The organism is Pseudomonas sp. LBUM1644, from assembly GCF_059716195.1.
In genome coordinates this window covers 5733323-5790993 of record NZ_CP166812.1, presented here as the reverse complement: position 1 = coordinate 5790993, position 57671 = coordinate 5733323, and the positions used below count along the sequence as shown (strand labels likewise).

General features: G+C 59.1%; 48 protein-coding genes, 1 tRNA gene and 1 pseudogene (2 of these 50 running past the window's edge). 20 read left to right on the top strand and 30 right to left on the bottom strand.

The genetic code is table 11. The annotated features are described in order from the left end of the window. The 3 genes from ACA052_RS26620 to ACA052_RS26610 all read right to left on the bottom strand — a co-directional run. A protein-coding gene (locus tag ACA052_RS26620; protein ID WP_497647466.1) for an RNA polymerase sigma factor crosses the window boundary here: on the bottom strand, positions 1–154 show its start. Its footprint begins 365 nt before the window's first position; the window shows 154 of its 519 coding nt (coding positions 1–154); it begins with the start codon at positions 152–154; its stop codon lies off the left edge, out of view. Between the two features lie 216 nt (positions 155–370). Then, positions 371–1078, bottom strand: coding sequence for a 3'-5' exonuclease (locus tag ACA052_RS26615; protein WP_497647465.1), 708 nt, complete (start codon positions 1076–1078; stop codon positions 371–373). Then, complete coding sequence (locus ACA052_RS26610) at positions 1075–3015, bottom strand: putative nucleotidyltransferase substrate binding domain-containing protein (RefSeq protein WP_497647464.1); 1941 nt, start codon at positions 3013–3015, stop codon at positions 1075–1077. The genes ACA052_RS26615 and ACA052_RS26610 overlap by 4 nt, the downstream gene beginning before the upstream one ends. 255 nt (positions 3016–3270) lie before the next feature. Here ACA052_RS26610 and ACA052_RS26605 point away from each other — a divergent pair, with 255 nt between their 5' ends. Next, complete coding sequence (locus tag ACA052_RS26605) at positions 3271–3717, top strand: response regulator (protein ID WP_497647463.1); 447 nt, start codon at positions 3271–3273, stop codon at positions 3715–3717. A gap of 158 nt (positions 3718–3875) precedes the next feature. On the opposite strand, the gene ACA052_RS26600 is transcribed toward ACA052_RS26605, so the two are convergent. Then, complete coding sequence (locus ACA052_RS26600) at positions 3876–6053, bottom strand: malate synthase G (RefSeq protein WP_497647462.1); 2178 nt, start codon at positions 6051–6053, stop codon at positions 3876–3878. 539 nt (positions 6054–6592) lie between these two features. Between ACA052_RS26600 and ACA052_RS26595 the strand changes: the two genes are divergently transcribed. After that, positions 6593–7111, top strand: a complete 519-nt coding sequence (locus tag ACA052_RS26595) for a glycine cleavage system transcriptional repressor (RefSeq protein WP_027926687.1) — start codon at positions 6593–6595, stop codon at positions 7109–7111. Positions 7112–7326: 215 nt separating this feature from the next. On the opposite strand, the gene rarD is transcribed toward ACA052_RS26595, so the two are convergent. The 5 genes from rarD to ACA052_RS26570 all read right to left on the bottom strand — a co-directional run bounded on the left by rarD (position 7327) and on the right by ACA052_RS26570 (position 13241). Beyond that, entirely contained in the window at positions 7327–8214 is an 888-nt protein-coding gene (gene rarD, locus ACA052_RS26590; protein WP_497647461.1) for an EamA family transporter RarD, read from the bottom strand. A gap of 149 nt (positions 8215–8363) precedes the next feature. Continuing rightward, complete coding sequence (locus ACA052_RS26585) at positions 8364–9338, bottom strand: serine/threonine protein kinase (RefSeq protein WP_462020845.1); 975 nt, start codon at positions 9336–9338, stop codon at positions 8364–8366. Positions 9339–9537: 199 nt separating this feature from the next. Further along, entirely contained in the window at positions 9538–11439 is a 1902-nt protein-coding gene (locus ACA052_RS26580; protein ID WP_497647460.1) for a PhoX family protein, read from the bottom strand. A 170-nt stretch (positions 11440–11609) separates the two neighbouring features. Next, on the bottom strand, positions 11610–12374 hold the full coding sequence (locus ACA052_RS26575; RefSeq protein ID WP_497647459.1) for a TOBE domain-containing protein: 765 nt from the start codon (positions 12372–12374) through the stop codon (positions 11610–11612). Between the two features lie 126 nt (positions 12375–12500). After that, complete coding sequence (locus ACA052_RS26570; protein WP_497647458.1) at positions 12501–13241, bottom strand: ComFC family protein; 741 nt, start codon at positions 13239–13241, stop codon at positions 12501–12503. Between the two features lie 93 nt (positions 13242–13334). Between ACA052_RS26570 and bioB the strand changes: the two genes are divergently transcribed. The 7 genes from bioB (at position 13335) to ACA052_RS26535 (ending at position 20416) form a co-directional block, all read left to right on the top strand. Continuing rightward, on the top strand, positions 13335–14390 hold the full coding sequence (bioB, locus tag ACA052_RS26565; RefSeq protein ID WP_497647457.1) for a biotin synthase BioB: 1056 nt from the start codon (positions 13335–13337) through the stop codon (positions 14388–14390). A 127-nt stretch (positions 14391–14517) separates the two neighbouring features. Next, positions 14518–15696 (top strand): 8-amino-7-oxononanoate synthase, encoded by a 1179-nt coding sequence (gene bioF, locus ACA052_RS26560; protein WP_497647456.1) that lies wholly within the window; start codon positions 14518–14520, stop codon positions 15694–15696. After that, positions 15689–16420: an alpha/beta fold hydrolase gene (locus tag ACA052_RS26555; RefSeq protein ID WP_497647455.1), complete on the top strand. Its 732-nt coding sequence runs from the start codon at positions 15689–15691 to the stop codon at positions 16418–16420. The genes bioF and ACA052_RS26555 overlap by 8 nt, the downstream gene beginning before the upstream one ends. After that, positions 16413–17237, top strand: a complete 825-nt coding sequence (bioC, locus tag ACA052_RS26550; RefSeq protein ID WP_497647454.1) for a malonyl-ACP O-methyltransferase BioC — start codon at positions 16413–16415, stop codon at positions 17235–17237. The genes ACA052_RS26555 and bioC overlap by 8 nt, the downstream gene beginning before the upstream one ends. After that, positions 17234–17914 (top strand): dethiobiotin synthase, encoded by a 681-nt coding sequence (gene bioD, locus ACA052_RS26545; RefSeq protein WP_497647453.1) that lies wholly within the window; start codon positions 17234–17236, stop codon positions 17912–17914. Before bioC ends, bioD begins: the two co-directional genes overlap by 4 nt. A gap of 122 nt (positions 17915–18036) precedes the next feature. Further along, a complete protein-coding gene (locus ACA052_RS26540; RefSeq protein ID WP_497647452.1) occupies positions 18037–18333 on the top strand; it encodes a pyrroloquinoline quinone biosynthesis protein PqqE in 297 nt (98 codons plus the stop codon). A gap of 277 nt (positions 18334–18610) precedes the next feature. Then, positions 18611–20416, top strand: coding sequence for a phenylacyl-CoA dehydrogenase (locus ACA052_RS26535; protein WP_497647451.1), 1806 nt, complete (start codon positions 18611–18613; stop codon positions 20414–20416). Positions 20417–20432: 16 nt separating this feature from the next. Here the strand turns inward: ACA052_RS26535 and ACA052_RS26530 are convergent, their stop codons facing one another. Further along, complete coding sequence (locus ACA052_RS26530) at positions 20433–20693, bottom strand: hypothetical protein (protein ID WP_497647450.1); 261 nt, start codon at positions 20691–20693, stop codon at positions 20433–20435. A gap of 31 nt (positions 20694–20724) precedes the next feature. Here ACA052_RS26530 and ACA052_RS26525 point away from each other — a divergent pair, with 31 nt between their 5' ends. The 4 genes from ACA052_RS26525 (at position 20725) to ACA052_RS26510 (ending at position 28105) form a co-directional block, all read left to right on the top strand. Then, on the top strand, positions 20725–22800 hold the full coding sequence (locus ACA052_RS26525; RefSeq protein ID WP_497650403.1) for a cytochrome-c peroxidase: 2076 nt from the start codon (positions 20725–20727) through the stop codon (positions 22798–22800). Positions 22801–22960: 160 nt separating this feature from the next. Further along, positions 22961–24250 carry a GGDEF domain-containing protein gene (locus tag ACA052_RS26520; RefSeq protein ID WP_497647449.1) on the top strand — a complete coding sequence of 430 codons (1290 nt, stop codon included), beginning with the start codon at positions 22961–22963 and terminating at the stop codon, positions 24248–24250. A 90-nt stretch (positions 24251–24340) separates the two neighbouring features. Further along, positions 24341–26137: an acyl-CoA dehydrogenase C-terminal domain-containing protein gene (locus ACA052_RS26515; RefSeq protein ID WP_497647448.1), complete on the top strand. Its 1797-nt coding sequence runs from the start codon at positions 24341–24343 to the stop codon at positions 26135–26137. Positions 26138–26326: 189 nt separating this feature from the next. Next, on the top strand, positions 26327–28105 hold the full coding sequence (locus tag ACA052_RS26510) for an acyl-CoA dehydrogenase C-terminal domain-containing protein (protein ID WP_497647447.1): 1779 nt from the start codon (positions 26327–26329) through the stop codon (positions 28103–28105). Positions 28106–28337: 232 nt separating this feature from the next. Here ACA052_RS26510 and ACA052_RS26505 read toward each other — a convergent pair whose 3' ends face one another. Beyond that, on the bottom strand, positions 28338–29252 hold the full coding sequence (locus tag ACA052_RS26505) for a LysR family transcriptional regulator (protein ID WP_497647446.1): 915 nt from the start codon (positions 29250–29252) through the stop codon (positions 28338–28340). A 169-nt stretch (positions 29253–29421) separates the two neighbouring features. Between ACA052_RS26505 and ACA052_RS26500 the strand changes: the two genes are divergently transcribed. From ACA052_RS26500 to ACA052_RS26485, 4 genes and pseudogenes are all read left to right on the top strand, one after another. Continuing rightward, on the top strand, positions 29422–30663 hold the full coding sequence (locus ACA052_RS26500; RefSeq protein ID WP_497647445.1) for an aspartate aminotransferase family protein: 1242 nt from the start codon (positions 29422–29424) through the stop codon (positions 30661–30663). A gap of 251 nt (positions 30664–30914) precedes the next feature. Continuing rightward, positions 30915–31259, top strand: a pseudogene (locus ACA052_RS26495) (type II toxin-antitoxin system RelE/ParE family toxin); the annotation flags it as partial. A 3-nt stretch (positions 31260–31262) separates the two neighbouring features. Further along, positions 31263–31583 (top strand): helix-turn-helix domain-containing protein, encoded by a 321-nt coding sequence (locus ACA052_RS26490; RefSeq protein ID WP_497650402.1) that lies wholly within the window; start codon positions 31263–31265, stop codon positions 31581–31583. An 85-nt stretch (positions 31584–31668) separates the two neighbouring features. Continuing rightward, positions 31669–31827 (top strand): YqaE/Pmp3 family membrane protein, encoded by a 159-nt coding sequence (locus tag ACA052_RS26485; protein ID WP_003228885.1) that lies wholly within the window; start codon positions 31669–31671, stop codon positions 31825–31827. Positions 31828–31958: 131 nt separating this feature from the next. Here ACA052_RS26485 and ACA052_RS26480 read toward each other — a convergent pair whose 3' ends face one another. The 15 genes from ACA052_RS26480 to rpsU all read right to left on the bottom strand — a co-directional run bounded on the left by ACA052_RS26480 (position 31959) and on the right by rpsU (position 51976). Continuing rightward, the gene (locus ACA052_RS26480) at positions 31959–33785 is read right to left on the bottom strand and encodes a S9 family peptidase (RefSeq protein ID WP_497647444.1); all 1827 of its coding nucleotides are present in this window, start codon (positions 33783–33785) and stop codon (positions 31959–31961) included. Continuing rightward, the gene (gene pqqE / locus ACA052_RS26475; protein ID WP_497650401.1) at positions 33751–34893 is read right to left on the bottom strand and encodes a pyrroloquinoline quinone biosynthesis protein PqqE; all 1143 of its coding nucleotides are present in this window, start codon (positions 34891–34893) and stop codon (positions 33751–33753) included. The genes ACA052_RS26480 and pqqE overlap by 35 nt, the downstream gene beginning before the upstream one ends. Before the next feature lie 4 nt (positions 34894–34897). Next, complete coding sequence (pqqD, locus tag ACA052_RS26470; protein ID WP_497647443.1) at positions 34898–35173, bottom strand: pyrroloquinoline quinone biosynthesis peptide chaperone PqqD; 276 nt, start codon at positions 35171–35173, stop codon at positions 34898–34900. After that, the gene (pqqC, locus tag ACA052_RS26465; protein WP_497647442.1) at positions 35170–35922 is read right to left on the bottom strand and encodes a pyrroloquinoline-quinone synthase PqqC; all 753 of its coding nucleotides are present in this window, start codon (positions 35920–35922) and stop codon (positions 35170–35172) included. Before pqqC ends, pqqD begins: the two co-directional genes overlap by 4 nt. Before the next feature lie 130 nt (positions 35923–36052). Then, entirely contained in the window at positions 36053–36964 is a 912-nt protein-coding gene (gene pqqB / locus ACA052_RS26460) for a pyrroloquinoline quinone biosynthesis protein PqqB (RefSeq protein WP_497647441.1), read from the bottom strand. Positions 36965–37040: 76 nt separating this feature from the next. Then, positions 37041–37115, bottom strand: a complete 75-nt coding sequence (gene pqqA / locus ACA052_RS26455; protein WP_009045898.1) for a pyrroloquinoline quinone precursor peptide PqqA — start codon at positions 37113–37115, stop codon at positions 37041–37043. A 155-nt stretch (positions 37116–37270) separates the two neighbouring features. Further along, entirely contained in the window at positions 37271–39688 is a 2418-nt protein-coding gene (gene pqqF / locus ACA052_RS26450; RefSeq protein ID WP_497647440.1) for a pyrroloquinoline quinone biosynthesis protein PqqF, read from the bottom strand. Between the two features lie 48 nt (positions 39689–39736). Next, complete coding sequence (locus ACA052_RS26445; protein WP_497647439.1) at positions 39737–40531, bottom strand: carbon-nitrogen hydrolase family protein; 795 nt, start codon at positions 40529–40531, stop codon at positions 39737–39739. A gap of 12 nt (positions 40532–40543) precedes the next feature. Continuing rightward, positions 40544–42226 (bottom strand): flavin monoamine oxidase family protein, encoded by a 1683-nt coding sequence (locus ACA052_RS26440; protein WP_497647438.1) that lies wholly within the window; start codon positions 42224–42226, stop codon positions 40544–40546. A 262-nt stretch (positions 42227–42488) separates the two neighbouring features. After that, the gene (locus ACA052_RS26435; RefSeq protein WP_046039454.1) at positions 42489–42950 is read right to left on the bottom strand and encodes an Lrp/AsnC family transcriptional regulator; all 462 of its coding nucleotides are present in this window, start codon (positions 42948–42950) and stop codon (positions 42489–42491) included. Between the two features lie 472 nt (positions 42951–43422). Beyond that, a tRNA-Ile gene (locus ACA052_RS26430) sits at positions 43423–43499 on the bottom strand. Positions 43500–43514: 15 nt separating this feature from the next. After that, positions 43515–47261, bottom strand: coding sequence for a bifunctional diguanylate cyclase/phosphodiesterase (locus ACA052_RS26425; protein WP_497647437.1), 3747 nt, complete (start codon positions 47259–47261; stop codon positions 43515–43517). Positions 47262–47382: 121 nt separating this feature from the next. After that, a complete protein-coding gene (gene rpoD / locus ACA052_RS26420) occupies positions 47383–49233 on the bottom strand; it encodes an RNA polymerase sigma factor RpoD (RefSeq protein WP_497647436.1) in 1851 nt (616 codons plus the stop codon). Positions 49234–49300: 67 nt separating this feature from the next. Beyond that, positions 49301–51280: a DNA primase gene (gene dnaG / locus ACA052_RS26415; protein WP_497647435.1), complete on the bottom strand. Its 1980-nt coding sequence runs from the start codon at positions 51278–51280 to the stop codon at positions 49301–49303. 480 nt (positions 51281–51760) lie between these two features. Beyond that, entirely contained in the window at positions 51761–51976 is a 216-nt protein-coding gene (gene rpsU, locus ACA052_RS26410; RefSeq protein ID WP_002551877.1) for a 30S ribosomal protein S21, read from the bottom strand. A gap of 199 nt (positions 51977–52175) precedes the next feature. On the opposite strand from rpsU, the gene tsaD reads away from it, so the two are divergent. Continuing rightward, entirely contained in the window at positions 52176–53201 is a 1026-nt protein-coding gene (tsaD, locus tag ACA052_RS26405; RefSeq protein ID WP_497647434.1) for a tRNA (adenosine(37)-N6)-threonylcarbamoyltransferase complex transferase subunit TsaD, read from the top strand. Between the two features lie 23 nt (positions 53202–53224). Here tsaD and plsY read toward each other — a convergent pair whose 3' ends face one another. After that, entirely contained in the window at positions 53225–53794 is a 570-nt protein-coding gene (gene plsY, locus ACA052_RS26400; RefSeq protein WP_497647433.1) for a glycerol-3-phosphate 1-O-acyltransferase PlsY, read from the bottom strand. Positions 53795–53868: 74 nt separating this feature from the next. Here plsY and folB point away from each other — a divergent pair, with 74 nt between their 5' ends. Both folB and folK read left to right on the top strand, forming a co-directional pair. Then, positions 53869–54225, top strand: a complete 357-nt coding sequence (gene folB / locus ACA052_RS26395; RefSeq protein WP_008051601.1) for a dihydroneopterin aldolase — start codon at positions 53869–53871, stop codon at positions 54223–54225. Beyond that, positions 54216–54734 carry a 2-amino-4-hydroxy-6-hydroxymethyldihydropteridine diphosphokinase gene (gene folK, locus ACA052_RS26390; RefSeq protein WP_497647432.1) on the top strand — a complete coding sequence of 173 codons (519 nt, stop codon included), beginning with the start codon at positions 54216–54218 and terminating at the stop codon, positions 54732–54734. The genes folB and folK overlap by 10 nt, the downstream gene beginning before the upstream one ends. Before the next feature lie 71 nt (positions 54735–54805). Here the strand turns inward: folK and ACA052_RS26385 are convergent, their stop codons facing one another. The 3 genes from ACA052_RS26385 to ACA052_RS26375 form a co-directional block, all read right to left on the bottom strand. Further along, positions 54806–56029 carry a multifunctional CCA addition/repair protein gene (locus ACA052_RS26385; protein ID WP_497647431.1) on the bottom strand — a complete coding sequence of 408 codons (1224 nt, stop codon included), beginning with the start codon at positions 56027–56029 and terminating at the stop codon, positions 54806–54808. A 63-nt stretch (positions 56030–56092) separates the two neighbouring features. Next, the gene (locus ACA052_RS26380; protein WP_497647430.1) at positions 56093–57655 is read right to left on the bottom strand and encodes a SpoVR family protein; all 1563 of its coding nucleotides are present in this window, start codon (positions 57653–57655) and stop codon (positions 56093–56095) included. After that, positions 57652–57671: the end of a YeaH/YhbH family protein gene (locus ACA052_RS26375; RefSeq protein ID WP_497647429.1), read on the bottom strand. It continues 1252 nt past the right edge of the window; 20 of the gene's 1272 nt are visible here — the last part of the coding sequence; its start codon lies off the right edge, out of view — the gene reads right to left on this strand; the stop codon is at positions 57652–57654. Before ACA052_RS26375 ends, ACA052_RS26380 begins: the two co-directional genes overlap by 4 nt.

The following is a 57671-nucleotide window of genomic DNA, read 5'->3' as shown; positions in this document are numbered from 1 at the left end:
CCCGCCCAAGCAAGCGCACGAAGGTGTCCTGGCTCAGGTCTTCGGCCCGTTGCGGACAAGCCACATTGCGCCGCAGCCAGGCCAATAGCCAACTGCGATGGTCGCGATATAGCGCACCGACGAGCTCACTGTGGGGGCTTTGGACTGACGACACGCAGCATCACCGATTGGGAAATGTTAACTAACGAGAATTGTTCGCGATTGTGGCAGAGGCGGGGAAGGTAAGCAATTGGCCACTGGTCGGGTCGGCCGCATCGTCTTCGGATTGGCGAAAACCTCCTGTAGGAGCTGCCGCAGGCTGCGATCTTTTGACTGTGATTTTAAGATCAAAAGATCGCAGCCTGCGGCAGCTCCTACAGGGGGGTAGAGGTTAGAAGGAGGGGGATTGTTGGCGCCGTTTCCACTGACTCAACCGCTGCTGCAGATTCAACGGGCTATGAATCTGTTGCTGTCGTGCCCGGCTGAACAAAATCAGCGCCAGCTCCGCGGTCGCCAGTGCATCGGCACTGGCATTGTGGCGTTCGAACACTTCCAGTTTGAACCAGTCGATCCATTCATCCAGACCGGCTTCACGAATGTTCGCCTGCGGGCATAGCAGCGGCGCAATATCCGCCACATCCAGAAACACATGCTGCAACTTGTAGCTCAGATGATCTTTCAACGCGCGGCCAAGCATGTGCTGATCGAACGGCGCATGGAACGCCAGCACCGGGCTGTCGCCCACAAATTCCATAAACTCGAGCAACGCCTGCGCCGGATCGCTGCCCGCCGCAATCGCGCTGGGGCCCAGGCCATGAATCAGCACGCTGGGGGCCAGTTTCATGTCGGCGCATTGCAGTGTTCGTTCGAACTGCTGACTGAAATCGATTGCCCCGTCTTCAATGGCCACCGCACCGATGGACAGCACCCGATCCTTGTTCAGGTTCAGCCCGGTGGTTTCCAGGTCAAGCACCACCCACCGTTGTTCACGAAGGCTGCACTCGCTCAACCCGGCTATTGCCGGCAAGCGTTCCAGGCGTTGCAGCAGTTCGCCGCAAAGGACAGGGCCTGCCGGGCGCAACCATGAAAACAGGCTCATAGCTGATACCGCAGGGTCAGGCTGCTTTGCAGGCGTTGTGCCTGGCGCAGGGATTCACGCAGGATCCGTCGATCGAGGTGATTGAGGCTGTCGGGATCGACCCGGTTGGAGTAGGGCAAGTTCTCGCGGGTCTGTAGTTGATGTTGCTGCATGCGGGTTTGCTGGATGAAGTGATACGCCTCTTCGTACGCTGCGCCGTCCAGTGGTTCGATGACCTCTTTGGCCACCAGTTGGCGAAAACGCTCCAGCGTATTGTTGGCTTCAATGCCGTGTGCCAATGCCAGCAGGCGAGCGCCGTCGACGAAAGGGGTGAGGCCCTGGACTTTCAGGTCCAGCGTGGCTTTCTCGCCATTCTTGCGCGCCAGCACGAACTCTCGGAAACGTCCTACGGGCGGGCGGTTGCGCAGGGCATTCTCGGCCATCATTCTTTGGAACAGCCGGTTATCGCCGACTTGGTCGAGAATCCCACGACGCAGCTGCTCGCAGCCTTGCTCGTCGCCCCAGACCACCCGCAAATCGAAATAGATGCTCGAACCCAACAGGTTCTCCGGGGTCGCTTCGCGGATAAACGCCGCAAAACGCCGCGCCCATTCCGCCCGGGACAAACACAGCTCGGGGTTGCCGGCCATGATGTTGCCCTTGCACAGTGTAAAGCCGCACAGCGCCAGGCTTTGGTTGATCTGCTGGGCGATGGGCAATAGCTTGCCGCGAATCTCGGCAGCATGGGCCGCGTCCCGCGCTTCGAACAGAATGCCGTTGTCTTGATCGGTGTGCAGCGTCTGTTCGCGACGGCCTTCGCTACCGAAACACAGCCAGCTGAACGGCACGCCCGGGTCGCCTTTCTCGGCGAGGGTCAGCTCGATAACCCGGCATACGGTGTGATCGTTGAGCAGCGTGATGATGTGGGTGATCTGGGTCGAGGAGGCGCCATGGGCCAACATGCGCTCCACCAGTTGGCCGATCTCGCCGCGCATCGCCACCAGGTTTTCCACGCGCTGGGCGCTGCGAATGGTCCGCGCGAGGTGCACCAGATCGACTCGTTGCAAGGAAAACAGGTCGCGCTCCGAGACCACGCCGCACAGGCGATGATCCTTGACCAGGCAGACATGAGCGATGTGCCGCTCGGTCATCGCGATCGCCGCATCGAAGGCGCTGTGATCCGGCGTCAGGAAAAACGGCGCCTGAGTCATGTGTTGTGCGATGGCTTCGCTGAAGTCATTGGTGCCGTTGGCGACCACTTGCCGCAAGTCGCGCAGGGTGAAAATGCCCAACGGCGCCTTGTGTTCATCGACCACCACAATGCTGCCGACCTGCTGCTCGTGCATCAGCGTTACGGCCTCACGCAGGGGCGTGTCCGGGCGGCAGGTCACCGGATGGCGCATGGCCAATTCACCCAGGCGGGTATTGAGCGAGTACTGGGTACCCAGGGTTTCCACAGCTTTTTGCTGGACTTGCTGGTTGACCTGATCCAGCAGGCTGCTGACACCCCGTAGGGCAAAGTCGCGAAATGCATTGGAAAGCGCGAACAGCTTGATGAACGCCAGCTTGTTCAGTTGTAGGCAAAAGGTATCTTCGGCCGCCAGATGTTCGGTGCGGGTCGCACGTTCACCCAGCAGCGCTGCGAGGGGGAAGCACTCGCCGGTGGTGATTTCGAAGGTGGTTTCGGTCCCGCCCTTGGCGGTGTGGGGGCGTTCACCCACCACCCGGCCTTGTTTGACGATGTAGAAATGCTCAACCGGGCCGTCGGCAGGTTTGATGATGCTCTCGCCGGGCGCATAAAAACGCAGCTGACATTGCTCGACCAGGTACGCCAGGTGCGTGTGGTCCATCTGATTGAACGGCGGGAAGCGCTGAAGAAATTGCAACGTGCCCTGGATGTTCTGCAACACCGCGGTTTTCCCTGCCTGCGTGAAGGCGTCCGCTTTACTCATAACCATTACCGCAGTCTTTTTTTGAATTGTTGTTGTCGGATGACTCAGCCATGGTCGGCCCCTGCGCGCAGGGTGCCCATTGGACGTAAGTCTAGGTAGGCGGTGTTCGTGAGGTAATGTCGGAAAAACCCTACGCAATTGTCAGAAAATCCTCTGTGTTCCCCTATTGGAAAATTATCCGACGAAGTGCACATTGAAGGTCTGCTTAGCGATGTCTCACCACTGTGCTAGGGAACTGAATTTGAAAACGTAGAGAACGCCATGTCCGACCACGATATTTTGAGTGACGCCGAGCGCGAGGCGCTTAGCGCCGTCATGCTGGAACCTGATCTTCCCCCGCAGCGGGTGCTGATCGTCGATGACGATAAAGACGCACGTGAGCTGCTGTCAGAGATTCTTGGCCTGGACGGTATTCGCTGCTTGACCGCTGCCAGTGGTGAAACTGCACTCAAGATGTTGGACGAAAAGCCATCGATTGGCCTGGTCATTACCGATCTGCGCATGGGGCATATCGATGGCCTGGATTTGATACGCCAAGTGCGTGAATCGGTTCGGGCGGCGATGCCGATCATCATCGTTTCCGGCGACGCCGATGTGAAAGATGCCATCGCGGCAATGCATTTGAGCGTGGTGGATTTTCTGCTCAAGCCCATCGACACCGGCAAGTTGCTGGGGCTGGTCAAGCATGAGTTGGGGATGGATTTGTGAAACGCTAAAAGATCAAAAGATCGCAGCCTGCGGCAGCTCCTACAGGGCAACACGAATCCCATGCAGGAGCTGCCGCAGGCTGCGATCTTTTGACAGCCCCAACAAAAAAGCCCTGATCGAAAGATCAGGGCTTTTTAATGTCCGGCGTTAACGCTTACTCAAAGACCATTGGCAGCCTTGAATTCGCGACGACGACGGTGCAGAACCGGCTCGGTGTAGCCGTTCGGCTGCTGAGTGCCTTCGACCACCAGTTCAACCGCTGCCTGGAAGGCGATATTGCTGTCGAAGTCCGGCGCCAACGGGCGATACAGCGGGTCATTGGCGTTCTGACGGTCAACCACCGGCGCCATGCGCTTGAGGCTTTCCATCACTTGTTCTTCAGTGACGATGCCATGGCGCAACCAGTTGGCGATGTGCTGGCTGGAAATACGCAGCGTTGCACGGTCTTCCATCAGGCCGACATCGTTGATGTCCGGCACTTTCGAGCAGCCCACGCCCTGGTCGATCCAGCGCACCACGTAACCGAGAATGCCCTGGGCGTTGTTGTCCAGTTCGTTCTTGATCTGTTCCGCAGTCCAGGCTGGATTGACGGCCAACGGGATGGTCAGGATGTCGTCCACCGAAGCGCGCGCACGTTTGGCCAGTTCGGCCTGACGAGCGAACACGTCGACCTTGTGGTAGTGCAGCGCGTGCAGCGCAGCAGCGGTCGGCGATGGCACCCAAGCGGTATTTGCGCCAGCCAGCGGGTGAGCGATTTTCTGTTCGAGCATCGCCGCCATCAGGTCCGGCATGGCCCACATGCCTTTACCGATCTGCGCGCGACCTTGCAGGCCGGTGCTCAAGCCGATATCGACGTTCCAGTTTTCGTAGGCGCCGATCCACTTCTCAGCCTTCATATCGGCCTTGCGCACCATCGGGCCGGCTTCCATGGATGTGTGGATTTCATCGCCCGTGCGGTCGAGGAAACCGGTGTTGATGAACACTACGCGCTCGCTGGCGGCCTTGATGCAGGCCTTGAGGTTGACCGTGGTCCGGCGCTCCTCGTCCATGATCCCGACTTTCAGCGTATTGCGTGGCAGGTCCAGCACGTCTTCGATGCGCCCGAACAGCTCGTTGGTGAACGCGGCTTCTTCCGGGCCGTGCATCTTCGGCTTCACGATGTAGACCGAACCGGTGCGGCTGTTCTTGCGCGAGTTGTGGCCGTTGAGGCTGTGGATCGCCGCGAGGCACGTCACCAGGCCATCGAGAATGCCTTCCGGTACTTCGTTGCCGTCTTTATCGAGGATCGCGTCGATGGTCATCAAGTGGCCAACGTTGCGCACGAACAACAGCGAGCGACCGTGCAGGCTCAGTTCTTTACCGTCGACGCCAGTGTAAGTGCGGTCGGCGTTCATGGTGCGGGTAAAGGTCTGACCGCCCTTGGAGACTTCTTCCGACAGGTCGCCCTTCATCAGGCCGAGCCAGTTGCGGTAGATCACCACTTTGTCATCGGCATCGACAGCGGCGACGGAGTCTTCGCAGTCCATGATGGTGGTCAGCGCGGCTTCCATCAGGATGTCTTTGACGCCGGCAGCATCGGTCTGGCCGACCGGGGTGTTGGCGTCGATCTGGATTTCGAAGTGCAGGCCGTTGTTTTTCAGCAGGATCGCTGTCGGTGCCGCGGCGTTGCCGTGGAAACCGATCAGTTGTGCGTCGCTGCGCAGGCCGGTGTTGCTGCCACCTTTAAGGGCGACCACCAGTTTGCCGTCAACGATTTTGTAGCCGGTGGAGTCGACGTGGGAGCCGGCGGCCAATGGCGCGGCTTCGTCGAGGAAGGCTCGGGCGAAGGCAATCACCTTGTCACCGCGAACCTTGTTGTAGCCTTTGCCTTTTTCCGCGCCGTCAGCTTCGCTGATCGCGTCGGTGCCGTAGAGCGCGTCGTACAGCGAACCCCAACGGGCGTTCGAGGCATTGAGCGCGAAGCGGGCATTCATCACCGGCACCACGAGCTGTGGACCGGCCATGCGGGCGATTTCGTCATCGACGTTTTGTGTCGTTGCCTGGAAATCGGCCGCTTCTGGCAGCAGATAACCGATGTCTTGCAAGAAGGCTTTATAAGCCACGGCGTCGTGCGCCTGACCGGCACGGGATTGGTGCCAGCCGTCGATACGAGCCTGGAAATCATCGCGTTTGGCGAGTAGGGCTTTGTTCTTCGGCGCCAGGTCGTGAATGACCTTATCGGCACCGGCCCAGAACTTATCGGCGGTGAGGCCGGTACCGGGAATGGCTTCGTTGTTCACGAAGTCGAACAGGACTTTGGCGACCTGCAGGCCACCGACTTGAACGTGTTCAGTCATTGCTTGCCTCACTCTGCTCAGCTATTTCGCTTTTCAGCTCTTCAATTTTGACAATGAAGCCTCTGGCCATTTAAACCACAAACCCGTCCGCCAGTACATGCCCTTTTCGGGCGGCTGGGTGGGGACCAATCAACGGCTTTGAGGCCTTGCTGACGGGGCTTTCAGGGTTGCGAATGTGCCTGTGGCAGACATCGATCCAACGTTATGTAGTGCGCGCTGCGGCATACTACATGATGAATTGCGGTTGTGAAAATTAGACTAATTACGTCGTTCTGCGACCCCGTGACGCATTGCAGTCACGTCGGGGGACAGGATGCTCTCAAAAAACTATTGGATTGTTCCAGTTAAATATCAAAAGTTGTACACGATTTGTTTTTCCCTTCAGCTCGGCGGTATCCCATTCGCGGGCAAGCCTCGCTCCTACAGCGATTGCGCAAAGCCCTGTAGGAGCGAGGCTTGCCCGCGAAGGCGCCCGGCGATTCAACACAGAATCGCCCCTTGCCTATACTTCTCTTTCTATAACAAAAGAGGGCTGCCCCATGGACCACCTCGTACTCACCGTATTCGCGCCGGACAAGGCTGGGCAGGTCGAGCGCATCGCCCAGTGCATTGCCGAGCACGGCGGCAACTGGCTAGAGAGTCGCATGTCGCGTATGGCTGGGCAGTTTGCCGGGATTCTCCGGGTGGGTGTGCCGGCCGAGGCCTACGACGAATTGGTCGATGCCCTGCAAGCGTTGTCTGCACAAGGGATTCGCGTGTTGATCGCCGAAAGCGGCATCGAGCAGTCCTGCACCTGGAAACCGATTGCCATGGAGCTGGTCGGCAATGATCGTCCCGGCATCGTGCGCGACATCACCCGCCTGCTGAGCGAGCAGGGCGTGAATTTGGAAAGGTTGGTCACGGAAGTGCGGCCCGCGCCGATGAGCAGCGAGCCACTGTTCCACGCCGAAGCGATTCTCGCGGTGCCGCTGACGTTGTCGCTGGACGTGTTGCAGTCGCGCCTGGAAACCCTGGCGGACGATTTGATGGTCGAACTCGTGTTACGCAGTGAACCCTGACAGGGTTATCCAAGTTAAACGTGCACCTGCCTGTGGATAACCTGTAGAGACAGCCCGCCAGCCCAAGCCGGCCGGGCTTCTCCAAGACCTGATCAAAAAACCATCAGTTTCAATGAGTTGCGCACAAACACCGGGGATCACGCTGTGGATAACCTTGGGAACGATGGCTGCAGGCCACAAAGGACGTGGCCTGTAGAGGCTTGTATGATTTTTGATCAGCTGCGCCGGCGCATGCTGATCACAGCGTCGACGCTGTAAATCGCCAGGCCAGCCCAAATAAAGATGAACGCTACCAGCGTGCTGGACGACAAGTGTTCGCCAAATACCAGGACGGCTTGCAACAGCACCAGCGTCGGCGCGATGTACTGGAGAAAACCAAGCGTGGTATAGGGCAAATGCCGCGCGGCGGCGTTGAAACAGACCAGCGGCACCAGCGTCACCGGACCGGCAGCCACCAGCCACCAGGCCTCGGAGGTGGTCCAGAACTCAGGTTGAGCGCTTGCAGCCGTCGGATTGAACAGCAACCAGGCAACGGCAATCGGCACCAGCATCCAGGTTTCCACTACCAGCCCGGGTAATGCCTTGACGGGCGCCTGCTTGCGAATCAGCCCGTAGACGCCAAACGTAAATGCGAGCACCAGCGACACCCACGGCAAACTGCCAACTTGCCACACTTGTTGCGCCACCCCTACCGCTGCCAGACCCACTGCAATCCACTGCATGCGCCGTAGCCGTTCGCCCAGGATCAGCATCCCCAGCAACACATTGACCAACGGGTTGATGTAGTACCCGAGGCTGGCTTCGAGCATTCGCCCGTTGTTTACCGACCAGACATAGGTCAACCAATTAGCCGCGATCAACGTGCCGCTCAGGGCCAGGATCGCCAGGCGTTTCGGATTGTCACGCAGCTCGCGCCACCAGCCCCGATGTTTCCACACCATCAACAGCAAGGCGCCAAACAGCGCGGACCAGAGCACGCGATGGATGATGATCTCCACGGCGGGCACACTGGCGATGGCTTTGAAGTAGATCGGGAAAAGTCCCCAGATGATATAGGCACTCAGGCCCAGGATGTACCCGCGACGCGGGTTGGCGGCTTGCATGCAGAATCCTTGCTTAGGCAGCTAACAAAAAGGGTTTATAGAGGTGTCGTCTCTGAAAAGCAAAAGATCGCAGCCTGCGGCAGCTCCTACAGGGAAATTGTGTTCACTCTGTAGGAGCTGCCGCAGGCTGCGATCTTTTGATCTTGATCTTAAAAAAGTTTCAGCGGCTCTTCGTTGAGCGCCGCCAATTGCTCACGCAACGCCAACACCTGATCCCCCCAATACCGCTCCGTGCCGAACCACGGAAAACTGTGGGGGAATGCCGGATCGTCCCAGCGACGGGCCAGCCAGGCGCTGTAATGCATCAGGCGCAGTGCGCGCAGCGGTTCGATCAGCGCCAATTCCCGTGGGTCGAAATCGTGAAACTCGTTGTAGCCGTCCATCAATTCCGACAGCTGGCCGAGACATTCCTGGCGATCACCGGCAAGCATCATCCAGATATCTTGCACGGCCGGGCCCATGCGGCAGTCATCGAGGTCGACGATGTGGAACATCTCGTCGCGGCACATCATGTTGCCGGGGTGGCAATCGCCGTGCATGCGGATGTTCTGGTGCGGAGTGGCCTTGTAGACCTCTTCTACGCGTTTGAGCAGGTCTCGGGCCACGGACTCGTAGGCCGGCAGCAGACTCTTGGGTACGAAATTGCCTTCAAGCAATGTGGTCAGTGAATCGTGTCCGAAGTTCTTCACGCCCAGCGCTTCACGGTGTTCGAACGGCTTGGTTGCACCGACGGCGTGCAGGCGACCGAGCAATTGACCCAGGCGATACAGCTGATCGAGATTGCCTGGCTCCGGCGCGCGACCGCCACGGCGCGGAAACAGGGTGAAACGGAAACCGTTGTGTTCGTGCAGGCTAGCGCCGTTGTGAATCATCGGTGCAACCACGGGCACGTCGCACTCGGCGAGTTCGAAGGTGAATTGGTGCTCTTCGAGAATGGCTTCATTGGTCCAGCGTTGCGGACGGTAGAACTTGGCGATCAGCGGCTCGGAGTCTTCGATGCCGACTTGATAGACGCGGTTTTCGTAGCTGTTGAGCGCAAGAATGCGCGCGTCGCTGAGAAAGCCGATGCTTTCGACGGCATCAAGCACGAGGTCTGGGGTGAGGGTTGCAAACGGGTGGGCCATGCTGACTCCTGCGCGCAGCAGGCTGCCGCGTCCGGCCAAGCATGGTAGCGCAGACGGGGCTTCTTTAGGGCTTGGTCTTGAGATGAGTGTTGATTGTGCCGACGCTTTCGCGGGCAAGCCTCGCTCCTACGGGTCATAGGCGAATTTTTGACATCGCGCATGACCCGTAGGAGCGAGGCTTGCCCGCGAAGGGGCCTTATCAGGCGCCGACTATTCCGCCATCTTTACGGGTGATAGCCATCACCGAAGACCGCGGCTTGCCATTCGGCAAATGCTCGGGGAACGTTGAACCACCGTTTTCCCCCGGATGCTGAATGCCGACAAATAAGGTCTTCTGATCCGGCGAGAAGCTGATCCCGGTGACTTCGCAACCAATCGGCCCGACCATGAAGCGGCGAATCTCCCCGGTCGCCGGGTCGGCACACAGCATCTGGTTGTTCCCCATGCCCGCAAAATCGCCGGCGTTGCCCGCATCACCATCGGTGAGAATCCACAACCGCCCGGCCTTGTCGAAGCCCAAGCCATCCGGGCTGTTGAACATGTTCTGCGGCGTGATGTTCGATGAGCCACCCTTCGGCGTACCGGCGTGGACACCCGGGTTGCCGGCGACCACAAACAGGTCCCAGGCAAAACGTTTCGAACCGTGATCATCACGGTCCGTGCGCCAGCGCAGGATCTGCCCGTAGACGTTTTTCTCGCGCGGGTTCGGCCCGCCCACCGGTTGCCCGTCTTCACCGCGCTTGGCGTTGTTGGTCAGGGTGCAATAGACCTGGCCATCCTTGGGGCTGACGACAATCCATTCCGGGCGGTCCATGCGCGTGGCTTTGACCACGCTGGCCGCCAGCCGCGCATGAATCAGCACCTCGGCTTGATCGGCGAAACCACTGCTGGCGTCGATGCCGTTTTTACCGTGGGTCAGCTCGATCCACTCGCCGTGGCCTTTCGGATGATCGGCGTTGCTGTCGCCCGCGTCGAAGCGCGCCACGTACAACGTGCCGTGGTCCAGCAGGTCGCGGTTGGCCTTGGGGTTTTTGCGGTTGATCTTGTCGCGGCTGACGAATTTGTAGATGAATTCGCCGCGTTCATCGTCGCCCATGTACACCACGGCGTGACCGTCATGGGTCTCGGCCAGGGCCGCGTTTTCATGTTTGAATCGGCCCAGCGCCGTACGCTTGACGGGCGTCGATTTGGGGTCGAACGGGTCGATCTCCACGACCCAACCGTGGCGGTTGAGTTCGTTGGGATTCTTCGCCAGGTCAAAGCGTTCGTCGTGCGGGTGCCAGTTGATCTCTTTGCTGGTCACCACGGCGCCATAGCGTTTCTGCGCGGCGTCGAACGCTTGCTCGGCGTTGCTGCTGCCGAAGCAGTCAGTGAAGTTCTCCTCGCACGTCAGGTAAGTGCCCCACGGCGTCTTGCCGTTGGCGCAGTTCTGGAAGGTGCCGAGGACGTTCTTGCCGTGCGGGTCGGCGCTGGTTTTGAGCAGCTCGTGACCGGCAGCCGGGCCGCTCAGGCTGATCGGCGCGTTGCCGTGAATGCGTCGGTTGTAACGCGAGCCCTGGACGAATTGCCATTGACCGTTTTTGCGCTGTACCTCGATCACCGACACGCCTTCGCAGGCCAGCGCCTTGCGCACTTCTTCTGCCGATTGAGGCATGCCGCCGTGCGGGTAAAGGTAGCGGTAATTGGTGTATTCGTTGTTGATCGCCATCAGTGCCCGGTTTTTTTCGCCGGGAAATTCGAACAGGCTCATGCCGTCGTTGTTGTCACCGAACTGGACTTCCTGATGCTCCGCGGTGCCATTACCGCTCGGATCGAATGCCGGGCCGTCCTGTAGCAGGGGCTGGCCCCAGCTGATCAGTACCGAGGATTTGTAACCTGGCGGCAGAGTGATGGCGTCGCTGGTGGCGGCGGGAATGCTGTCGAAACCCAACAGCTTGCTGGTGCCAGCGCTGACACTGGCGGCGAGTACGCTGCGGCTCAGCAAGTTGCCGCCGAGGAACATTGCTGCACCGCACAGGGCGCCCGCGCTGATGAAGCCACGACGGCTGAGGCCGACCATTTTCTCGAGGTCGGTGGATTGGTTGTCTTCTAGTAGGCTCACATCAGGCTCCCTGCGGGTTTTGCAGTCACCTTAAAGAGCCACCATGAAGCTTTTGTTGCAATATCCCTGTAGGAGCTGCCGCAGGCTGCGATCTTTTGATCTTGCTCTTAAAAACAAAATCAAAAGATCGCAGCCTGCGGCAGCTCCTACAGGGTTGCGGGGCCGTTGGGTTAGAGCGGTATGCCTAGCAGGACGTTGGCGGGCGAGAACTGCACCAGCACCTCTTTGTCCGTGCCAAGGCCCTGGGTTCGCAGGTGCAGTGGTTCGGCCAAGGCGCAGAGTGTCTGGCCATTGGGCAGGCCGATGCGCACTTCACTGGGGCCGTCTTCGGCGTCGAGAATTTGTTCGATGATGCCCTTCAAGCAATTGTTACCTGATGTTGTAAGTTGATCGATGCCCAGCAATTCCAGCCAGCCGGCCTTGATCAGTGCGACCACTTCGGTGCCGGACTCCAGTTCCAGCCGCCGGGTGCTGCCATGGGTGATTTGCACGCCGATGTTCAAGCCTCCAGCGAGTTCAAGGCGGATCAGGTCGTTGCGACCCTGGGTGTCAATAGCCACCACCTTGCCGTGTAACTGGTTGCGTGCGCTGGTTCTGAGCATCAATCGACTCAGCAGGTCGAGGTCGCTGGCATCTTCTGCCGCTTCCAGCACTTGAGCCTGCAAGACTTGCAGCTTTTGATACAACCGCAATACGCGCTCGCCCTCGCTGGACAGTTTGGCCCCACCGCCGCCTTTGCCGCCGACACTGCGCTCCACCAGCGGTTTCTGCGCGAGGTTGTTCAGCTCGTCAATGGCGTCCCACGCGGCCTTGTAACTCAGCCCCGCGCTTTTCGCAGCGCGGGTTATCGAGCCTTGTTCAGCGATGTGTTGCAGCAAGGCGATGCGCTGCGGGCGACGGACGATGTGCTGGGACAGCAATGTAGGCAAGGACATGGCGAGATGCTTCGGGCTGTGACAATGCGGGGACGTTGGCGACTTGGGCTGCGGGAGTCAAGTCAGGCCATATTACTTGTGGGACCGGAGCAAGCCCGCTCCCACAGGGTTTGTGTCCGGCTTAAGTCAAGTGTTGTCGCCGGGCTTGGGGGTGCGGGCCAGGCAATACACGTCGACGCGTGCGGCACCGGCGTCCATCAGCAGGTACGCCAGGGCTTGGGCCGTGGCACCGGTGGTCAGCACGTCGTCGACCAGCGCCAGGTGCTGGCCTTTGACGCAAGTATCGGGGGTCAGGGCGAAAGCGTTGCGCAGGTTCTTGCTGCGGGCGTCAGCATTCAAGTCCTGTTGCGCACGGGTGTCCTGAACTCTCGACAGCAGCGTTTCATCGCAAGGAATATCGAGGCCAGCGCCGAGCCAGCGGGCGAGCATCGCGGCCTGGTTGAAGCCTCGTTGGCGCAGACGTTTGGGTGCCAATGGCACGGGAACCAACAGGTGGGGACGCTCCAGGTCTTCATCAAAGCGATGCTGCAGGAACTGCGCGAGCAGTTCGGCAAGCAGGCGACCAAACGGCCATTTCGCGCTGTGTTTAAAACGAGTGATCAGGCTGTCGACGGGAAAGCTGTAAGTCCAGGGTGCGGCGACCCGCTCAAAGGCCGGCGGCTGTCGCAGGCATTGTTCGCACGTCAGGGTCGGCGCGGGCATCGGCAGGGCGCAGGTGTTGCACTGATCGCCGAGCCAAGGCAATTCTGTTTCACACGCTGTGCAGATCGGCATGCCGCTGTCGGACGGCTCCGAACACAGCAAGCAGTGTTGATCAATGTTTAACCAGATGTAAACCTGTCCTACGTGTGGTGGTTGACAGCTCATGAGTCTTCCTTAAATATGCCGAACATCCGTGTAGCGCCTGTGGGTATTCCATTCCCCCAGCCGCAAGCCCAGCATAAAACAAAGGAAACGCCCATGAGCGCCAGCACCACTGCAACCCTGCGTCATGACTGGTCTTTGGCCGAAGTCAAAGCACTCTTCGTTCAGCCATTCAACGACCTGTTGTTCCAGGCGCAGACGGTGCACCGCGCGCATTTCGACGCCAACCGCGTCCAGGTGTCGACTCTGCTGTCGATCAAAACCGGCGCTTGCCCGGAAGATTGCAAATATTGTCCGCAGTCCGGTCACTACAACACCGGCCTGGAAAAAGAAAAACTGATGGAAGTGCAAAAGGTCCTCGAAGAGGCCGCTCGCGCCAAGGCCATCGGTTCGACCCGTTTCTGCATGGGCGCAGCCTGGAAACACCCGTCGGCCAAAGACATGCCCTACGTGCTGGAAATGGTCAAAGGCGTGAAAGCCATGGGCCTGGAAACCTGCATGACCCTCGGTCGTCTTGATCAGGACCAGACCGAAGCGCTGGCCAACGCCGGCCTCGACTACTACAACCACAACCTCGACACCTCGCCGGAGTTCTACGGCAGCATCATCACCACCCGCACCTACGGCGAGCGCCTGCAAACTCTGGCTTACGTGCGTGATTCCGGGATGAAAATCTGCTCCGGCGGCATCCTCGGCATGGGTGAGTCCCTCGATGACCGTGCCAACTTGCTGATCCAGTTGGCCAACCTGCCGGAGCATCCGGAATCGGTGCCGATCAACATGCTGGTGAAAGTCGCCGGTACGCCGTTGGAAAACGCCGAAGAAATCGATCCGTTCGACTTCATCCGCATGCTCGCCGTGGCGCGCATCCTGATGCCGCAATCCCACGTGCGCCTGTCCGCCGGCCGCGAGGCGATGAACGAGCAGATGCAGGCCCTGGCTTTCTTCGCCGGCGCCAACTCGATTTTCTACGGCGAAAAACTGCTGACCACCGCTAACCCGCAGGCTGACAAGGACATGCAACTGTTCTCCCGCCTGGGCATTCTGCCGGAAGCGCGCGAAGAGCACGCCGACGAAGTGCATCAGGCGGCCATTGAGCAGGCATTGGTGGAACAGAAGAGCAGCGAGCAGTTCTATAACGCCGCTGTTTGACCGTTTTTTGTAGGAGCTGCCGCAGGCTGCGATCTTTTGACTTTGTTTTTTAAGATCAAGATCAAAAGATCGCAGCCTGCGGCAGCTCCTACAGGGGTTGTGTTTCTTTCTTTCTTGCGAGGGCTGCATGTCTTTCGATCTCGCCGCACGCCTTGCTGCCCGTCGTGCCGAAAACCTTTATCGCCAGCGTCCATTGCTCGAAAGCCCTCAGGGCCCGGAAGTGGTGGTCGACGGTCAGCCGTTGCTGGCGTTCTGTAACAACGATTACCTGGGCCTGGCCAATCACCCGCAAGTGATTGAAGCCTGGCGCGCTGGCGCGTCCCGTTGGGGCGTCGGTGGTGGCGCCTCGCACTTGGTTGTCGGTCACAGTACGCCACATCATGAACTGGAAGAGGCCTTGGCCGACCTGACCGGGCGTCCGCGGGCGTTGCTGTTCACCACCGGCTACATGGCCAATCTTGGCGCGGTGACGGCGTTGGTGGGGCAAGGCGATACGGTGCTGGAAGACCGGCTCAACCATGCTTCGTTGCTGGATGCGGGTCTGTTGTCGGGTGCGCGTTTCAATCGTTATTTGCACAACGACGCTGCGAGCCTGGCCAAACGTCTTGAGAAAGCCACCGGCAACGCGCTCGTGGTCACCGATGGCGTGTTCAGCATGGACGGCGATATCGCCGACCTGCCGGCGCTGGCGCGTGAAGCCAAGGCCAAAGGCGCCTGGCTGATGGTCGATGACGCTCACGGTTTCGGCCCGTTGGGCGCTAATGGCGGCGGGATCGTCGAGCATTTTGGTTTGAGCCAGGAAGAGGTGCCGGTTCTGGTCGGCACCCTCGGTAAAGCGTTCGGCACTGCTGGTGCCTTCGTCGCCGGCAGCGAAGAACTGATCGAGAGTCTGATCCAGTTCGCTCGTCCCTACATTTACACCACCAGCCAACCACCGGCACTGGCCTGCGCAACGCTGAAAAGCCTCGAGTTGCTGCGCACCGAGCACTGGCGACGTGAGCATCTGAAAACGCTGATTCGCCAATTCCGGCATGGCGCAGAACAAATCGGCCTGGAGTTGATGGACAGTTTCACGCCGATTCAACCGATCATGATCGGCGACGCGGGGCGTGCAGTTCGTCTGTCACACCTGTTGCGTGAGCGTGGGTTGATGGTCACGGCGATCCGCCCGCCAACCGTGCCCGCCGGCAGCGCCCGACTGCGTGTGACCCTGACCGCTGCGCACAGCGAAGCGCAGGTGCAGCTGTTGTTAAATGGACTCGCCGATTGTTTCGCACAACTGGGACTGGAGCCGAGCCATGCGTGATCGTCTGATTCTGCTGCCCGGTTGGGGCCTCGGAATTTCGCCGCTGGAACCCTTGGCGGCTGCGTTGCAGGGGTTGGATGAACGCCTGCGCGTCGAAATCGAGCCGTTGCCCGAGCTGGAGTCAAGCGATATTGAAGAATGGATCGATGAGCTCGATTCGACCATCGCGCAAGATACCTGGCTGGGTGGCTGGTCGCTTGGCGGCATGTTGGCGTCCGAGTTAGCGGCGCGTCGCGGTGATCGTTGTTGCGGCTTGCTGACCCTGGCGAGCAATCCTTCTTTTGTCGCCCACGAGCAGTGGCCGAGCGGGATGCCTGGCGAGACCTTCGATGCGTTCCTGGCAGGCTGCCGGGCTGATCCGCGCATGACATTGAAGCGTTTTACACTGCTGTGCGCGCAAGGTTGCGAAGACCCGCGCGGGTTGTCGCGACTATTGCTGGGTGGTGCGCCCCATGCGGCGGCATCGGTACTGATGAGCGGTCTGGAAGTACTCGCCCAACTGGATACCCGCCAAGCCTTACAGGCTTATCGCGGTCCGCAATTGCATTTGTTCGCAGGCCTTGATGGCCTTGTTCCGGCTGAGGCGGCGGGGGATTTGCTGGCATTGCTGCCGGATGTCGAAATCGGTCTGATTGAACAGGCCAGCCACGCGTTTCTTCTGGAAGACCCCCACGGTGTGGCGGGGGCAATCCAGGCCTTTTTGCATGAGTCCGGTGATGACTGATTTATCCCTTGCGCTTCCCCTTCCAAAGCAGCCCGGTGGTTTGCCTGACAAACGCCAGGTGGCGGCATCCTTTTCCCGTGCGGCGGCGAGCTACGACAGCGTCGCCGAGTTGCAGCGCGATGTTGGCAGGCAATTGTCGAGCCGTTTGCCTGGCGATTTTGTGCCGGAGCGGTGGCTGGATCTGGGCTGTGGCACCGGGCATTTCAGTCGTGCGCTGGGTGAGCGGTTCCCGAGCAGCCATGGGGTGGCGCTGGACATCGCCGAAGGCATGCTCAATCACGCTCGCCCATTGGGCGGCGCCACGCATTTCATCGCCGGTGACGCCGAGCGATTGCCGCTACAGAATTCGACCTGCGACCTGATCTTCTCCAGCCTCGCCGTGCAATGGTGTGCGGACTTTTCCTCGGTGCTCAGTGAGGCGCATCGGGTACTGCAACCGGGCGGTATTTTCGCGTTTGCTAGTCTGTGCGTGGGCACCCTGTTTGAGTTGCGGGACAGTTGGCGTCAGGTAGACGGTATGGTGCACGTCAACCGCTTCCGCGAGTTCGGGGTTTATCAACAGCTGTGTGCGGACAGTGGTATGAAAGTCGTGCGTCTGGAAACGCGTCCTCATGTATTGCATTACCCGGACGTGCGCAGCCTGACCCATGAACTCAAGGCGCTGGGTGCGCACAATTTAAACCCCGGCCGGCCGGGCGGTTTGACTGGCAGGGCACGGATCCTCGGGCTGGTCGAGGCTTATGAGCAGTTTCGTCAGGCCGAAGGCCTGCCGGCGACTTATCAAGTGGTGTATGCCGTTTTGGAGAAACCCTTATGAGCGCAGCGTATTTCATCACCGGCACTGACACCGATGTCGGCAAAACAACGGTCGCCGCAGGCCTGCTGCACGCCGCGCGGTTGGCGGGCATGAGCACGGCAGCGGGCAAGCCGGTCGCCTCGGGTTGCGATGTGACGCCCAAGGGATTGCGCAACGCCGATGCATTGGCGTTGCTGGCGGAATGTTCGCTGCCGCTGACTTATGCACAGGTTAACCCGGTGGCGTTCGAGCCTGCCATCGCGCCGCATCTGGCGGCACGGGAGGCTGGCGTGACGTTGAGCGTGCAATCCTTGTTGACGCCGATGCGGCAGATTCTGGATATGCAGGCGGATTTCACCTTGATCGAAGGCGCCGGTGGCTGGCGTGTGCCGCTGGCGGATCAGGACAATCTGTCGGACCTGGCCAAGGCGCTGGATTTGCCGGTGATTCTGGTCGTGGGTGTGCGCTTGGGTTGCATCAACCATGCGCTGCTGACGGCCGAGGCGATTGCTCAGGACGGCTTGCAGCTGGCGGGATGGGTGGCCAACATCATCGATGCGAAGACGTCGCGCCTGGAAGAAAACCTGGCCACGCTGGCCGAGCGAATTCCTGCGCCGTGCCTGGGGCGCGTGCCAAAGCTCAAGTTGGTGACGGCTGAGGCCGTGGCGGAGCATCTTCAACTGGATCTGCTGGACTGACGCTTTTCGGTAATGGTTTTAACTATGACAAGGCACTGTGCCATTAGTGTTTTTGTCGGGCGTTTTGCTGGCGGGTCTGCTTCAATGGCCGCAGTTAATCCTTCGCAAGGACGAGTTCTCCCATGGAAATCTCAGGTAACACCGCTTTTTATGCCGGTCTGAGCACTATTCAGACTGGGCAGAACCGCGTCGATCAAGCCGCTGGCCAGATCGCCAATACGACTATCGAGCGTTCGGTGACCAGCCAGTCGTCCGAGGTTCAGGTTGATCGCCTGCGTTCGGTAGACCGCAGCCAGCAGTCGGACCTGGCCAGCAATATGGTCGAGATGGCTCAGGGCAAATTTCAGGTGGAGGCTGGCGTTAAAGTCGCCAAGGCTTCCGATGAAGTGCTTGGCACGTTGATCGATACGTTCGCCTGATCATCCGCTGTATCCGCACCTCCAACGCCGTGAATATTCGCGGCGTTTTTCTGCGTAAGTCCTTCTCCCACTAATCTTTTCCTGCGCTGCCTGATGCTTCTTCAATGGCGCTGAGCGGCTGTGTGCGTTGTTGTTGGCATGGGTGTGATGACGAACGGCAAAAGATCGACGCTTGACAAGGTTTGGGCGTAAACGTATGTTTCAAACAACTGTTTGACCGTTTCACCCAATCACCACGGTCGTTCATTCCCGGTTACATCAGCAGAGGTTTATCGCTATGCCTGACTACAAGGCCCCCTTGCGTGATATTCGCTTCGTTCGTGACGAACTGCTCGGCTACGAAGCGCACTATCAGAGCCTTCCGGCTTGTGCAGACGCAACTCCAGACATGGTTGACGCCATTCTCGAAGAAGGCGCCAAGTTTTGTGAGCAGGTACTGGCTCCGCTGAACCGCGTGGGTGACATCGAAGGCTGCACCTGGAGCGAGTCCGGCGTCAAAACCCCGACCGGTTTCAAAGAAGCCTACAAGCAATTCGTCGAAGGCGGCTGGCCAAGCCTGGCTCACGACGTGGAGCACGGCGGCCAAGGCCTGCCGGAGTCCCTGGGCCTGGCAGTCAGCGAAATGGTTGGTGAAGCCAACTGGTCGTGGGGCATGTACCCGGGCCTTTCCCATGGCGCGATGAACACCATTTCCGAGCACGGCACGCCGGAGCAGCAACATGCTTACCTGACCAAACTGGTTTCCGGCGAATGGACCGGCACCATGTGCCTGACCGAACCGCACTGCGGCACCGATCTGGGCATGCTGCGCACCAAGGCCGAACCTCAGGCCGACGGTTCCTACAAAGTGTCCGGCACCAAGATCTTTATCTCGGCCGGTGAACACGACATGGCCGACAACATTGTCCACATCGTACTGGCTCGCCTGCCGGATGCACCGGCTGGCACCAAAGGCATCTCGCTGTTCATCGTTCCCAAGTTCCTGCCGAACGAAGACGGTTCGATCGGTGCGCGTAACGCGGTGTCCTGTGGTTCCCTGGAACACAAGATGGGCATCCACGGCAACGCCACTTGCGTGATGAACTTTGACGCGGCCACCGGTTTCCTGATCGGTGCGGCGAACAAAGGCCTGAACTGCATGTTCACCTTCATGAACACCGCTCGCCTGGGCACCGCGCTGCAAGGCTTGGCTCACGCCGAGATCGGCTTCCAGGGCGGCCTGAAATACGCTCGCGATCGTCTGCAAATGCGTTCTCTGACTGGCCCGAAAGCACCAGAAAAAGCCGCTGACCCGATCATCGTGCACCCAGACGTACGTCGCATGCTGTTGACCATGAAGGCGTTCGCCGAAGGCAACCGCGCGATGGTTTACTTCACCGCCAAGCAAGTCGACATCGTCAAGTACGGCGTAGACGACGAAGAGAAGAAGAAAGCCGACGCACTGCTGGCGTTCATGACGCCAATCGCCAAGGCCTTCATGACCGAAGTCGGCTTCGAATCCGCGAACCACGGCGTGCAAATCTATGGCGGCCACGGCTTCATCGCCGAGTGGGGCATGGAGCAGAACGTTCGCGACAGCCGCATTTCGATGCTGTACGAAGGCACCACCGGCATCCAGGCACTCGACCTGCTGGGCCGTAAAGTGTTGATGACTCAAGGCGAGGCCCTGAAAGGCTTCACCAAGATCGTCCATAAGTTCTGCCAGACCAACGAAGGTAACGAAGCGGTCCAGGAATTCGTCGCACCGCTGGCTGCACTGAACAAAGAATGGGGCGAGCTGACCATGAAGGTCGGTATGGCCGCCATGAAAGATCGCGAAGAAGTCGGCGCGGCCTCCGTGGACTACCTGATGTACTCCGGTTACGCCTGCCTGGCCTACTTCTGGGCTGACATGGCGCGCCTGGCTGCCGAGAAGCTGGCTGCCGGCACCACCGAAGAGGCGTTCTATACCGCCAAGTTGCAGACTGCGCGCTTCTACTTCCAGCGCATCCTGCCGCGTACCCGTACTCACGTTGCAACTATGCTGTCGGGCGCCAACAACCTGATGGACATGAAAGAAGAAAACTTCGATCTGGGCTACTAAGCCTTAAAGAAGCTCTTCAAAAAAACCGCTGCTCCTTCGGGAGTGGCGGTTTTTTTTGGACTCGATTTTGGTGAAGTAAGCCCATGATTGGGGACAGTTTCCCCAACTGAAAGCGCTTCCAGGCTTCGAAATGCGGTGATTCAAGGCATTCAAGCGCTTGGCAGACTAATTGCAAAACCCCTGACAACCGGCGGCAAAAAAGAAAAAAATTCTGTTTGGCGACCTTGCTTCCGGCAACTCGATATTGAATCGACAATGCCGTCAGGGTGAAACGCATGAACATCTTTCAAGTAATCCGTTTGGCCTGCATGACCGCCCTGACTGCCCAGGGCGCATTGGCTGCGACAGCGCCAGAAGTTGATCTGCCTGTGCCGGAAGTGCCTTCACTGCAATCCTTGCGTGGCATGACACCGCCTGACCCCTCCGGAACCGAAGGCGGGCGCAAAGTCGACCTGATGACCGACTACGTCCTCAATCGCGGCGCGGCGATTCTGTTGGGCAAGGCGCTTTTCTGGGACATGGAAGTTGGCAGCGACAGCGCTACCGCGTGTGCGTCATGTCACTTCCATGCCGGCGTCGATCACCGCATCACCAACCAGATCAACCCCGGCCAGGCGCACACTAACGCCAACGTCGCATCGATCTTCAACAAGCCATTTCTAGCGTCGAATATTCCCGGCGACGTGGCTTCCTACGCGACCCTGTCAGGCGGCAAGGGCGGCCCGAACTACACGCTGAAGAAAACCGACTTTCCGACTCACGTGCTGGCTGATCCACTGAATCGCAATTCGCCCATTCTCTATTCGAGCGACGATGTGGTCGGCTCTCAGGGCGTGTTCGATGCCAACTTCGTCAAACCCAATCAACCGCGCTTCGACAAGTGCACGCAGCAGCCCGACGGGATCTTCCAGGTCGGCGGCATCAATGTCCGCCGCAGTACCGGGCGTAACGCGCCGTCGGTGATCAACGCCGCCTTTAACGTGCGCAATTTCTGGGATGGCCGGGCCAACAACGTGTTCAACGGTTTCTCGCCGTTTGGCAATCGCGACCCTGATGCCGGGATCTTCGTGACCAGCGACCGCAGCGGTGTGGCGGTGAAGGTGAAACTGGCACTCAAGGACGCCTCTGCCGCTTCGCAGGCCGTGGGTCCTCCCGGCAGCGCAGTCGAAATGTCCTGCGGCGGGCGGACCTTTGCCGACATTGGGCGACGCATGCTCGACACACTGATGCTCAAACAGCAGCGGATTTCATCCACCGACTCGGTCCTGGCCCCGGTTTCCGGTGCGCGCCGCCCCACCTACCGCGAACTGATCAAGGCAGCTTTCCAGCCACGGCTGTGGAACGCCACGCAACAAGTCTCGCTGGGCGGTGCGCCGTATAGCCAGATCGAGGCTAATTTCCCGCTGTTCTTCGGGCTGGCGATCCAGATGTACGAAGCCACGCTGGTTTCAGATCAGGCACCGCTGGATGCCTATTTGCTGGGGGATCATTCGGCCATGAACGATCAGCAGGTGCAGGGCATGAATCTGTTCCTTGGCAAGGGCAAGTGCGTCAGTTGCCACGGTGGGGCTGAATTGACCAACGCCGGCAGCCGCTTGTTGTTTCATCCTCGCGAGCGCATCGAACGCATGGTGATGGCCGATAACCTGACCACGCTCTATGACAACGGCTTCTACAACACCGGTGTGCGCCCGACGTCGGAGGATTTGGCGCTCGGCGGGGGGGACGCGTGGGGCAATCCGCTGTCCTTTACCCGTGAATACAACACCGCGTTGCAAGGCGGCAAGGTGCCTGACCCGCTGGATATCGACGTGTGCACCTTTGAAGCGCCATTAAGTGCAGCGATTCCCTGTGACGCTACGCTCACCCCCAATGTCGGTTTCCGCGACGCTGTCGATGGTGCCTTCAAGACGCCGACGTTGCGTAACATTGCGTTGACCGGCCCGTATTTCCACAATGGCAGCCGGGCGACACTCAAGCAGGTCATGGAGTTCTACAACCGGGGCGGCGACCGGCGCGGCGAGGATGCGAACAACACCAGCGGCTTCGAACACCCGGCGGTGAATCAGCACAACACCTCCAACCTCGATCCGGACATGACAGCCCTGAACCTCACGCCAGATGAAGTGGATGCGTTGGTCAAATTCATGGAAGTCGGACTGACCGATCCACGCGTCGCCTGGGAGCAAGCGCCGTTCGACCATCCGTCGCTGGTCCTGCCGCAAGGCCACGTCGGTGATGAAAACGCCGTCACACAACGGCCCGTCAGCCCCAAGATTACAACGCGACAGGCGCTGGATGCACCGCTGGCACTCAAGCCGGTCGGTGCGGAAGGTCGAAGCGCCAGCGAGGGGCCATTGCAGCCGTTTTATAACGACCTTTGATGGAAATACCGGGGCTTTTTTCGGTGTTACTGACTGCGTTGCTGCAGCCAGTAACGCCGTTACTAAATAAACTTGGCAAATCACTCAGAAAATCAGGTTATCGGCCGTTAAAGTGGGGGCACAATGCCATCTATTGCTATGACGGTCGGAGCTCTATCCCTTGCCGCGTTCTTCTGCTGTACGTTTCAGTCATTTTTCGCCCTCACTACTGTTGTTGCTCGCGGGGCTTGCGGCTGCGTACGTGAAGGATCTCAACGTCTTTTTCACTTCGCTGTTCAACGTGCTGCCAACCCTGGTGCTATTGCTGGGCGGTGCTTACTGCGCGGTTTACCGACGCCAGCGTGAACTGTTTCTGATGGTCACGGTGTACATCGCCTACTTTTTGCTCGACACCCAAACCGATTACTACCGTGACAACGGCAAGGTTCGTGACGACGCCGCCGTGGTCTTTCACCTGTGCTGTCTGTTGCTGCCGCTGATGTTTGGTGTATTCGCGGCCTGGCAGGAGCGCACCCATTTGTTCCAGGACATGGTGGCGCGTTTCGCTGTGTTGCTGGCCGTCGGCAGTGTGGCGTTGGGGTTGGAGCAAAGTTACCCACAGGCGCTGTTGATGTGGCTGTCGGAAATCCGCTGGCCAGCTCTGCACGGCGCGTGGATGAGCCTGATTCAGCTGTCATACCCCGTGTTTATTGCCTCGTTCCTCCTGCTGAGCTGGCAATACTGGCGTAATCCACGACCCTTGCACGCCGCACAATTGGTGGGTCTGCTCGGGTTGTTCTGGGCGTTGCCGAAAACCTTCATCCTGCCGTTTACCCTGAACATCATGTGCAGCCAGGTGATGCTGATGATCGCCGCCGCCGTTGCCCACGAGGCATATCAGATGGCTTTCCGCGACGAGCTGACCGGTTTGCCGGGTCGCCGCGCCTTGAACGAGCGTATGCAACGGCTGGGGCGCAATTATGTGCTGGCCATGAGCGACGTTGATCACTTCAAGAAATTCAACGACACCCACGGTCACGATGTCGGAGACCAGGTGCTGCGGCTGGTCGCCAGCAAACTGTCGAAAATCGGCGGGGGCGGTAGGGCGTATCGCTACGGCGGTGAGGAATTTGCCTTGGTGTTTGCGGGCAAGACCCTCGAAGAGTGCATGCCGCACCTGGAAGTCATCCGTGAATCCATCGCCACCTACAACATTCAACTGCGCAATCAGGACAGTCGTCCGCAGGATGATCAGCAAGGGCGCCAGAAACGTTTGGGTTCGGGTGCTTCAAGTGTGTCGGTCACCGTCAGCATTGGTGTCGCCGAACGCGTGGAGCAGCGCACCCCCGAAAAAGTGCTCAAGTCTGCGGACGAAGCGCTCTACAGCGCGAAAGGCGCCGGGCGAAATTGTGTGGTGGCGTTCGGTCAGACCCGCCGTGGCGCGGTGCGGATGGATGCCGCTGCGGGTTGAGTGATGACGGCGCATTCAGCGCCTGCACTGTGATTGTGAGGCAGTGGCGGTAGCAGTAGGTTTAGGGCATCTGCTGCTGGAGAAATGACCATGCCCGAGTACAAAGCTCCCCTGCGCGACATGCGCTTTCTGATCGACCACGTCTTCGACTTTCATGGCAACTACGCCGCGCTGGGCGCCACCGAGGCCAGCCCGGACATGGTCAATGCGATTCTTGAAGAAGGCGCTAAATTCTGTGAAAACGTTCTTGCGCCGCTGAATCGCAGCGGCGACGAAGAAGGCTGCCATTTCGACAACGGCGTGGTCACGACGCCTACAGGTTTCAAGCAGGCATTCGCACAATACGTCGAGGGTGGCTGGCACGGTCTGGCGGCCGATCCGGCGTACGGCGGCCAGGGCCTGCCGAGCTCTCTGGGCCTGGTCATCAGTGAGATGGTCGGTTCCAGCAACACCTCCTGGGGCATGTACCCCGGGTTGACTCACGGTGCGATGTCGGCCATCCATGCTCACGGCACCGAGGAGCAAAAACAGACTTACCTGAGCAAACTCACCGCCGGCCAATGGACCGGCACCATGTGCCTGACCGAAGCCCATTGCGGGACCGACCTGGGCATTATCAAGACCCGCGCTGTGCCTGCGGCGGACGGCAGTTACGCGATCTCCGGCAGCAAGATCTTCATCTCGGCCGGCGAGCACGACATGAGCGACAACATCATTCACCTGGTGCTGGCGAAACTGCCGGACGCTCCTGCGGGAACCAAGGGCATTTCGCTGTTCATCGTTCCCAAATTCCTACCGGATGCCGAGGGTGAAGCAGGCCAGCGCAATGGCGTTTCCTGTGGCTCGATCGAACACAAAATGGGCATCAAGGCTTCGGCCACCTGCGTGCTGAACTTCGACGACGCGAAGGGCTTCTTGATCGGTGAACCGAACAAGGGCCTCAACTGCATGTTCACCATGATGAACCATGCCCGCCTCGGCACCGGGATGCAGGGTTTGTGCCTGGGTGAAGCCAGCTTCCAAGGCGCGATCAAGTACGCCAACGACCGCCTGCAAATGCGCTCGCTGACCGGCCCGAAAGCGCCTGAAAAAGCCGCCGACCCGATCATCGTTCACCCTGATGTGCGCCGGATGTTGCTGACCATGAAGGCCTTCAACGAAGGTAATCGCGCGCTGACCTATTTCACTGCACAGTTGTTGGACGTCGCGCATCTGAGTGCGGATGAAACCGCGCGCCAGGATGCCGAAGACTTGCTGGCGTTCCTGACGCCGATCTGTAAAGCCTTCATGACCGACACCGGGCTGGAAGTGACCAACCACGGCATGCAGGTGTTTGGTGGTCACGGTTTCATTCGTGAGTGGGGCATGGAACAGTTGGTTCGCGATTGCCGGATTGCGCCAATTTATGAAGGCACCAACGGCATTCAGGCGTTGGATCTACTGGGGCGCAAGGTCCTCGGCAGCCAAGGCAAACTGCTGCGGGGCTTCACCAAAATCGTCCATAAATTCTGCGCAACGAATGCCGCGCATCCGCAACTCGCCAGTTATGTAGCGCAGCTCAATGAGCTGAATCGACAGTGGGGCGAGTTGACCACACAGGTCGGCATGGCAGCGATGAAAAATCCGGACGAAGTCGGCGCCGCGTCGGTGGATTACTTGATGTACAGCGGCTACATCATCCTCGGCTATTTGTGGCTGCGCATGGCGCTGGTGGCTCAGGCTCAGCTCGACTCCGGCACTGGTGACAGCGATTACTGCCAAGGCAAACTGGCAACCTGCGAGTTTTATTTCAAGCGACTGTTGCCGCGCACCACCGCTCATCGGGCCGCTGTGGAGGCGGGTAGCGACTGTCTGATGAAGCTGCCGGCGGAGCTGTTTGCGCTTTAGTCTTTAAAAACCAGTCACAAAGGGAAACCCGCGTAATTGCGGGTTTTTTTATGACCCAATAGTCAATGACCAAAAATTACAAAACGGTCATGGGCTGACCCTATGTGTCGCAAAAGTTGTTGGGTTACACTCGGGTCAACGAAAAATACCACTCTACGAATCACCTGTTTAGTTCTTGTGAGGTTTGCCATGGCTGACTACAAAGCGCCCCTGCGCGATATGCGCTTCGTCCTCAATGAAGTTTTCGAGGTCGCCAAACTCTGGGCCGAGTTGCCGGCGCTGGCCGAGACCGTGGATGCGGAAACTGTCGAAGCCATTCTTGAAGAAGCCGGTAAAGTCACCAGCAAAAGCGTCGCTCCCCTGAGCCGTGCGGCTGACGAAGAAGGTTGCCATTGGGCGGACGGTGCTGTCACCACGCCGGCAGGTTTCCAACAGGCTTATCAGACTTATGCCGAAGGCGGATGGGTCGGAGTCGGTGGCGATCCAACGTACGGCGGCATGGGCATGCCCAAGGCTGTGTCGGCTCAGGTCGAAGAAATGGTCAACTCCGCCAGCCTGGCCTTCGGTCTGTACCCGATGCTGACCGCCGGCGCCTGCCTGTCGATCAATGCCCACGCCAGTGAAGAGCTGAAAGCAGCCTATTTGCCGAACATGTACGCCGGTGTCTGGGCCGGTTCCATGTGCCTGACCGAGCCACACGCCGGTACCGACCTGGGGATCATCCGCACCAAGGCCGAGCCTCAGGCCGACGGTTCCTACAAGGTCAGCGGCACCAAGATCTTCATCACCGGTGGTGAGCACGACCTGACCGAGAACATCATCCACCTGGTGCTGGCCAAGCTGCCGGACGCACCGGCGGGCCCGAAGGGTATTTCGCTGTTCCTGGTGCCGAAGTTCATGGTCAATGCCGATGGCAGCCTGGGCGCGCGCAACCCGGCAAACTGCGGTTCGATCGAACACAAGATGGGCATCCAGGCGTCCGCAACCTGTGTGATGAACTTCGACGAGGCGGTGGGTTATCTGGTCGGTGAGCCGAACAAAGGCCTGGCGGCGATGTTCACCATGATGAACTACGAGCGTCTGGGTGTCGGTATCCAGGGCTTGGCCACCGGCGAGCGCTCTTATCAAAACGCTGTCGAATACGCCCGCGATCGCCTGCAAAGCCGCTCGCCTACGGGCGCTCAAAACAAAGACAAGGTCGCCGACCCGATCATCGTTCACCCGGACGTGCGTCGCATGCTGCTGACCATGAAAGCGTCGAACGAAGGGGGCCGTGCCTTCTCCACTTACGTGGCAATGCAACTCGATACGGCCAAGTTCAGCGAAGACGCTACCATCCGCAAGCGTGCGGAAGATCTGGTGGCCTTGCTGACGCCGGTGGCCAAGGCGTTCCTGACCGACCTCGGTCTGGAAACCACCATTCATGGCCAGCAGGTGTTCGGCGGCCACGGTTACATCCGTGAGTGGGGTCAGGAACAACTGGTTCGCGATGTGCGCATCACCCAAATCTACGAAGGCACCAACGGCATCCAGGCGCTGGACCTGGTGGGGCGCAAGATCGTCGGTACCGGCGGCGCGTTCTACAACCTGTTCGCTGACGAAATTCGTCACTTCACCGCGACCGCCAGCGCCGACCTGGCCGAGTTCACCAAACCGCTGAACGATGCCGTCACTACCCTCGACGAGCTGACGGCCTGGTTGCTGGACCGGGCGAAAAACAACCCGAATGAAATCGGCGCCGCTTCGGTCGAATACCTGCAAGCCTTCGGTTATGTGGCTTACGCCTACATGTGGGCACTGATGGCCAAGGCGGCCTTGGGTAAAGAAGCGCAGGAAGAGTTCTACGCAAGCAAGTTGGGCACGGCGCGGTTCTATTTCGCACGCCTGCTGCCGCGTATTCACTCGTTGAGTGCGTCGGTGAAGGCCGGCAGCGAGTCGCTGTTCCTGCTGGATGCAGCGCAGTTCTGACAATGTAACGTTATGTAAGCATTCTCTTACATGACGTGCTGCTCATCTCCCATAGAAGCAAATTGGATCCACGGCTAATCTACTTCACATGGACGTAGCGCAGGAAGCGCAAAGCAACAACACGGACACGTAGGATTCTGCCAGGACGGTGGAGTGAAATGGATGTCAGGGAAACAGTCTGCAAAGCCCCGCTTCGGCGGGGTTTTCTTTTGGGCGCAGAAAAGTGCCCAGCTCAGCCCATCAAGGGTTTTCGAGCTTTATCCGCTCCATTTATCACCTCTTCCAACAAGGCGCGCAGTAAGGCCAGCGACGCTTGCTGGCGCTGCACATCACGACATACCAATCCGACTTTCAGCGGCACTCGCGGTTCGGTCAGCGGTTTCCACAGCAGTTCGCGGGTGTCGAGGGTCTTTTGCGAGCGCCCGGGCAGCACGGTTGCCAGTTGGGTGTGAGGCAGGCTGTCGAGAATCCCCGCCATGTTGTTCAGTTCCGCCTGAACGTGCGGACGTCGTCCCAGGCTGGTCAGCTGCGCCTGCCAGATCTGCCGCACCTGAAACTCTTCCCCCAACAGCAGCATCGGCAATTCGGCAGCCTGGCTCATGGACACTTTCTTGAATTCGCGCAACGGATGGTCCGCCGGGATGACCAGCGTCAGTTCATCTTCGTACAACATCACGCCGTGCAGCCCCGGCTGACGAGGCGGCAGGTAGCTGATGCCGATATCCAGAGAGCCATTGAGCAAGCGCCGTTCGATTTCCAGCCCCGTCAGTTCATAGATCTGCACCACCAGATGTGGTTGCGCCTTGCGTACGCGCTCCAGCATCTGCGGCACCAGGCTGGTGTGGACGGTCTGCAACACGCCGATGGCCAGGGTGCGTAGCGCTTGTCCCTTGAAATTACCCAATGCTTCGCGCGCCCGTTGCAGACCATCGAGCAAGGGCAGGGCGTGGTTATACAACGTGTGGGCAGCCAACGTCGGCAGCAAACGTTTACTGCTGCGCTCGAACAGGCTCACATCGAGGTTTTGTTCGAGGTGACGAATCTGTTGGGACAGTGCTGGCTGAGAGATGGAAAGTCGCTCGGCAGCCCGGCCTACATGGCCTTCTTCGTAGACCGCGACGAAATATCGCAGTTGCTTGAAATCCATAAGTAACTCTTATCGAAAATGCTCGGAAATCGAAATGGCTCAACGCCTCCGCCGAGCCTAGTCTAACCGTATTCACAAGGCTTACAGGGCCAAAGAACGAGATGAATACCGTTGTTTCCGAGGGTGTTTACATAGGTAAGGCAAAAAACCTCATGCGAGGTTTTTCCAGATGAATCTGTTTAATTTACGGCGCAATCCGCCGAGCCTTGATGACTTGGCCGTGGACGATTTCCTGCCAGCCAAAGGGGACAACCTTTCCAGCGAGTGCCTGATGCCCAGCGTCGAACGGCCGAAACAGATTTTTGTGCGCGGCCAAGGCTCCTGGCTTTGGGACAGCAATGACCGCGCCTACCTGGATTTCTGCCAGGGTGACGGCGCCAATAGTCTTGGACACAGCCCTTCGGCGGTCGTCCAGGCCATTGCGGACCAGGCAAAGCTACTGATCAATCCGGGTTTTGGCCTGCACAACCGCGGCATGCTCAACCTGGCTGATCGGCTTTGCACCCGCACAGGCAGTGATCAGGCGTACTTTTTGAACAGCGGAAGTGAAGCCTGTGAAGCGGCGATCACCTTGGCACGCAAATGGGGGCAGCTGCATCGGGGTGGTGCCTCGCGGGTTATTGTTGCCAGCGGTAGCTGCCATGGCCGTAGTCTCGGGACGGTCATGGCGTCGGATGTCCATCACGTTCCGTTCAACGATCTGGCGGCGATGCACGCGGCTGTCGACGCCGAAACCGTGGCGATCATGCTCGAGCCCGTGCAGAGCCTGGCCGGGGTGATCCCGGCTACCGAGCATTACCTCAAGGGTGTCGAACGCCTGTGCCGTGAGCTTGGCATCCTGTTGATCCTCGACGAAGTGCAAACCGGTATCGGACGCTGTGGCCCCTTGCTTGCGGAACAGTCCTACGGCGTTCGGGCAGATGTCGTAGTTCTCGGCACAGGGCTCGGCAGTGGCGTGCCATTGGCCGCGCTGCTGGCGCGCGGCAAGGCGTGCTGTGTCGAGATCGGTGATCTGAGCGGCAGCCACCATGGCAATGCACTGATGACGGCTGCCGGCATTGCCGTGCTCGACAGCGTCCAGGACAAAGGCTTTTTCGCTCATGTGAAGGAAACGGGTCAGCACCTGCGTGAAGGCCTGGAGCGTTTGTCCCATCGCTACGCTCACGGCGAAGTACGTGGTCAAGGGCTGCTCTGGGGGCTGACGCTGTCAGACGATTCGGCTGACGCAGTAGTCAAGGCGGCGTTGCACGAGGGCTTGCTGCTCAACGCCCCGCAACCCGATTGCCTGCGCTTTACCCCGGCCCTCACCATCAGGAAGGCCAACATCGACGAAATGCTCCTGCGCCTGGCCCGCGCCTTCTCTCGCGTACGCACCGCACAGTTGCAGTGCCGCAAAGGGATTGCCGTCTGATCAGACCTGCCCTACACGAATGTCCGAACCGTCTCGCGGTATAACGCACGCCCCACGCTTGATTCTTTTGGCGTGGGGCGTTTTTTTGTCTTTACGTTTTGCCAGATGCAGTCGGAGCTTGAGCGATAGCGGGATCAATGGTTTTTTAGAGGGCGTTGGCAGGGAATGACGATGTTAGCGAAACGACAGAGTCGTTGGGCTGGCTTTGATTTCTATACCACTGAGTGGTATGTTTTTTGAAAGGGATGCCGATGTCGCCCAGATTATCCAAAACAAAGCGTTTTGCGGTGCAGGCTGGTAAGGCCTGGATTTGTGATGATGAGCTTCGTGAGGCGTTCATCGAAATGCTCATTGGTCAGGCTGAAAGTCTCGGCGGCGGGGTCTGGAAGAAGCGTCTGAATGCCAATCGACACCGCTCAATTGTCGCGGCCAAAGGCGGTCGATACTGGGTTTATCAATTTCTGTACGCCAAGAAAGATCAAAGCAATATCAGTCCGGCTGATCTGATCGGTTTTCGGAAAGTGGCGAAGAGTTACGAAAGACTGACAGATTTGGAAGTCCAGCACCTTCTGGATACCAGGGAGTTTTTGGAGATATTTATGAACAAGAAATTTAAAAGTGAGGCCTTGGAATCGGTACATGAATCCGCCAGTGCCTTGTATGCCATCGGCGCAATCAGCAAGGCGACGATGCGCGAATTCGATGATTCATGTCTTGCGACGGTCCCTGACGCGATCCCGGCGGAGCAGATCAAAGCGCTGCGCGAGCGCAACAACGTCAGCCAACCAGTTTTTGCGCGTTATCTGAACACCAGCGCTTCGACGGTTAAGCAGTGGGAGGCGGGTGACAAACACCCTAGTGGCATGGCGCTCAAATTGCTGAGCATCGTTCAGAAACATGGACTCGAAATATTGGCCTGAAGCAGCGTACTGAACCCTGACGAGCGGTATTGGTCGATTAGATGTACGGCTCGCATGAGCCCACTTCAAATCAGGAGCTGACCCCATGGATTTCATTCGAATCATCATCGCCATTCTGTTGCCGCCATTGGGTGTGTTTCTGCAAGTCGGTTTCGGCGGAGCGTTCTGGCTGAACATTTTGCTGACGTTGTGCGGTTACATTCCGGGGATCGTGCATGCGGTGTACATCATCGCCAAGCGCTAAGAATCGCGTCGTCAGATAGATCGCTTTCGCGGGCAAGCCTCGCTCCTACAGTTTTGTGCCGTGCGCCTTTTTTGCGATCGACATCGGACCCCGTAGGAGCGAGGCTTGCCCGCGAAGAGTACGCCGCAGTTTCAATCCACCCGCTCCATCACCCGCCGATAAAACAACCACTCCTGCTCCAGCGCATGGGCCTGGTTCCCTGCCTTGCGAAAGCCGTGGCGTTCGTCCGCGTAGTAATGCGCTTCAACCAAAATGCCGTTTTTCTGCAGCGCTTTGACCATGTCGCGGGTCTGTTGCGGCACGACGACGGCATCCAGTTCCCCCTGGAAGAAAATCACCGGCACGCTGATGTTGCTCGCATGCAGTAGCGGCGTGCGGGCGACGTAACGCTCGGCGTCTTGTACCGGATCGCCGATCAACCAATCCAGATAATCGCCTTCGAACTTGTGGGTTGCCCGCCCAAGTGCAACGGGGTCGCTGACCCCATAAAGGCTGGCGCCAGCGCGGAAAACCGTCTGAAACGCCAGCGCACACAGCGTGGTGTACCCGCCCGCGCTGCCGCCGCGAATAAATGCTTTGTCACCGTCGATCAACCCGCGCTCGGCAAGATAGCTGACCACCGAGCAAGCGTCTTCGACTTCGACGTCCCCCCAGCTTAAATGCAACGCCTGGCGATAAGCCCGGCCATAACCGCTGCTGCCACGGTAGTTGAGATCAGCAACAGCGAAGCCCCGTTGCGCCCAATACTGGATGCGCGGATCGAGCATCGGATAGCACGCTGATGTCGGGCCACCGTGGATGAACACCACCAGCGGCGGTTTTGTATCCCCCGTCATCGCCGGGTAGAAAAAACCGTGGGCTTCACCCGACCCGCTCGGGTAACGCAGGGTTTGCGGACGGCTGATTTGCTCGGCGGGCAACGGGGCGATGCCGCCGGCCAATACCTTGACCTGTCGGGTCGTGCGGTCGATGGCAATCACTGCCGATGAACTGAGGGGTGAGGCGGCAATGCAGTAAATGAATTGCTCATCCAGTGCGAGATGGCGGAAGCGGCTGTAGTCGCCGGTGAAATCTTCACACGTGTCACCGCACAGCCCCAGTTTGCCAAACCCGCCTTCGGTCCAGCTGGCCAGATAACGGGCATCGCCCAGAGGCAACCAAGTGTTGCCACCCAACTGCCACGGCGCAGGACCGTGATCCGCCGCGGCACTCGGCAGCGGGCTCAGGCCGTTTGCGGATTCCACCCACGGCTGCCAATAACCGCCACGATCCGTCAGACAAAACAGACGGCCGCTGCTATCGAAACGAGGCTGTTGCAGCGACTCTTGACTGCCCTCGCCAGCCACACAGCGCGGCCCAGCAAAACGGCCATCGCTCTGGCGTTCGGCAACCTTCAGCCGGGTGGCCGTCCAGGGTTGGTCCGGGCGGCTCCACTCGATCCACGCCAGCCTTCGCGAGTCGGGACTCAACGTCGGCGCAGCATAAAAGTCGGCGCCTTCGACCAGCAAATGACGCATGCCGTCAGCGACATCAATCGCCACCAATCGATGCCGATCGCGGTTCTCTTCAACGGCAAAAACCTGGCCGTTGGCGAATTGCAGATCGCCGTAGCGGCATTCAGTGGAGGTCAACCGTTCGGGTGTCTCGCCCTGTAGCGATTGGCGATACAACTGTTGGTCCGCCTCGTTGACGAAAACAACCCCGTCGTCAGTCAGACAAAACGCTCCACCGCCATATTCGTACACTCGACTACGCACACTAAAGCCCGGCGGCGTCAGGCAATTTGCCTGGCCACCGCGCCAATGCCAGATCCGGCACGCGGCATCTTCGGGGCGGTACTCGTTCCAGAACAGGCCACGTGGGCCCACCTGCAGTTCAGCAAAGTCGATACCGGCAGCGACCGCTTTGATGGCGCTGAAGGGTTCAGCTTTTTGCGATGAGTCGTGAGTTTCGTTCATTGCGAAAGGCCAGTTGTTCGATGGTCTGGGTCGCGTGCTCGGCTTCTTCGCGGGCCTTGAGGATCACGCCGTGATGTTGCGACTTGCTGCACACCGGGTCGGCGTTGCTCGCGTCCCCGGTGAGCATGAAGGCCTGGCAGCGGCAGCCGCCGAAGTCTTTTTCCTTCTCGTCACACGAGCGACACGGCTCGGGCATCCAGTCATAACCGCGAAAGCGGTTGAAGCCAAACGAGTCGTACCAGATGTGTTGCATGCTGTGGTCGCGCACGTTGGGAAACTGCACCGGCATCTGTCGGGCACCATGACAGGGCAGGGCGGATCCGTCTGGCGTGACTGTCAGAAAAATGCTGCCCCAGCCGTTCATGCAGGCTTTCGGGCGTTCTTCATAGTAGTCCGGTGTGACGAAAATCAGTTTGCACGGATGCCCTTCGGCTTCCAGCTTTGCGCGGTACTCGTTGGTGACGCGTTCGGCGCGGACCAGTTGTTCCTGGGTCGGCAACAGACCGACTCGATTGAGTTGTGCCCAACCGTAAAACTGGCAGGTGGCGAGCTCCACAAAGTCGGCCTCAAGGGCGATGCACAACTCGATAATCCGATCGATCTTGTCGATGTTGTGCCGATGGGTCACGAAGTTCAGCACCATCGGATAGCCATGGGCTTTTACCGCGCGAGCCATTTCCAGCTTCTGCGCGAAGGCTTTCTTCGAGCCGGCCAGCAGGTTATTCACCTGCTCGTCACTGGCCTGGAAACTGATCTGGATGTGGTCCAGGCCGGCCTTCTTGAAGTCGCTGATTTTCTGCTCGGTGAGGCCGATGCCGGAGGTGATCAGGTTGGTGTAGAAACCCAGTTTGCGCGCTTCGGCAATCAACTCCGCGAGGTCCTGACGCACCAACGGTTCGCCGCCGGAAAAACCCAGCTGCGCCGCGCCCATCTCCCGCGCTTCGCGAAAGACCTTGATCCACTGCTCGGTGCTCAGCTCTTTGCCTTGCTCGGCGAAGTCCAACGGGTTGGAGCAGTAGGGACATTGCAACGGGCAGCGATACGTCAATTCAGCCAGCAGCCAAAGCGGTAGGCCGATTTCGGGCTTTGGCGGTAACTTGTCCGACAGGGAATCAGGCAAGTTCGATCCAGTGCTGAGCACGGGCGACCTCCATGAATTGCTCGATGTCTTCACCGAGCTCGGGAACGCCGGGGAACTGCGTGTCCAATTCGGCGATGATTGCCGCGACGTCACGCTCACCGTCGATCAAGCCGCCGATCAGCGCGGCGCTTTCATTGAGTTTGATCATGCCTTCCGGGTACAGCAGCACGTGGCCTTTCTGCGCCGGTTCGTACTGGAAGCGATAGCCGGTACGCCAGGTCGGGGTCTTGCTGCGATCGAAACTCATAAGGTGATTCCTTTATGCCAGACCCGTTGCTCGGTGACGCTGTGATACGGGGGGCGTTTCAGCTCGTAGGCCATGCTCATGGCATCGAGCATGCTCCAAAGAATGTCCAGTTTGAACTGGAGAATTTCCAGCATGCGCTCCTGGCCTTCCCGTGTCGTGTAGTGCTGCAAGGTGATCGCCAGACCGTGTTCGACGTCACGTCGGGCCTGACCCAGGCGCGTACGGAAATACTCGTAACCCGCCGGGTCGATCCATGGGTAATGCTGTGGCCAGCTGTCCAGGCGCGACTGGTGGATTTGCGGCGCAAACAGTTCGGTCAGCGAGCTGCTGGCGGCTTCCTGCCAACTGGCCCTGCGGGCGAAGTTGACGTAGGCGTCCACGGCGAAACGTACGCCGGGCAGCACCAATTCCTGTGAGCGCAACTGGTCCGGGTTGAGGCCGACGGCCTGGCCCAAGTGCAGCCAGGCTTCGATGCCGCCGTCTTCGCCGGGCGCGCCATCGTGGTCGAGCAGACGCTGAATCCACTCGCGGCGAATCTCGCGGTCCGGGCAGTTGGCGAGGATCGCGGCGTCCTTCAGGGGGATGTTCACCTGATAGTAAAAACGGTTGGCAACCCAGCCCTGGATCTGCTCGCGGGTCGCCCTGCCTTCATACATCGCCACGTGATACGGGTGATGGATGTGGTAGTAGGCGCCTTTGGCACGCAGTGCGGCCTCGAATTCGGCGGGGGACATTGCGGTGTCAGTCATTTCGGTTCTCCGGGAGGGGGCGACCGGTGGATTCTTTGGTGTCTGGTCCAACGCTTTCGCGGGCAAGCCTCGCTCCTACAGGTTCGGCGCCATACCAAGGAGCGAGGCTTGCCCGCGAAGGGGCCATTAGCTACAACACAATACTCATGCCGTCATACGCCACTTCAACATCACGTCGAACCAGCTCGGCACGCTCCGGCGAATCCTCATCGAGAATCGGGTTGGTGTTGTTGATGTGGATAAGTACTTTGCGCTGCTTGGGCAGTTGTTCCAGCACTTCCAGCATGCCGCCGGGGCCGTTCTGCGCCAAATGGCCCATTTCCCGACCGGTGCGGGTGCCGACGCCACGGCGCTGCATTTCGTCGTCATCCCACATCGTACCGTCGACCAGCAGGCAATCGCTGCCGGCCATGATCTCCAGCAATGGCGCGTCGACCTTGCCCAGACCCGGCGCATAGAAGAGTTTGCCGCCGGTGTTCAGGTCTTCTATCACCAGGCCGATGTTGTCGCCCGGGTGCGGATCGAAGCGGTGCGGCGAATAGGGTGGCGCGGCGCTACGCAGCGGCAGGGGAGTGAAACGCAGGCCTGGGCAGGCCGGGATGATGAAGCTGCGGTCGAGCTCGATCGGGTTCCAGGTCAGCCCGCCGTTCCAGTGAGTCAGCATGGTGAACAACGGGAAACCGGTGCTCAAATCTTCATGGACCATGTCGGTGCACCAGACCTGGTGCGGGCAACCTTCGCGCAGGCTGAGCAGGCCGGTGGTGTGGTCGATCTGGCTGTCCATCAGGATGATCGCGCTGATGCCGGTATCCCGCAGGGCACGCCCGGGTTGCATGGGGCTGAAACTCTGGAGCTGGGCGCGGATGTCGGGCGAGGCGTTGCACAGTACCCAACTCACACCGTCATCGGAAATCGCGATGGACGACTGGGTCCGGGCCTCGGCTCGCAGGCTGCCGTTGCGAAAACCGGCGCAGTTCACGCAATTGCAGTTCCATTGCGGGAAACCGCCGCCGGCGGCGGAACCTAGAATCTGGACAAACATGACCGCTCCATCATTTCAACGCTGAAAATAAAAACGCCCCGGTAAACCGAGGCGTTGCCTATCGATACAACCTTACTTAGCGGCTTGCGAAGTACATGGTGACTTCAAAGCCGATACGCAGGTCGGTGTAAGCAGGTTTGGACCAGGACATGGGAGCGCTCCTTCAGGTGATGGGACAGTTGAGACCTATACATATAGTCCACCTCCAGCCGGAGATGTTCAGATAGTTAGGTGGCTATGTTACTCAAAATTATAGAGTGGTTGCCCGTCGTTCTCGGAAAAAGCTAATTGCGCCAGCGGTAATGATCATTTTGCCACTTGCCAGACGGCGCTCGGGCAAGGCCCGCTCGCCAGGCAGCGCCAGCCACCCTCGGCCTGATTCAGCCGTTGTACCGCGGCCAATAGCGCCGGACGATCAATCAGCAAAATCGCGTGGGACAGTTGCTCCAGATAATCCGACGAGCGGCCGGACAGTTTTCCCTGCCAGAGCAATTCTGCAGCCTGCGCATGCGACAGCGCCGCGCTATCGAATTGATCGGCCAGTGACCGGCGCTGGTCGATGAGGGCCGCTTCGTCCATGTCATTGATCATTTCTGCCAGGTCGCGCAGGAAATGTTCGATATGTTCCAGCAGGTCCCAAGGGCTGACGCCCGGTGATTGCACGCCGAACAACAGCCCTGTTTGCCCATGAATCTGGCGCAGGGCACTGAACACCGCATAGCCGAGTTGCAGCTCTACCCGCAGGCGCTGGTAGAACGGCGTCTGGCACAGTTGAGCGAGCAAACGCCAGGCCGCTTCATCGGCGATGTCCTGGGTGGCGGTTGGACAAAAGAGCAGCAGCGCGTGCTCGCTGGAGCCGGTATCAACGCTGCTCCATAGATGCTGTGAACGAATCGATGGAAGTGGCGCCAGTGGAATGCCCGCAATGCCGGGCACACGACTCAAGCCCAGGCCCATGGCTGCTTGTGTCTGGGCGGACAAGCCCGTCGCCAGGCCATCCCAGCGCGCACCCGCCCAGAGTTGCTGCAGGTCATTGGACTCGGCAGTGCGTTCAAGGCAGTAGGCGGGTAGCGCCTTGAGTAACTGCCGAATCGGCATCAACGGCGGTTCTTCCTGTAAGAAGCCGTCACTAAGACTAGTCAGCTCTTTCAGCGCATGTTCGAGGACCGTCGGCATGGGCTCCTGCAGTCCCGTCATCTTCAGCAGCCATTCATTTCCTGAAGCGCCGAAGGAAAAGTCGACACCCGCCTGGCGCGCATCTTCACGCAACGGCTGCAGGCGATGTTCCAGGCGCGACTGAAGGCGGGTGCAAGGTTTGGAATCGAGCCGCCAGCGCAGATAAACCGCACCTTCATCAGTGTTATCCGGCAACGCCTGGCTAAACTGCATCGGGGAGTTTTCGCGGCGACTGCGCGAGCGATCCTGGGCAAACGTGCGCAGGCCTCGGTGCTTACTGGTCTGGCCGCGAATCAGGCCTGCAGTGGACGCAGGCGTCTCTTCGCGTAAAAACGGATTCGTTGTCGGCAGTTGCCATTGGCCGCTGACGTTATCCACAGCGCCGATTTTCTTCAGGATGTCCTTGAGCGCTACAACGCCTTGTTCGCCAAGCCCGGTTTCCAGCTGCTCGACGTCTCGCTGCGCCAGTTGCAAAGCGCCGCTGACTGGCTGCTGGCGGTCGAACAGGGCAGCGTACTCTGCGCGCAAACCGGCCCAATCCTGATGAGAGGAGAAAAAGCCCAGCCAATCCAACAGCCGTTCGCGGATCACGCTTTCCGGTTGAGTTGTGTTGAGTTCAATGTGCAGCAACGCTTGGCCAGCGTACTGATACAGAGGCGTGGCATTCAGGCTGTCGGCCAACCCGCTTTTTTGCAATTCATCCAGCAGGCCCCCGGGCTTCGAGGCGTTAAGCCAGTGGCACAGAAAGGTCAACGCTTCGCGCGATGAGTCGGGCAGCGCTTCAAACGCGAACAGAAGATCGAGTCGCCGCTCGTTCGCTTTCCGATAACTGTTGTCCGAAGGTTCCATCAGCGCCGTAGGTGCCTGTTGCGGGATCGCTTCGCCGACTGGAATCGCAGCGCCAACGTGCTGAGCCATCACCCGCAACTCTTCAAGGCTCTGCGGTCCGGCGAGGCTCAACGTCATCTGCCCGGTCTGATAGAACCTCTGATAGAACGCTTTCAATGCTTGCTGAAATTCAGGTTGCGGCACCTGCAGGCTGTCACGGTTTCCAGCATGAAACCCACGCAACGGATGAGTTGGCGAAAGCCCATCGAACAGCGCCTGCTGCCGTTGCGCTGTCGCGTCCTGCGACCAGGCGATAAATTCTGCGTGCAGCACTTCTCGTTCGCGCTGCTGATCGTCCGGATTCATCCGCGGATGAGCAAGCATGTCTGACAGGCGCTCCAGCCCTCCGCTGAATGCCTGAACCGGCACTTCGAAAAAGAAGTCAGTGGTGCGTTCATTGGTCCGCGCGTTCACCTGCCCGCCATGACCCTGGACGTAAGCCATCAGGCCTTGGCGGGTGGGAAAACGTTCTGTGTCGAGAAATAACAGATGTTCGAGAAAGTGCGCCAGACCGGGCCATGCCAGCGGCACATCATGACTGCCCGCGGCAATCCGCAACACCGCTGCGCAGCGCTTCAGATTCGGGGCATGACGCAGCGTCACCCGCAGGCCGTTGGCCAGGGTTTCAGTGTGGGGGCGAGGGTGATTCAGCGCAGGCATGAGCACTTCCAGAACAGAGAAGCGCTAATGCTAGCGGATAACGATGGATCAGCGCTTGTTCAGCGCGCCATAAAGCTCTGGACGACGATCGCGGAAGTAGCGATTGGCGGCGCGGGAATCGACCAGCAACTGGCGCTCCAGCTCGCCGACAATCAACGCTTCATCCAGGCCGGCCTGGGCGACGCGGCTGCCATCCGGCGCGGCGATGCTGCTCTGGCCGCAGTAGTGGATCTCGTCTTCGTTGCCGCAGTAATTGGCGTACGCCACATAACACTGGTTTTCAAAGGCGCGGGCGCGGACGGTGACGTCGGCAATGAAGTCGTAGGGAATCATGTTCGCCGTCGGCACCAGGATCAGCTCGGCACCGGCCAAGGCCAGGCGCCGCGCGTTCTCCGGAAACTCCAGGTCGTAACAAATCAAAAATCCCAGCTTCCAGCCATTGAGCTCCACCAGCGGAAAATCATCTTGCCCGGCGCTGAACATCGAGTGATCGAGGTCGCCGTACAGGTGAGTCTTGCGGTAGTTGCACAGGCGCTCGCCATTGGCGTCGATCAACTGCACCGCGTTGTAGATCTGTCCGTCTTCGGCGCGCTCGGGATAGCCGTACAAAATGGCGATCCCCGCCGTTTTGGCAATGCGCGCAATTTGTTGCGCCGATTCACCGTTGTGCACTTCCGCGAGGACACTGACGGCATCGACACCGATGTTGTAGCCGGTCAGGAACATCTCCGGCAGCACCAGCAAATCGGCGCCTTTGGCCTCCAGCGCCAGTTGATGCAGGCGTTGTAGATTGCCGGCGACGTCCAGGGGCAGCGGTGGACATTGGTAAAGGGCTACGCGCATTTCGGATTCCTCTTACTCGGGCAGGGCGATCGGACCGATCTCGTTGAACACATCTCCTGGACCCGGGTTCTCGGCGTGAGTTTCACCGCCGAAGTGTTTCATGATGCCCCATACCGCGTTCAGCGACGTCTGTACGGCGCCTTCAACCCAGGCCGGCGTCCACGAAACGTCATCGCCGGCGATGAAAATCCCGCGCTGCTCGGCTGGCATGTCGTCCTGCATGAAGTGCGCGTACATGCGCTGGTTGTAGCGATAGTGGCCAGGCAGCGCGCCTTTGAATGCGCCGAGGAAATGCGGGTCGGCTTCCCACGATACGGTGATCGGGTCGCCGATGATCCGCGCGGCGATGTCGACTTTCGGGTAGATCTTTTTTAACGCATCCAGCGCCAGCTTCACGCGTTTTTCCACCGGGTGCGGGAGCATTTTCAGCGCATCGCTCATCCACGAGTACGACAGGCAAATCACGCCCGGCTTGTCGTCGCCGTTGTCGAACAGGTACGTGCCACGGGTCAAGCGATCGGTGAGGGTCATGCTCATCAGGTCGCGGCCGGTTTCCGGATCCTTGTCCTTCCAGAATGGGCGGTCGACCATCACGAAGGTTTTCGACGATTGCATGTAACGAGTGCGGTCCAGGGCCATCCACATCTTTTGTGAGAACAGGGTTTCGTCGCATTCGATCTGGGTGGTCAGCAGCCAGCTCTGGCAGGTGGTCAGCACGGCGGCGTATTCGCGAGTGTCGCCATAGTTGTCGGTGACCGTAAAGCGGCCGTTCGGCGCATGGGCGATTTTCTTCACGCCGGAGCGTGGAGCCCCCCTGTGCAACGAACTGAGGCTGGTGCCTTCGGGCCAGTGCACGCAGCGCTCCGGCACATGACGCCAGATGCCGAGTGGCACTTGTTCCACGCCGCCGACCACCAGGTGCTGGTGATCGTCGCAATTGGTCATGACCACGCGGAAGATTTCCAGCATCGAGTTCGGGAAGTCCGAGTCCCAGCCACCGGTACCGAAACCGACCTGGCCGAACACTTCGCGGTGATGGAACGAGAGCTTGGCGAAGGCTTTCGAGGTGGCGACGAAATCGTAGAACGTGCGGTCGTCCCACAGTGGAACCAGGGTGTTCCACAGTTCCTTGAGGCGCGGCACGTCACGGTCGCGGATCGCTTGCTGGATATCGGCGAACTGCGAACCGGCTTCCAGTGCATCCGCCCAAGCGTCAGCCACTTCCTGGAACAGTGCAGGAAGGTCCGCCAGGCTCTGTGCGTAATGGGTTTTGCCTTCCAGGTCGATGACGGTGCTGCCGGAAGCAGGGGTCAGCGGGTTCGGGAAGGGCTTGGTCTCAAGGCCGAGTTTGTCGACGTAGTGATAAAACGCGGTGGAGGACACCGGGAAACGCATCCCGCCGAGCTCGGCGATGATGCCTTCGGCGCCATTGAATGCCTGGGAGCGCAGACGGCCACCCATTTTCGAGGCTTCGTAGACGACGGGTTTGAGGCCCAGCTTCATCAATTCATAGGCGGCCACCAGACCGGCGATGCCGGCGCCGACAATTGCCACTTCGGCGCCGTGATTGTGCGCAGGGATGCTGCCGAGGCCGGCTGGATGTTCGATCCAGTCGTCGAAGGCGAACGGAAAGTCCGGGCCGAAAATGGTGACTGGTTTCTTACCGTCTGCAGGATGGCGATTGTTGTTGTTCATGGCTGACCTTGCTGGCGACCGGACGCGGAGTGCGCATCTGAGTATAGGAAAAGATGCCAGCCATTCTAGAGAGCGTAGAACACGTTAATAAGACGCAATGTGTCGTCGTTTTGCTGGTTATTTGATCATTATGACGATCTATCACTACACATTGCTTGATGTGGGAGCGGGCTTGCTCGCGAATGCGGTGTGTCATTGAACTTTGAAGTGACTGGCACACCGCCTTCGCGAGCAAGCCCACTCCCACATAATCAAACGTCGTTCAAACCGGCTGGCCCCTGTCTATCTTGCTGCTGAGAATGATCGATGTGGTGGTCTTCTCCACCCCATCCACACTCCCGATCTGATCCAGCAACTGATCCAGCTGCTCCGGCGAATCAGTTCTCAGCCACGCCACATAATCAAATTCGCCACTGACTGCGCACAATTGCTGAACCTGGGCCATGGCGCTAAGCCGTCGCAGCACTTCCTTGCCCGACCGCGGTTGCACCGTGATCCCAACATAGGCCTGCAACCCGCCATCCACCACCCGCTGACCCAACCGCACACCGTACCCGGTGATGACCTTGGCTTTTTCCAGCCGCGCCAGCCGCGAAGTCACGGTCGTGCGAGCGATGCCCAGTTGCCGGGCGAGCATGGCCACGCTTTCGCGTGCATTGATCTGCAGGGCCGCGATCAATTGGCGGTCGATTTCGTCAAGAACGGGCGTGCGAGTGTCAGGCAAAGGTCGTCTCCAGCAACACAAATCAATGGATCCGCATGTTACAGCACCGCTCGCGCAGCGGATGTTTGATCTAGCCTCAGTACCGTTCAGGACATTTTCACCCGCGACAAATTGCCATAAGTAACCTCGTGTTTGGTTGCTCTTGTTTGATGCGAGCGCTCTCATTACCTCGTCAGCACAGACCGGAACCTTGGACACAAGGGGTGTTGATTTCGGTGGCGCAAGCCCACTCAGCCAGCTCATACGGTGATATCACCCTGAGTTTGGTTCGACGGGTTTCCAAGCCCGATCGCTGAATGGTCAGCGACGACCGGAGAGTATCCCGTCGAAGAAAAGCGCAACAAGGGCATCAAAGTGCCCAAGCGCAAGTTTCCGAGTTTGGCTACAAGGTCATCCGACTTTACGAAACACCGAGTAAAAGGAACCTGGGCGTCAGATACGAAAAAGCCGCGCATTGCGCGGCTTTCTTGTTTGGTGGGCCCACACGGACTTGAACCGTGGACCAAAGGATTATGAGTCCTCTGCTCTAACCAACTGAGCTATAGGCCCTCAGTAGGCCGCGGATTATAGCGACGGTTTCTCGGCTGTGCTATCCGAAAAATCCAATACGGTTGTACGAAGAAACGTCGCCGCGAATTCCTCGGGTGGTAACGGCGGGCTGACGATGTAACCCTGGATCTGTTCGCAGCCTTCCTGCGCAAGAAATTGCTGCTGTGCCAGCGTCTCTACGCCTTCGGCAATGACCGTGAATTGCATGCTGCGACCCAAGGCGATGATGGCGCGAACGATAGCCGCGTCATGGGGGTCATCCGGCAGGCCACGGACGAACGACTGGTCAATCTTGAGAATGTCCAGTGGCAGTCGTTTGAGATAACTCAGGGAGGAGTAGCCGGTGCCGAAGTCGTCGATGGCCAGTTGCACGCCCAGGTGCTTGAGTTGATGCAGCACCGCCAGCGCTTCTTCGGCCTGGCTCATGATGAAGTTTTCGGTGATTTCCAGTTGCAGGAAGTCGGGTCTGAGGCCGTTGTCCTTAAGCAATTGTTCTATGCGACCGAGCAAGTTCGGTTGGCGCAGTTGTGCGCCGGCGAGGTTGACCGACAGCGGGCCGAGGGATTCATAGAGCTGACTCCATTCGAACATCTGCCGGCAGGCCGTCTCAAGAACCCAGTCGCCAATTTGCAGGATCATGCCGTTTTCTTCGGCCAGTGGAATGAAGTGCTCGGGCGGCACGTCGCCGAATGTTGGATGACGCCAGCGAATGAGCGCTTCGGCGCCGACCAGGCGATGGTCGGCGAGGCTGATCTTGGGTTGGTAGTGCAGGTGCAGTTCATTGCGCTCGATGGCGCGCCGCAGTTCATGTTCCAGTGCCACGCGCTCGCTGGCCTGGGCGGTCAGGTCGCGAGTATAGCTTTCGACCCGGTTGCGCCCCTTGGCTTTGGAGCGATACATCGCCGCGTCGGCATTTTTGACCAGTGTGGCGACGTCGCAGCCATCCTTGGGGTAGAGGCTGGTGCCGATGCTGGCGCTGATGAAAAACTCGTGTTCGCCGGCCTGGAAGGGTGCGCCGAAGCAGTTGAGCAACTTGGTCGCGATATTGTCGGCATCGCTGGACTGTTGCAGGCCGGGTAGCAGGATAATGAATTCGTCGCCGCCCAGTCGCGCCACGGTATCGATGTCACGCAACTGCTCCTTGAGGCGCACCGCAATGCCCTTGAGCAGCAAGTCGCCGACCGGATGGCCGAGGCTGTCATTGATGTGTTTGAAACGGTCCAGATCCAGGAACAGCACTGCACCCTGTCCACCGTTTTCCTGCTGGTTGTTGAGTGCGGTCAGCAGCCGACTCTCGAACAACGTGCGGTTTGGCAGGCCGGTCAGCGGATCGTGGTGGGCCTGATAATCGAGTTTCGCCTGGGCGTGCTTGAGGCTGGAAATGTCTGCGAACACGGCGACGAAGTGGGTGATGAATTGGTCGCGGTTGCGCACCGCGCTGATGGTCAACCAGCTCGGATAAAGTTCGCCATTCTTGCGTCGGTTGGAAATCTCGCCCTGCCAATGACCTTCGGCGGTCAGTTGATGCCACATGGCCGCATAAAACGCGCTGTCATGCAGGCCCGAAGCAAGCAGGCGAGGGGTGTGGCCCAGTGCTTCGCTTTCGCTGTAACCGGTAATTTCGGTAAAGGCGCGATTGACCGCGCTGATGTGTTGCTGGGTGTCGGTGATCAAGACCCCCTCGGCCGTGCTCTCGAACACAGTCGCGGCTTGTTGCAGTTTTTCCTGCATCAGATGCCGCTCGGTGATATCCCGGGCGATGGTCAGCATGCAGTCCTCATCGCCGATCGGCAGCGGGCGGCTGGACACCTCGCAGAGGCGGATTTGCCCGTCGCTGCGGCGAATATGGCAGCTGAAGTCGCGAACGAAGCCGTCCCGATGCAGCAGGTCGAGCATTTGTTTGCGTTCGTTGAGATTGACCCAGATTCCCAGGTCCAGCGCCGAGCGATCGACGGACATGGCGCTGTTGAAACCGGTGATGCGGCTGAAACCCTCGTTCACCTCCAGCAGCAGACCGTCACTCTGTCGAGACAGCAGCAAGCCATCGGGTGAGGCATGGAAGGCCTTGGCGAATTTCTCTTCGGAGGTTTGCAGTTGCTGTTGGGTTTCCTTGAGCTGGCTGATGTCGCGTACGACCACCACCAGCGCCGGGGTGGTATCGAGGTCGAACGGTTCAGCGGAGATCAGGCCGGTAAACACCAGGCCGTTGTTGCGGCGAAAGGGCATCTCCAGGTTGCGGATGCTGCCGGCCTGCAACCGCTGTAGCAGCCCCGGGCCTACGCCGGGTATGCCCCAGATATTGAGGTCGGTGGCCGTCTGGCCTATCACTTCTTCGGCCTTGAGACCGATCTGCTCTTCGAACGCTTCGTTGACCTCCAGCAGGCAGCCGTCGGAGAGTCGCGCGATCACCAGGATGTCCGGGCATTGCTGGAACACCGAGGCGAACTTCTGTTCCGACAGGCGCAGGGCTTCTTCGGTGCGTTTGGCTTCACTGATGTCGATCATCAGGCCGCGCATCACCGGTTCATGGCCGTGTTCGATCAGGCTGACGATGTCGCGTACCCAAATGCAGCGACCGTCGGCGGTGATCACCCGGTAATCGAGGCTGTGATCGCGCCCGGCCAGCACTTCGTGATCGCAGAAAGTCTGGGCACGGGTCAGGTCGGCGGGGTGGATGATGTTGCGCCAGAAGCCGGGAATCAGCCAATGGGCGAGGGGGTAACCGAGCAATTCTTCAGCGTGGGGCGATACATAGCTGTAGGTAAAATCGGTGATCCGCGCTTCCCAGGCAATGGCCGAAAGGCTCTCCACCAACCCGCGGTAGTGATATTCGCTGCTGCGCAGTTCCTGTTCGAGATCGACGCGGCGAGCGATTTCCGAACTCAGGCGACGGTTGATCCGGATAACGACTGCCAGTACCGTGATCAGCAGCAACAAGCCAGGCAGGCCGTAAACCAGCAAATCAGACCAGAATGTTCGATGATCCAGAACGTTGCCGATCCAGTGCTCTTGAATGGCGCTGACTTCGGCGGGGGTCATGTCCGCCAGGACTTTGTCCAGAATGCCGACCAATACCTTGTTTTGCTGTGGCACGCCCATGGCCAGCTGGTAGCGATAAGGCGTTTCACCGCTGACATAGAGCCCGTCCAGCTTGAGCTGGCGCAGGCTCCAGACACTGGAGGCAAGATCGCCCACCACTGCGTCTACTTCATCGGTCGCCAACGCTTGCAGCGCTGAACTGACGTTGGGCATCGCCACCAGGTTCAGGTCGGGGTTGTGCGTGCGCAGCAGTTCATGAGGTGCATAATTTTCCACCACGGCGATTTTCAGGCCGTACAGGTCCTGAAGCTTGCGCGGTTGGGCACCGCCGACGTGGGCAAGTATGACAATCGGGAAGTCCAGGTAGGGACGGGTGAATGACAGGTAAGCCTGGCGCTCGGGAGTCGACATGATGCCCGGCAACAGGTCCAGTTTGCCTTGTTTGACCTGCTCCAGAACCACCGTCCAGCTCACCGGCTCGATAGGCGTCAGCTTGATGGCCAGGCGCTGCCGGATCAGATCTATATAGTCCGCTGCAAGGCCCTGATAGCGACCCTGGTCATCGCGAAACTCAAACGGCGGCCAGGACGCATCGACACCCAGGCGCAAGTCCGGGTGAGCCGCCAGCCAGCTACGTTCATCGTCGGTCAGAGTCAGCGCGCCAGCCGTTGCGGTCCAGGTCATCATCGACAGCAAAAAAAGCACGGTCGGCAGTCTGGGCATAACGGTCTCGTTATGGCTCGGGGAATGTTTCGAGTGTAGACGGGCAATTCGAAGGGGGGGAAGTGCGGGGATTTTTATCTGTAAAAAGCAAAACCCCCGGCCTGAGCCGGGGGTTTTGTGATCACTCGTCGAGGAAGGAGCGCAAATGCTCGCTTCTCGTCGGGTGGCGCAGCTTGCGCAGCGCCTTGGCTTCGATCTGACGAATCCGTTCACGGGTCACGTCGAACTGCTTACCAACCTCCTCAAGGGTGTGGTCGGTATTCATGTCGATACCGAAGCGCATGCGCAGAACCTTGGCTTCACGGGCAGTGAGGCCGGACAGGACTTCGCGAGTCGCTTCTTTAAGGCTCTCAACAGTGGCGACATCGATTGGCGACTGCATGGTCGAGTCTTCGATGAAGTCACCCAGATGGGAGTCTTCGTCATCACCGATCGGGGTTTCCATGGAGATCGGCTCTTTAGCGATCTTCAATACCTTACGGATTTTGTCCTCAGGCATTTCCATGCGTTCGCCCAGCTCTTCCGGGGTCGGTTCGCGACCCATTTCCTGCAACATCTGCCGGGAAATACGGTTGAGCTTGTTGATCGTCTCGATCATGTGCACCGGAATACGGATGGTGCGGGCCTGGTCGGCGATCGAGCGAGTGATCGCCTGACGGATCCACCAGGTGGCATAAGTCGAGAATTTATAGCCGCGACGGTATTCGAACTTGTCTACCGCCTTCATCAAGCCGATGTTGCCTTCCTGGATCAGATCGAGGAATTGCAGGCCACGGTTGGTGTACTTCTTGGCGATGGAGATCACCAGACGCAAGTTCGCTTCAACCATCTCTTTCTTCGCGCGGCGGGCCTTGGCCTCACCGATCGACATGCGACGGTTGATGTCCTTGATCTCGGCGATCGTCAAACCGGTTTCGGTTTGCAGCGCGGTCAGCTTCTGCTGGCAACGAATGATGTCCGGCTGCAGGCGACCAATGGCTTCAGCGTATTTGCTTTTGCCCTTGGCCAGTGCGTCGGTCCAGCTTTCGTCAACTTCATTGCCCGGGAACTGGCGCAGGAAGTCGGCACGCGGCATGCGGGCATCACGCACGCAGAGCTGCATGATTGCGCGTTCTTGCTGACGCAGACGATCCAGGGCACTGCGAACACGCTCGACCAGGCCTTCGAATTGCTTCGGCACCAGTTTGATCGGCATGAACAGCTCAGCCAGGACCAACAGCTCGGCGATTGCCAGCTTATTGCCACGACCGTGCTTTTTCAGCGCCTTGCGGGTGATTTCCATCTGATCGGAGACAGCGCCGAAGCGCTGTGCTGCGATGACCGGATCCGGACCGCTTTCGGCTTCTTCTTCGTCATCAGTCGATGCTTCGGCGTCGTCGTCGTCGGTATCGTCGTCCGCTTTCACGGCTTTCGGATCGACTGGCGGCGGCACTTCTGCAGCAGGCGGCGCAATGCCGTCGTCCGGGTCGATATAACCGCTCAGGACGTCGGACAGGCGGCCACCTTCGGTGGTGACGCGAGTGTATTCGGAGAGAATATGGTCAACCGTGCCAGGAAAGTGCGCAATTGCGCCCATCACTTCACGGATGCCCTCTTCAATACGTTTGGCGATTTCAATTTCGCCTTCACGTGTGAGGAGCTCTACCGTACCCATTTCACGCATGTACATGCGCACTGGGTCGGTGGTGCGACCAATGTCGGTCTCGACCGCTGCCAACGCAGCTGCTGCCTCTTCGGCCGCGGCTTCGTCGGTATCGGCGTCGGCCAGCATAAGGGAATCCTTATCTGGCGCAACCTCGAATACGTTGATCCCCATGTCATTGATCATGCGGATGATGTCTTCCACCTGTTCCGGATCTGAAATATCCTCCGGCAGGTGGTCGTTGACCTCCGCGTAAGTCAGGTAACCCTGCTCACGACCAAGTGTGATCAACTCTTTGATACGAGACTGCTGTTGCGCTTTTCCGGACATAACACCCTATCCACTGAAGGTCTTGGCGGGCAAAAAACAAGCCGAGGATTATACCTGAGCTATGACCTCACGCGCCAGTTGAGGTCGGGTTTGATACAGCCACATTGCGTTTTAATAGGTCGCGCATCTGATTTGCTATCTGAATTGCTTCCTCAGGAGTCAATCCTGGCTGCCTTGCTTTCCTGATAAGTACTTCCAGGCTATCCGTGTGTTGACCTGCCGATAACCTAGTAATGGTGTCTAAAAACTGTTGTTCAAGGTTGTCGCCTGTAATCAGCCACTCCTTTTCCGCTAAAGCCTTGAGCAGGCGTCCCTGTTCAGTCCCATGCCAGCGGGCCATTAACTGAATAGAGTTTAGCTTAGGATTTTTCTGCACTGCCCCGATCAGGGCTACCAGCAGTTGCGCGTAGGTGTTGCTCTCATTCGCGAAGTGATCGGCGGTTTCTACCTTTCCCGCGAGTTCCGGGTGATGAATGAGGGTGCGGAGCGCAATCAGCGTGGGCGCTTCGACAGCGATCGGTGTGCGCGGAGCGCTCTGTTGATCGCGATCACCGCCACGCTTGCCGTTCTTGTCCCAGGGTTTTTTATCCCACTTCTTGCCGCCGGCGCCGGGTTTCTTCGGCGTCCATTCCTGCTGCGGCGCGTACATCTCTTGTGCCTGCGGCTGATGGTAGTCGCTGTAATCCGGCATGGCGTCGTAATCGATGCCCGGATCGTAGGCCGGTGGCGATCCCTGAGGAGCGCTTTGCACCAGTTGGCTCACGGCTTCACCGCTAAGGCCGGTAATTTCGCTCAGGCGCTGGCGCATCAGAATGCGCAGATTCGCGCCCGGGACTTTGTCGATCAGCGGCGCGGCGAGGGTGGCCATGTGGGCCTTGCCTTCGAGCGAGCGCGGGTCCGATTCCTCGGTCAACTGCTGAAAGAAGTAATCCGCCAACGGCTGCGCGTGTTGGTTGATTCGTGCACGAAATGCGTCAGTGCCTTCGGAGCGGACCAGCGTATCCGGGTCTTCGCCCTCTGGAAGAAACAGGAAGCGTGCCCGGCGCCCGTCTTGCAGGCAGGGAAGGGTGGCTTCCAGCGCTCGCCAAGCGGCGTTTCGGCCGGCCTGATCGCCGTCGAAGCAGAACAGCACGTTGGGCACGACGCGAAACAGTCGCTTCAAGTGTTCTTCGCTGGTGGCTGTGCCGAGCGTGGCGACGGCATTGCGCAGGCCCTGCTGGGCGAGGGCGATGACGTCCATGTAGCCTTCGACGACGATGATTTCGTCGAGATTACGGTTGTTTTTGCGAGCTTCATAAAGACCGTAGAGTTCCTGGCCTTTATGGAATACCGGGGTTTCGGGTGAGTTCAGGTATTTCGGTTTGTCGTCGCCCAGTACCCGGCCGCCGAAAGCAATGATTCGCCCGCGGCTGTCGCGGATCGGGAACATCACGCGATCGCGGAAGCGGTCGTAGCGTTTGCCGGTTTCGGCGTTCTCGATCAGCAGGCCGGCATCGACCATGGCTTTTTGTTGCAGAGTGTCGCTGCTCAGGTGCTTGAACAGATTGTCCCAGCCGGGCGGAGCGAAGCCGAGGCCGAAGTCCCGGGCAATCTCGCCGGTCAATCCGCGGCCTTTCAAGTAGTCCACAGCGGCTTTGCGCGATGGGTGGCTTTTCAGTGCCTGGCGGTAAAAGTCGGCAGCGGCGGTGAGCAGCGGGTACAGCGGCGAGTCGGTCGGCTGCCGCGGCTTGTGCGGCCGGCCACTTTCTTCGCGGGGGATTTCCATGCCGGCGGCTTTGGCCAGTTCTTCGACAGCCTGGATGAAGTCCAGGTTGTCGTGGTCCATCATGAAGCCGAGCGCGTTACCGCCAGCGCCGCAACCGAAGCAATAATAGAACTGCTTGTCGGGGCTGACGCTGAAGGAGGGGGTTTTCTCTTTGTGGAACGGACAGCAGGCAGTGTAGTTCTTGCCGGCCTTTTTTATTTGCAGGCGCGAGCTGACCACATCGACGATGTCGGTGCGGTTCAGAAGGTCGTCAATGAAGCTCTGGGGAATTAGCCCGGCCATGGCGTGCTCGTCATCTGCGCTGAAATGGACCCGAAATGAACGGCGGCGAACGCGGGTCATTGTTTGAGGCGCGCAAAATGTGCGGCTCGACCGGTGTCGTCTGCGTTATCGCTGTCGGGAAGTGTATCTGCCGAAAATCCACTGACGTTAATAACAATCAGTATTCGACTATTTGAAAGTGTTGCGCTGAATCCGCTGCGGCCTGTCGATGGCCTCGGATAGCTCATAAGCGGGCACGCAAGAAGGTGCCTTGGGCTGATCGTCGTGAGAGGAATCAGTGGGTGTGCTCGTCAGTAGCCTTGGAAGGCTCGTCAGAAAAGACGTGCACCGCTGGCAAAAGAGCCAGGTCTGACGCTGTGAAGCAGGTTTGTCTCGGTCGCGTCTGCGGCTTTGACGGTGAAGCATCAAGCGTATTCCGCAAATGCCATTAGCCCGGCTGAGGGCCGGGCTTGGCAGAAGCTTGCTACGATCGTCTGTGTATTAGTACAGACGAACGGCGCGGCGCTGTTCGCGCTGAACTTTCTTGGCGTGACGCTTAACAGCGGCTGCTGCTTTACGCTTACGCTCAGAAGTCGGCTTCTCGTAGAATTCGCGGCTACGAACTTCAGCCAGTACACCGGCTTTTTCGCAGGAGCGCTTGAAACGACGCAGAGCTACGTCGAAGGGTTCGTTCTCTTTTACTTTGACGGCTGGCATCCAGAGCTACCTTCATTCATTACCGGGGTCAACATCCTCGTGGCAAAAGAGCACTTGAAGACGTCGGTTTTTAAGGGTTGCGGATGTTAACCCCTCATCGCTCGGAATGCAAAGCCTCTGATCGAAAACCGCTGGTCGGGGCATCACGTGGCGACTATTATGCGCGCCTTCGAATTCAGCCTAAACAAGGCGCAAACCCATGCTAGTACTGGGATTAGAAACCTCTTGCGACGAAACTGGTGTCGCACTTTACGACAGTGAACGCGGCCTATTGGCCGACGCGCTGTTCAGCCAGATCGACTTGCACCGCGCCTATGGCGGTGTGGTGCCGGAGCTGGCCTCGCGTGATCACGTAAAGCGCATGCTGCCCTTGATTCGTCAGGTGCTGGCCGAGGCTGGCTGTGTGCCAACCGAGATCGACGCCATCGCCTACACCGCGGGTCCTGGCCTGGTGGGGGCCTTGCTCGTGGGCGCTTCCTGCGCTCAGGCGCTGGCCTTTGCCTGGGGCATTCCGGCCCTTGGCGTGCATCACATGGAAGGCCATTTGCTGGCGCCAATGCTGGAGGCACAACCGCCAGAATTCCCGTTCGTCGCTTTGTTGGTGTCGGGCGGTCATACGCAGCTAGTTCAAGTCGACGGGATCGGTCAATACACGCTCTTGGGCGAGACCCTCGACGATGCGGCCGGTGAAGCGTTCGACAAGACCGCGAAGATGATGGGCCTGAATTATCCGGGCGGGCCGGAAATCGCACGCTTGGCGGAGCAGGGCGTTGCAGGACGTTTCCTTTTCCCGCGTCCGATGTGCGACCGCCCCGGCCTGGCTTTCAGCTTCAGCGGCTTGAAAACCTTCGCCCTGAACACCTGGCAGCAGTGCGTCAGCGCCGGGGACGACAGCGAGCAAGCCCGTTGCGACATCTCACTGGCGTTCCAGCAGGCCGTGGTGGAGACTTTGACCATCAAGTGCAAGCGTGCCCTGAAACAGGCCGGGATGAAGCGTCTGGTGATCGCTGGGGGCGTCAGCGCCAACAAGGCGTTGCGGTCTTCCCTTGAAAAAATGCTCGGCGACATGAAAGGCGACGTGTTTTATGCCCGTCCGGAGTTTTGCACCGACAACGGCGCGATGATTGCCTTTGCCGGTTGTCAGCGTCTACAGGCCGGTCAACACGAAAGCCTGGCGATCAGCGTGCAGGCGCGCTGGCCAATGGAGCAACTGACGGGCTTGTGATGAAGAGCGCTCATGCCCGGCAGTTAAAAATGCCGTTCGCGCCCGGCAAACAGGTCGCGTAGATTGCCGCGATGACGCCAGACGATCAGTCCCGTGAGTGCGCTCATGGGCAGCAGGGCCGCTGGTTCTTGCCAAGCCAGCAGCGGCAGGGTCAGCGGTGTGGCGATCAGTGCGGCCAGGGAGCTGGTGCGGGTCAGGTAGAACGTCAGCAGCCAGGCACAGACTGCCAGCAAGGCAGCGGGCGGGTACAGGCCCAGCAGCATTCCGGCAGCGGTGGCGACACCCTTGCCACCCCGAAAACGGAAGTACAGCGGGAACAGGTGACCGATGACGGCGCAGACGCCAATCCAGGCCTGTTCTTGCAGTGAAAGCCCCGCAGTACCTGCGATCAGCACCGGCAGCAGACCCTTGCAAAGATCACCGAGCAAGGTCAGGACGGCAAGTTTTTTGCCGGCCAGGCGCAACATGTTGGTGGCGCCCGCATTGCCCGAGCCACTCATTCGCGGATCGGGGTTACCGGTCAGGCGGCTGAGCAAAATGGCGAAGGACAGAGAGCCAAGCAGGTAGGCGAGGGGCGCCAATAACCAAAACATGCTAACTATTCCGGGCGAGGACGCCCTGATTCTAACGGCGCATTGCGCCCTTGTCGTGCAGCGGAGAAAAGTGCTTGGACAGAGTGTTTATCGAAGGCCTGGAAGTCGACACCGTGATTGGTGCCTACGACTGGGAGCGAGGCATCCGACAGTGCTTGCGACTTGATCTGAGTTTCGCCTGGGACAATCGCCCGGCAGCCGCTGGCGATGACCTGACGCTGGCGCTTGATTACGCCAGTGTTTCGTCGCGTATCCAGGCTTTTGCCGAACAGGCACAGTTTCAGTTGGTCGAGACCTTCGCCGAGCGCCTGGTTGAAGTGCTCATGAGCGAATTCAAGATCACCTGGATGCGTCTCAAGTTGACTAAACCAGGCGCCGTCCCGGCCGCCACGGGTGGTGTGGGCGTGGAGATCGAGCGCGGATGTCGCTGACACAGGTGTACCTCGGGCTCGGTAGCAATATTGAGCGCGAAACCCATTTGCGTGCAGGCCTGGAAGCCTTGGCGGGTTTTTTGGTGGATCTACGCTGCTCGGCGGTGTTCGAAAGCCAGCCAGTGGGGATCAAGAGTGGACCGTTCTTCAATTTCGTGGTCTCGGCCTACACCGATCTGCCGCTGATGGAGCTGGACCGCCGACTCAAGTTCATCGAGGCGGACAACGGTCGCTACGCGCCGGACCGCAAGGGTTTGCCGCTGGATATCGACGTGTTGCTGTTTGGCGATCTCGTGGGCAACTTTGATGGCCTGATTCTGCCTCGAGCAGAAATTCTGAAAAATGCCTTCGTGCTGTGGCCGTTGTCGCTGATTGCGCCGGAGCGCATGCATCCGGGCGCAGGCAAAAGTTTTGTGACGTTGTGGCGTGAGGCTGATATTGATCAGGTGTTGGCGCCAGTGGCATTCGAGTGGCGTGGCGAGCAACTGACCCCTTCGGATTTGCTGTAAAGCAAAAGATCGCAGCCTGCGGCATGTGCGCCCTGTAGGAGCTGCCGCAGGCTGCGATCTTTTGATCTTGCTTACCCTTGTCCTTTGTAAACCTTCAACGCCTTGAGCCGCTCACGCTTGATCGCCTCACCCAATTCCGGCCCTTTGAATCCCTTCTCCAACAGCGGCTGAACCGCAACACTTCGAGCCGCAGTCGCCGCCCCGCGCAAATAATCCGCCTGTGGATAACTTCTCTGCTCCAGCCCTTTGCGACCGCGAGCATCCATCTCACAGGCCGCGATAAACTCTTCGAACCGTTGCGGTCGACGGTAAACATCGAAACTCTGCAGCAGCTCCAGCAAGGTCGAAGGCTTCAGCTCCAGTGCCCGGTGGCCATGGGTATGATATTGGCCAACCAACAGCGCCATTTCCTGGCAATCCTTCGGCGCCTTAAAGCGTTCATTGACCGCTTTGATCAGCTTCAAGCCCTTGTGCTCATGAGCAATGTGCCGGGGCCATTCTTCTTCCGGCGTCAGCCCTTTGCCCAGGTCATGCAGCAAGCAGGCCCAGCGCACGGTCAACGGTTGTTTGTGCGCCGCCGCTTGCTCCAACACGCTGAGGGTGTGCACGCCGCTGTCGATCTCCGGGTGATGAATTTCCGGTTGCGGTACGCCAAACAAGGCGTCGACCTCCGGCATCAGTACCTTGAGCGCGCCGCACTCGCGAAGCGTCTCGATGAACACTTGCGGCTGATCTTCCATCAGGGCGCGGGAAATTTCTTTCCAGCTTCGTTCCGCGGTCAAGGCTTCGAGTTCGCCTGATTCGCTGAGTTGACGCATCAGCTCCAGCGTCTCCGGCGCTACGGTGAAACCCAGCCCCGCATAGCGCGCAGCAAAACGTGCTACACGCAGAACCCTAAGCGGATCTTCGGCGAAAGCGGGCGAAACGTGACGAAGTAAACGCGCTTCGAGATCGCGCTGCCCGTTGTAGGGGTCAGTCAGGTTTTGCTGATCGTCTTCGGCCATCGCGTTAATGGTCAGGTCGCGCCGGATCAGGTCTTCTTCGAGGGTGACCTCGGGGCTGGCGTGAAATGTGAAGCCGCCGTAACCGCGTCCGCTTTTGCGTTCGGTTCGGGCGAGGGCGTATTCCTCACCACTTTTTGGGTGAAGAAATACCGGAAAGTCAGCGCCAACCGGGCGAAATCCCTTGGCGAGCATGTCTTCGGTGGTGGCGCCCACCACGACCCAATCGACATCGGTGACAGGTTTGCCTAGCAGGCGATCGCGAACTGCACCGCCGACTTTATAAATCTGCATAAAAAACCTCCGTTAGCTCGACAGAATAACCTTTGCGTCGAACTTCCGGAGGCGAAAACAGGATCAAAGATGGATGACGGCCAGGTCCAGTCGGCCGTAATCGCCTTCGCTGTGTTCGTTTCTGGGCGGAACGTGGTGGGTTTTCATCACCTGATCCCCTTGCAGGGTTTCCAGGTGAATGTCGAACCCCCAGAGACGGTGCAAATGTTTGAGCACTTCCTCGGTGGACTCGCCCAACGGTTTGCGGTCGTGTTGCTGATGACGCAGGGTCAGGGAGCGGTCGCCGCGGCGGTCGATGCTGTAGATCTGCACGTTGGGCTCGCGATTGCCCAGGTTGTATTGCGCCGCCAGGGTTTCCCGGATGGTGCGGTAGCCATCTTCGTTGTGAATCGCTGGTACAAGCAGATCGTCCTTCTGGTCGTCATCGAGAATGCTGAATAGCTTCAGGTCGCGGATCACTTTGGGTGACAGGTACTGCAGGATGAAACTCTCATCCTTGAAGCTGCTCATGGCGAACTTGATACTCGACAGCCAATCGGTGCCGGCAATTTCCGGGAACCAGCGGTAGTCCTCTTCGGTAGGGCTTTCACACATGCGCCGAATGTCCCGGTACATGGCAAACCCAAGGGTGTAGGGGTTGATTCCGTTGTAGTAGGGGCTGTCGAAGCCGGGTTGATAGACCACACTGGTGTGGGACGTCAGGAACTCCATCATGAAGCCGTCGGTGACCAGGCCTTCGTCGTACAGGTCGTTCATCAGGGTGTAGTGCCAGAAGGTGGCCCAACCTTCGTTCATCACCTGGGTTTGGCGTTGTGGATAGAAATACTGCGCGATCTTGCGCACGATACGCACGATTTCCCGCTGCCACGGTTCCAGCAGTGGCGCATGTTTTTCGATGAAATAGAGGATGTTTTCCTGAGGTTCGGCGGGGAAGCGCGCATTGTCCTTATCGCTGTACTTGTCCGCGCCTTTCGGAATGGTGCGCCACAGATCGTTGATCTGCTTTTGCAGATGCTCTTCCCGGTCTTTCTGCCGGCGACGTTCTTCTTCCGCCGAAATCGGATAAGGCCGTTTGTAGCGGTCAACGCCGTAATTCATCAGCGCATGGCAAGAATCCAGCAGGTCTTCCACCGCGTCGATGCCGTGGCGCTCTTCGCACTGCATGATGTACTGCTTGGCGAACACCAGGTAATCGATGATCGAGCTGGCATCGGTCCAGGTTCGGAACAGGTAGTTGCCTTTAAAGAAGCTGTTATGGCCGTAGCAGGCATGTGCCACCACCAATGCCTGCATGCAGATGGTGTTTTCTTCCATCAGATAGGCAATGCAGGGGTCCGAGTTGATCACGATCTCGTAGGCCAGACCCATCTGACCGCGGGAGTAGGATTTTTCGGTACTGAGGAAGTGTTTGCCGTATGACCAATGGTGATAACCCAGTGGCATACCAACCGACGCGTAGGCGTCCATCATCTGCTCGGCGGTGATCACTTCGATCTGGTTAGGGTAAGTGTCGAGCGCGTAGCCAGCCGCGATACGACTGATTTCTCGATCGTAGGCCTGGATCAGCTCGAACGTCCATTCAGAGCCGGTGGAAATGGGTTGGCGCTTCTGCTCTTTGGCGGTCATGTCACTAACCTGCGCT

Excerpts from the sequence above, each read along its gene's own strand:
- ACA052_RS26615 (WP_497647465.1), bottom strand. The coding sequence starts at position 1,078 with ATGAGCCTGTTTTCATGGTTGCGCCCGGCAGGCCCTGTCCTTTGCGGC.
- ACA052_RS26610 (WP_497647464.1), bottom strand. The coding sequence starts at position 3,015 with ATGGTTATGAGTAAAGCGGACGCCTTCACGCAGGCAGGGAAAACCGCG.
- ACA052_RS26605 (WP_497647463.1), top strand. The coding sequence starts at position 3,271 with ATGTCCGACCACGATATTTTGAGTGACGCCGAGCGCGAGGCGCTTAGC.
- ACA052_RS26600 (WP_497647462.1), bottom strand. The coding sequence starts at position 6,053 with ATGACTGAACACGTTCAAGTCGGTGGCCTGCAGGTCGCCAAAGTCCTG.
- ACA052_RS26595 (WP_027926687.1), top strand. The coding sequence starts at position 6,593 with ATGGACCACCTCGTACTCACCGTATTCGCGCCGGACAAGGCTGGGCAG.
- rarD (WP_497647461.1), bottom strand. The coding sequence starts at position 8,214 with ATGCAAGCCGCCAACCCGCGTCGCGGGTACATCCTGGGCCTGAGTGCC.
- ACA052_RS26585 (WP_462020845.1), bottom strand. The coding sequence starts at position 9,338 with ATGGCCCACCCGTTTGCAACCCTCACCCCAGACCTCGTGCTTGATGCC.
- ACA052_RS26575 (WP_497647459.1), bottom strand. The coding sequence starts at position 12,374 with ATGTCCTTGCCTACATTGCTGTCCCAGCACATCGTCCGTCGCCCGCAG.
- ACA052_RS26570 (WP_497647458.1), bottom strand. The coding sequence starts at position 13,241 with ATGAGCTGTCAACCACCACACGTAGGACAGGTTTACATCTGGTTAAAC.
- bioB (WP_497647457.1), top strand. The coding sequence starts at position 13,335 with ATGAGCGCCAGCACCACTGCAACCCTGCGTCATGACTGGTCTTTGGCC.
- bioF (WP_497647456.1), top strand. The coding sequence starts at position 14,518 with ATGTCTTTCGATCTCGCCGCACGCCTTGCTGCCCGTCGTGCCGAAAAC.
- ACA052_RS26555 (WP_497647455.1), top strand. The coding sequence starts at position 15,689 with ATGCGTGATCGTCTGATTCTGCTGCCCGGTTGGGGCCTCGGAATTTCG.
- bioC (WP_497647454.1), top strand. The coding sequence starts at position 16,413 with ATGACTGATTTATCCCTTGCGCTTCCCCTTCCAAAGCAGCCCGGTGGT.
- bioD (WP_497647453.1), top strand. The coding sequence starts at position 17,234 with ATGAGCGCAGCGTATTTCATCACCGGCACTGACACCGATGTCGGCAAA.
- ACA052_RS26540 (WP_497647452.1), top strand. The coding sequence starts at position 18,037 with ATGGAAATCTCAGGTAACACCGCTTTTTATGCCGGTCTGAGCACTATT.
- ACA052_RS26535 (WP_497647451.1), top strand. The coding sequence starts at position 18,611 with ATGCCTGACTACAAGGCCCCCTTGCGTGATATTCGCTTCGTTCGTGAC.
- ACA052_RS26530 (WP_497647450.1), bottom strand. The coding sequence starts at position 20,693 with ATGCGTTTCACCCTGACGGCATTGTCGATTCAATATCGAGTTGCCGGA.
- ACA052_RS26525 (WP_497650403.1), top strand. The coding sequence starts at position 20,725 with ATGACCGCCCTGACTGCCCAGGGCGCATTGGCTGCGACAGCGCCAGAA.
- ACA052_RS26515 (WP_497647448.1), top strand. The coding sequence starts at position 24,341 with ATGCCCGAGTACAAAGCTCCCCTGCGCGACATGCGCTTTCTGATCGAC.
- ACA052_RS26510 (WP_497647447.1), top strand. The coding sequence starts at position 26,327 with ATGGCTGACTACAAAGCGCCCCTGCGCGATATGCGCTTCGTCCTCAAT.
- ACA052_RS26505 (WP_497647446.1), bottom strand. The coding sequence starts at position 29,252 with ATGGATTTCAAGCAACTGCGATATTTCGTCGCGGTCTACGAAGAAGGC.
- ACA052_RS26500 (WP_497647445.1), top strand. The coding sequence starts at position 29,422 with ATGAATCTGTTTAATTTACGGCGCAATCCGCCGAGCCTTGATGACTTG.
- ACA052_RS26490 (WP_497650402.1), top strand. The coding sequence starts at position 31,263 with ATGAACAAGAAATTTAAAAGTGAGGCCTTGGAATCGGTACATGAATCC.
- ACA052_RS26485 (WP_003228885.1), top strand. The coding sequence starts at position 31,669 with ATGGATTTCATTCGAATCATCATCGCCATTCTGTTGCCGCCATTGGGT.
- ACA052_RS26480 (WP_497647444.1), bottom strand. The coding sequence starts at position 33,785 with ATGAACGAAACTCACGACTCATCGCAAAAAGCTGAACCCTTCAGCGCC.
- pqqD (WP_497647443.1), bottom strand. The coding sequence starts at position 35,173 with ATGAGTTTCGATCGCAGCAAGACCCCGACCTGGCGTACCGGCTATCGC.
- pqqC (WP_497647442.1), bottom strand. The coding sequence starts at position 35,922 with ATGACTGACACCGCAATGTCCCCCGCCGAATTCGAGGCCGCACTGCGT.
- pqqB (WP_497647441.1), bottom strand. The coding sequence starts at position 36,964 with ATGTTTGTCCAGATTCTAGGTTCCGCCGCCGGCGGCGGTTTCCCGCAA.
- pqqF (WP_497647440.1), bottom strand. The coding sequence starts at position 39,688 with ATGCCTGCGCTGAATCACCCTCGCCCCCACACTGAAACCCTGGCCAAC.
- ACA052_RS26445 (WP_497647439.1), bottom strand. The coding sequence starts at position 40,531 with ATGCGCGTAGCCCTTTACCAATGTCCACCGCTGCCCCTGGACGTCGCC.
- ACA052_RS26440 (WP_497647438.1), bottom strand. The coding sequence starts at position 42,226 with ATGAACAACAACAATCGCCATCCTGCAGACGGTAAGAAACCAGTCACC.
- ACA052_RS26425 (WP_497647437.1), bottom strand. The coding sequence starts at position 47,261 with ATGCCCAGACTGCCGACCGTGCTTTTTTTGCTGTCGATGATGACCTGG.
- rpoD (WP_497647436.1), bottom strand. The coding sequence starts at position 49,233 with ATGTCCGGAAAAGCGCAACAGCAGTCTCGTATCAAAGAGTTGATCACA.
- dnaG (WP_497647435.1), bottom strand. The coding sequence starts at position 51,280 with ATGGCCGGGCTAATTCCCCAGAGCTTCATTGACGACCTTCTGAACCGC.
- rpsU (WP_002551877.1), bottom strand. The coding sequence starts at position 51,976 with ATGCCAGCCGTCAAAGTAAAAGAGAACGAACCCTTCGACGTAGCTCTG.
- tsaD (WP_497647434.1), top strand. The coding sequence starts at position 52,176 with ATGCTAGTACTGGGATTAGAAACCTCTTGCGACGAAACTGGTGTCGCA.
- plsY (WP_497647433.1), bottom strand. The coding sequence starts at position 53,794 with ATGTTTTGGTTATTGGCGCCCCTCGCCTACCTGCTTGGCTCTCTGTCC.
- folK (WP_497647432.1), top strand. The coding sequence starts at position 54,216 with ATGTCGCTGACACAGGTGTACCTCGGGCTCGGTAGCAATATTGAGCGC.
- ACA052_RS26385 (WP_497647431.1), bottom strand. The coding sequence starts at position 56,029 with ATGCAGATTTATAAAGTCGGCGGTGCAGTTCGCGATCGCCTGCTAGGC.
- ACA052_RS26380 (WP_497647430.1), bottom strand. The coding sequence starts at position 57,655 with ATGACCGCCAAAGAGCAGAAGCGCCAACCCATTTCCACCGGCTCTGAA.